Raw genomic sequence first — 57,671 nt, 5'->3', positions numbered from 1 at the left:
TGGCGTAGCAAAGATGGCTGTATTCTTGCTCACTCCCGCAATCGCTCTTGATAATATAGCCGAAGACCCAATATCTTCCTGGAAACTTAACATTCGAAAAAGTTCCCCAAAGCCTGTTATTTCCTTTTCAAACATAGGCTGAATGGTTTCAATTGTCACATCACGATAAGCAATACCAGTCCCACCATTCATTAATATAATATCGACATTAGGATTTTCAAGGCCGGAACTAGTAATTTCTTTAATAGCTGTACTTTCATCTTGAATAATTTCTTTTATTTCGATATGGTGTCCGGCCTCTTCCAACAGAGTGACCATCAGTTTACCACTTTTGTCGGTCCTCTCTGTTCTTGTATCACTTATCGTTAATACCATACATTTAACAAATAGTTTATTTTGTTTGTGTTCATGAACAGACACTCAAATTCCCTCCTATTGAGAAAGACGAACAGTATCTCGGGCTATCATAACTTCCTCGTTAGTAGGAATTACGATAACTTTCACCGGAGAATGAGGATAGTTTATAAATGCTTCCTTACCACGAATCTTATTTAAGGCAGGATCCCAATATACACCCATAAACTCTAATCCTGTTAAAACCTTTTCACGAATAGTGTCACTATTTTCTCCCACCCCAGCCGTGAATATAATAGCGTCTACCCCTGACATTCTAGCCGCATACGAGCCCAAATACTTATGTATACGAGCCGCAAATACTTCCAAAGCAAGTTCTGCACGATCATTTTCGTTTGCCTGTAGTTCAATATCTCGTAAATCGCTGGAAAACCCTGATAACGCCAACATTCCACTCTTATTATTTAGAATATTAATCACATCAAATGCAGATTTCCCTGTTTTTTCCATAATATATGGGATTAGAGCAGGATCAATATTACCGGACCTCGTACCCATTGTTACGCCAGCTAATGGTGTGAAGCCCATTGATGTATCAATTGACCTGCCTTTATCAATAGCAGCAATACTTGCACCATTACCTAAATGGCATGATATCAATCGTAATTGTTCAACTGGCATACCTAACATTTCAGCAGCTCGCTGTGAGACATATTTATGGGAAGTTCCATGAAAACCATATTTTCGAATCCCGTATTTTTCATAATACTCATACGGTAAGCTATATAAATAAGATTTTTCAGGCATTGATTGGTGAAATGCTGTATCAAATACTGCGACCATTGGAACATCAGGCAGTATTTTCTGAAATGCACGAATTCCAGTTAAATTTGCCGGGTTATGCAACGGCGCTAATTCAGATACCTCATCAATAATACGTGTTACTTCTTCAGTAATAAGTACCGAATCACTAAACTTCTCCCCACCATGCACTACACGATGACCAACCGCATTTATTTCCTGAAGTGATTTGATAACACCCGAACTTTTTAATTCTTCCATTAAGTGTTTGACGGCAACTTGATGATTTGGAATATCTGCTGGCATTTTATCTTTACTGCCGTCTATTTCCATTGTAAATACAGAGTCAGCCAAGCCAATCCGTTCAACCAGACCTTTTGCTAATACCTTTTCTTCTGGCATCCGTATTAACTGGAACTTCAAAGATGAACTGCCAGCATTTATAGCTAAAATGTTCTGCATTGTGTATTCAACTCCCTATTATAGCTAATTTTTTATATTTGCCGAAAACCATGTATTCATTTGCCCTAATATATCATTCATCGCTGTTGTATCTTTAAATGAAGGAAGCTTAACTAACAATGGCTGTTTTGGAGCTGTGGTACCTTTACCTTTCTTCTGTAGAATAAGTATACTCTTTATATTCTTCTCTGACTTAAACATACTTTCCGGAAGCCTCAAAACCCCTATAATATGCGCGTATTCCTGAATATAGGCATGCAGTTTATCCGATTGATCGCTGTCAAATAGGAAGTCGGGGATTACAAAAATGGAATAACCGCCCTCTTTCGTATAATTCATGCTTTGTTCAATAAATAAATGATGGGAATATGAATGACCTTCATCCGCTTTTAGCTCAAAGTCATTGGCACGTACATCATCTGGATAATAGCCGACAGGTAAATCAGCCACAATTAAGTCAACTGGGTCCATCAGGAATGGTGTTAAACTATCCTGATGAAAAAACTCAACTTCTTTCTTTTGTAAATTTGCATTCAATACTGCAAGTTTAATTAACGTAGGATCAACTTCACTAGCAAAAGTTTCTTCCGTGTTTTCTAAATGCCCTAATACAGTTGTTAAAAGATTACCTGTTCCGCTAGCAGGATCAAATACACGTAACTTTTCTTTTCCGTTTGTTACCTTTTCTGCTAAATAACCTACAAATAGCGCTACTGTTTCTGGTGTCATTAAATGCTGCTGCTGAGTTGTCCCCTTCATGCCTTTTAAAATTGCCAATTGTACAGCTTTACGTACTTCTTCTGTTTGATATTCAGGTATATCAATATCCTTTATTATCGTTTGCAGCTTATGTTTTAAAACATCATCTGTTTCCTCGGAAACATACTCGTGGAAAAACACTTCCAATGTCATGGCTAGGCTATCCAAATATGTTTCGTTTACATGCTGTTGTACCGTTTCAGTAGCATTATCTATCTTTTCAAATAAAACTTCGACATTCATTTTTTCCATATTCAATAAGTCCTCCGTTCGATCCATCTATCTAAAGCATTTCTAGTGTAACAAATGATCTATGTATATGTACAAAAATCTCCCCTGTTATCGAGTAACAGGAGAGTGTAAATTCAATATTATTTTGCTTTTTTAGCTTCTTCCAACGCTTTATCATAATCGGGATGATTCGTTACCTCGCTTACATATTCTGCATATGTAACTGTGTTAGTTGAATCAACCACGAAAATCGATCTTGATAATAACCGTAATTCCTTGATTAATACACCATAATTTTCACCAAAGTTTGCGTCGCGATGGTCGGATAACATTTCAAGTTCATTAACTTTATTCACTTCACGCCAGCGAGCCTGAGCAAACGGCAGGTCCATACTAATTGTTAATACTTGCACGTTACCTATATCTTCTGCTTCCTTATTAAACCTCTGTGTCTGTTCAGAACATACTCCAGTATCAATAGAAGGTACGACACTAATTAATTTCACTTTATCTTTATAATCATCCAACTTAACTTCTTTAAGATCATTGGACAACACAGTAAAATTTGGTGCTTGATCACCTACTAAAATTTCATTGCCTAAAAGTGTGACAGGATCCTGATTAAATGTAACGTTAGCCATATGAATCATTCCTCCTAAGAATTTTATCCTTACACACTCCATTATGAATTTTTTGCCATTTAATGTCCACTATTTTAATCGAGCAGAACCTTTATATATCATATCTTGTTTGATCTTCTGATTGCTGCTGATCCTGTTGCCGCTGACCATCTTGCTGATTTGAATTCTGCTTGTCTGACTGTTGCTGATCTCGTCCAGATTTTTGTTTATTTTTAGGGGACTGAGCTGACTCTTTTAAAATTTGCTGGATTTTCTCAACTGCCTTTGGAGCAAAATCAAGCATCTTCTCATAAATATGCGTGTTCTCATCCAAGTGAACCATCTTAATCCCTTTTGGACTAACAATTAAAAATGCAACTGGTGTAATGGATACACCTCCGCCACTACCTCCTCCAAATGGTAATGAGCCTCCACTACTTGAATCACTTTTACTTTGTCCTGATCCACCTGTACTGAATTCACTTCCACCTGCAGCAAAACCAAATCCTACTTTTGAGACCGGTATAATTACACTGCCGTCAGGGGATTCAACGGGGTCTCCTATAATCGTATTTACCTCTATCATATCTTTTAAATTTTCCATAGCCGTTGTCATTAAACCTTGAATGGGATGTTCCTCCATGATAATTCCTCCTTTAGTCAGCTTAAATAATCGCTTCTTTTTTTGCTGGATATTTACGTATCACTTTAAGAATTCCGTATATAGCTTGCCCTATCCTTATTGATACAATGCAATCGAATTTTGATTCTATATATTTTTGATTAAATAGCGGAACAACAGTAATAACTGGATCACATTTTAGATTACTCTTTGCATAGATCAACCCTAATATTAATCCTTTGGTCCCCCAAATTCCCCCAGACACCATACCGGCCGCACTTGCTTCTCCTGTTCCAAAATGAGTATTCCAAGATAGCTTGTGAAAATTAATTCGGTTAAGTAAGACAGTAACCACATCATTTAAATCCTTCATCTTTTGAAGCAAATTATTACTATAACTATGTAATAATTTTAGTATTTCTCGTATTGATTTTTCCTCATAGGATTCCTCAGAAGATAGGTCGATTAATTTATTCATTAATCTTATTCGATAAAAATAAACAGCTATTAAAGCAGTTTGTTTTTCCTGATTTAGTATCACCGTACTAATAACCTTTATTTTTGAGAATAAAGTTAAAATAATGACTAACATAAAAGCAATCAACAGCATCATCATAAATACCTCACCCCATATCATTTATTTTGCTACAAATTCACTGTTTTACTCATACACTTTCAATGTGTTAGGAAAATTGAAATATAAATGATATTCTTGAACAAGAAATAAGTTCAAACTGGAGGTAATGATAACAATGCCAAATCGAAAAAATATTTATTTCTTTCATCAAAAAAATAATCTTGAAAATAAATTGCAGCCACTGATTGAGCTAGCACAAAAAAACAATTTCACCATTGTAGATGATCATAAACAAGCTAACGTAATTATAAGTATTGGCGGTGATGGTGCATTTTTGCAAGCTGTTCGAAAGACGGGATTCAGACAGGATTGCCTGTATACAGGAATAACACAATCTAATGAGTCTGGATTATATTGTGATTTTAATATGGATAACTTTGACGAAATGTTGCATTCAATGGTTAATGAGGAGATGGAGGTTCGACGTTTTCCAGTCATAAACATACAGGTTAATGGAGAAACTTCATTTAATTGTTTAAATGAGGTTAGTATTCGCTCTACCATCATCAAAACAATTGTGGTTGATGTTCATATTGATGACATGCACTTTGAAACATTTAGAGGTGATGGATTAATTGTCGCTACACCTACAGGCAGTACTGGCTACAATAAATCAACACAGGGAGCCGTAATTGATCCAAAAATTCCATGTTTTCAAGTATCAGAACTCGCTTCCCTTAATAACAATCGCTATCGTACACTAGGATCCTCCTTTGTATTAAGTAAGGACCGAAAGCTTACATTAGACATCATACAAGATGGAAACGATTATCCTGTTATCGGATTCGATAATGAGGCCTACTCCATTCGAAACATAAAGGATTTAACGGTGACCTTAAGTGATAAAGTAATTAAAACGGTAAAACTAAAGAACAACTCATACTGGGATAGAGTCAAACGTACATTTTTATAGAGACAAAGATTAAGCGCTGTTCATCGCCGAATGGAGTGTGCGATAAAGGAAACAAGAAGAGCCCAAGTGGTTTTAAGAATGTGGCATGGTTAGGGAATCCATTAAACGCCAGGGCTTAAGCTAAACATGACTGACATTCTTGACTGCTAAAAAAATCCTTACCGCCTATTAAGACGGTAAGGATTAGTGAGTCAAATGTTGGCACTCTTTATAAAATAATTTCCCTAACAAGTATAACTTTATCTGTAAAAAGGTCGAACTATCAGCATTATACTGTGGCATCATAAACTATATCACCATCAACGACTGTCATTGCCACCTCTATTTCATTAATATTTTCTGAATCAACTTGAAAGATATCTTCTTCCAAAATGGTAAAATCCGCAGTATATCCAACAAGAATCAATCCACGTTTATCTTCCTGTGTAATCGCGCTTGCACTTCCTACTGTATACAACCGAACGGATTCAAATAAAGACAACTGTTCTTCCGGCTGGTACACTTCACCATCATAATAAGATTTTCGTAACACTGCAGCTTGAATACCTTGTAATGGATTTGCATCTTCGATTGGAGCATCTGAACTTCCGGCACAAAGTACACCACTTTCCAGCATTGTTTTCCAGGCATATGCTAACTTAATTCTATCCTTGCCTAATCTATCAACGGCCCAGGGAAAATCAGATGAAACAAATGTTGGTTGAATATCAACAGCCACTGGTAAGTCCTGAAGCATTTTCAAGGAAAATTCATTTAAAATTTGACCGTGAATTATCCGATCGCGTGCTCCATTTTGAAGTGGATATTTTTTTATTAATTTTGTTATTTCATCCACGGCTTGATCTCCAATTGCATGAACAGCTATCGGAAGACCATGCTCTCTTGCGGATTGAATAATTTTTTCTAAGTATTCAGAGTTATGAATTGCCACACCATAATTACCTGGGTCATCCTTATATTCTTGGGTCAACCACGCTGTTCGTCCTCCGAGAGCTCCATCTGCAAAAATCTTCACAGCACCAAGTTCAATGTATTCTGCTCCGTCCAAGTATCCTAAATTCTCTTTTATCATATCTTCCATAACTTCATGGTGAACAAGTAGATGTGCCTTGAATTTTATATTGGTTCCGTTAATTGCATTTAAAAAGGCTTTATATGTTTTTAAAAAACCACCATAATAGTAAAGATCTTCACTGTGACCTCCTACTAAACCTTTTGAAAGCAAATCATCCACAGCTATTTTTATAATTTGCTGCAAATATTTCTGTGATACATCGGGCATTGCCTGTTTAATCAATTCTTGTGCAGTATCCAGAAACAAGCCAGTAGTATCACCATTTTCATCTCTAACGATGATTCCCCCTTGAGGATCTGGTGTTTGATCATTTATGTAAGACATGTCCATGGCTTTTGAATTAGCTAAAAGCGCATGTCTGCATACACGTGTCAACATCATTGGATTATTTGGACAAACTTCGTCCAGCTCTCTTTTAGAAATCATTTCTGGGTTATCCCATTGATTTTCATTCCAGCCTTCTCCAACTAGCCATTCCCCTTCTGATAAATTAGCAGTACGGTTAAGAAGTGCTTCTTTTACTTCTTCTGGAGACTTCATTTGTGACAAGTCTAAATGCAGTAACTTTTCACCATGTCCTATTATATGCATATGACTGTCTACAAAACCTGGCAACATCGTTTTCCCTTTCAGATTAACTTCGTTGTCAATTTTGTCATAGAAATCATGATATAATCTCTCATAAGTACCAACAGCTTTTATAATTCCATCCTCTGTATAGACCGCTTCAACAGCATCGCCTTCGTTTTCCATAGTATAAACTGAACCACCAAACCAAAGTCTTCCCATATAAAATACTCCCATCAACAAAATTTCTACTCTTCTATGAGCACTTTACCTACTTAAAGCAGAAAAATCAAGAAAGAAAAATGAGGAAAATTAGTCAAGCTTAATGGTAAAGCATTAATACTACTTAAAAGGGCTACCCTAAAAGGATAGCCCTAGCCATTATTATTATATTGTTGTTATTGTGACATTCCGCCAAATTGTTGTTCAGCAGACTGAACAAGACGTTTTGTGATTTCTCCACCAACAGACCCGTTGGAGCGAGAAGTTGAATCAGGACCTAGTTGAACACCAAATTCCTGAGCGATCTCAGTCTTCATTTGGTCTAATGCTTGTTGTGCACCAGGTATTACTAATTGGTTTGAACTATTGTTGCTAGCCATGTTCATCACCTCCTTGATACTTCTATATTGTGTAGCAAGAAGGATTTTTAAACTGGTAGTTGTTGTTAGTTAAGAGAAATTTTATAAAGTCTCTTTTCGTAAGTTTTGTTGTTTTTAATTCTCGCAGTTAATATAAACTGTGACATAGATTCGATTAATATCATTTACTGAGGCTCTCTAACCACGCAGTTGGAATATACTCGCCTTCACCACTCCGGGTACAAAGGCGACAACTGCTCAAGCTGAAGATCCCGCAGGAAGCGATTTTTGCTTCCGAGGAAGCTGAAGCGTTGCCCGCGGAAAGCGAAGTGTATTTCCGCAGCGGCGTCATAGAAAATCAGATAATTTTTCCACATTACGTTATAGTTTATAGAAACTACGCATGGTTTCATAATATAGCAACTATCTTTAGAAAACAGCCTTTATAAAAGGTCTTCAAATTCCTTTTTCGTATCTGATTGATTAGTTAATTTAACAACTTCGATGCCACTTATTGTCTCTTCAATTAATGCAGAAAAGTCTTCCTGTGACTCAAACATATTCACTTTCTCTCTAGCAGGTTTCGTCTTTGGTGACTTTGGAACAAAAATAGTACAGCAATCCTCATAAGGACGTATTGAAATATCATACGTATTAATTTTTCTGGAAATATTAATAATATCATTCTTATCCATTGCAACTAATGGTCTAATAACTGGATAGTTGGTTACTTCATTAATTGCATTCATACTTTCCATTGTTTGACTTGCTACCTGACCAAGACTTTCGCCAGTTGTCATCGATAATATAGACTCATTCCTGCACACCTGTTCACTGATACGTAACATCATTCGACGCATAATTGTCATTGCATAGCCGTCAGGCATTTCCCGAAAAATGTGCTGCTGTAATTTAGTAAATGGAACAACGTGCACTTTGATTGAATGTCCATATTCCGTCAGTTTCTCTGCTAAGTCCATCACTTTCTGTTTCGAACGTTCACTCGTGAATGGTGGTGAATGAAAATGAATAGCCTCTAGTTGAACACCACGTTTCATAGCAAGGTATCCCGAAACAGGGCTGTCGATTCCACCTGACAAAAGCAACAAGGACTTACCTGATGTGCCCACCGGTAATCCGCCGAGCCCTGGAATTATACTGGATGTTATATAGGTTGCTTCTGTCCTGATTTCAACTTTGATTTCCAAATCTGGCTTGTGAACATCAACCGTATAGCCCGTTGTATTGGATAAAAGATGCCCACCCAACACCTGGTTCATATCCTGTGAACGAACAGGAAAGTTCTTATCAATCCGCTTTACGGAAACTTTAAACGAATTGACATTTTCACTATTATTTAGTGCCCACAATGCTGCTTGTTTAATTTCCTCTTCATCGTTATGAACCTTAACTGCTAGACTAAGGCTTTGAATTCCAAAAACTTCACTACACCTTTGCATAACAGGGTCAGGTTCATGCCCATTTAATAAGACAAACATTCTGCCTTGTGTACGTTTTACTTTTACCTCGGGAAAGGCCTTTAACTTTCTGCGAATATTGCTTTGCAGTTGAACGATAAACTTCTTTCTATTTTTACCCTTAAGAGCCATTTCTCCGTATCGTATTAAAATATGATCATATTGCATAGTTATCTACTCCATTACTGCTTTTAGTTGATTTACTGCTTCCTCTAACGCTTTTAAAAACGTATTTATTTCGCTTTCCGTTGTATCATAGGACATGCTGATACGAAGTGCAGATGTGGAACGATCCGCGCCATACCCGCAAGCTGCTAAGATTTTACTTTCATCTGCCTGTTTGGAAGAACAAGCCGATTTGGTTGAAATATATATTTGTTTCTCACCGAGCATATGAATAATCACTTCAGGCTTTAATCCTGGTACAGAAATGTTCATAATGTGTGGTGCTGCCTCTTCTGGCGTATTGATTACCACACCTTCCATTTTAGCAAGGTGGTTCCGGAGAAACTCCTGAAGCTGATACATGTCCTTAACTCCTGTCTTTTCCCGTTCTTTTATTAACCTTAATGCTTTTACAATTGATACAACGCCAGCAAGGTTTTCGGTCCCAGAGCGAAGAGAACGTTCCTGATTGCCACCATGTAGCAACGGATACATCGTTGTCTTTTTATTCACGTATAAAATACCAGTTCCTTTTAACCCATGGAGTTTATGCCCTGAAATGGCACATAAATCAATTCCACTGTTTGTGAGTTCTAAAGGTATTTTTCCCATTCCCTGAACATTATCTACATGAAAAAATATCTTTGGGTACTGCTTGAGAATTTCTCCAATTTTCTTAATTGGCTGAATCGATCCCAGCTCATTATTAACATGCATCATGCTAACTAGAATCGTATCATTCCTAATCGAATTCGTTAAATCCTCTATAGAGATTACACCATTTTTATCTACTGGTAAATAAGTTATTGTAAATCCTAAATCCTCCAGACTGTTGCATGCCTCATAAACAGATGGATGCTCAATTTCAGTCGTAATAATGTGCTTACCACGGCCCTGGTGTTTTAATGCAATACCCTTTATCGCAAGGTTGTTCCCCTCCGTTCCTCCAGAAGTAAAAATAACTTCATCTTGGTGAACGTTTAGCAACTGTGATGCCTGCTCCTTCGATTTTTTTAATAATTTTTCAGCTTCACCGCCAAGCTGATGAATGCTCGATGGATTGGCAAAAAATCGCTCAGTTGCTTGATAAAAACTATTAAGAACAGACGAGGCGGGTTTCGTCGTTGCGCTGTTATCTAGATAAATCATGCTTAATTCTCCTTAGATTTAATAAGTGAAAGCAAGCTTTAGAAAACTTGGCAATCGTTAAAGAGTACCCCTTATATTTTGGAGTGTTAGCCTTAATGGCGAGTTACTTAACTGCACTTATGCATTAAAAAAAGTGTTTATATATTCTTATCTGCCATTAGAAAAACTTGGCTTTCACCAAGTTTTAAAAGTGAAAACCAAAGTTTCACTTATACCCCTAATATTTCTTCTGTTGAAAGTGTTAAAGTTATCTTTCCCATAAATAGCCCTTACAATTATTTTATATCCAACATCTCTAATAAAAGATTAATTGATACTTTATTACTGTCATTGGAAAGCTTAACACTTCCAAGTTTCGGTGATGGATACTCCTTTTGGTTTTTCATTGCATACACTTTTTCAGTATTGTCTTTCATTTTAGTAAACGATGCTATTTGACTTTTCTTGACTATAACATTGCTCGACGTTACATGCTCTTTTACAGTAATCTGGCTATCCTGTGTCGTGAAAAACATAAATATAACAAAACACCAAACACATATTGTACTAGTACCCAGGAGCAGTAAAATCCCTTTATAGCCTTTATGCATATTAATTAGCTGCCTTTTGGTACTCTTCTATACGTTTTAATGCACCAGGCTCGATCTCTTCTACAGCTTTAGCTGCCTGTTCGATGGCGAGGTCATATTCATAGGAACGAAATAGGCGCTCAGATTCAGACAGCTTAGCAGCAAGAATTGGATATTGACTTCGGTATCTATTCGCGTATTGGATAACTTGTTCTGTCAAAAAAGCCTGGTCCAACATCATTTCTGTTTGTTCTGTTACATGATCAACCGCAGTTTTTGCATCTGATAATGCATGTTGAACTTCTGTGATATCCAATGGCTGCTTATCTAATAAATTAAGTACTCGTGCACTCTTTTCAGATGCTTCCTCCATTATATTCCAAATAAATCCTGGAACTCCTGGAATATTACTTTTATTCAACCTGCGATTAATACGGTATAATTCGTTTTTCATATCAGTTAATTTCTCTTTTGCTTCCAATTCGTCTTTCCTTAAATTTTGTATATGCTTCTTAAATTCATCATGTTTCTGCTGTAAATCATCAATTTGCTGAAATCCATTCTCCAACTTAACACGCAACTCAGAATGTGTACTGTTTTCACTTTCAATGTCATTTGAAAGCTCTTCAAGCTGATTTTTTAATTTTAAAATAGACTTTTCCAATGACAAATACTTTTCCATATCACTGTCTTCAAAGTAATAGGTTTTCTTTAACGTTTCCACTTCTTCTTTTGTTGTAAGAAAATTCTCCTCTAAACTATCCAATGCTTCCTGATAACTTGGCACCTTAGTCTCAACATAATTCTTAGCGATGGCTTCCTTTTCAAGTAATTGGTACATTTCCGCTATTCTTTCTTCTACTTCTTCTATTACGACGCTAGCCTCGTAAGTATCTCCTTTTTCAAGGGTGTTTACACAATCCAGCAAACGGCGTTGATAGTTATGTACTTCTTTCTCAAACCCAAGATGTTCAATACGGTAACCGTCTTCCTTCATATCTCTTAATCCTTTAAATAATTCGTCCAATTGGGCTGGTAAGTCATGTTTGCAGGTTTTATATATTGTTGGAAATGCATCAATTTGTGTTTGAAGTACCTCCAACTTTTGCTTGAGATCTTCAACAAGCTGATGTGCTTCAGAATAATCACCTGATCCAACTAGGTCGTTATATTGATTAAGTTGTTCGTCAAGTTCATCAATCTCCACATCAAAACGGACTTCTGCTTTACCATATTGGTAACGATTTTGTGAAAGCTTTTTACGCAAGGATTTAATATCAGGCTGTATTTGTTCGATTTCTTTTCGGCTTGATTCTTCAGACTCCATCAGTTCATTCAGTTCCTCAAGCATTTTTTTGATATCTTCTTCAATTGATTGTAATGTCTGCTCTACTTTTCGCAGTGTTTTTTTAGCGGTGGAAAACCGGTATCGATCTGCTGCTTCTTCGGCATCAAATAAATATTCTTCAATATCTGGCAGTTCTTTAGTTACGATATACTCCCACCGTTCTTTCCACGATTCAAATTTCTCCTGAGTTTCGCCAGACAAATTTAAACTTTTAATACGCCCAAGCTGTGATGCGATATTCCGATTCATAATATCCATTTTCCATGCTTCCAATCGGTCAACAACATCATATACCCGTTTTCGTAAAATAAGTCCCACAATTATTAGTGCAATAATTACTAGAATAGTTCCTATGATATAAGCCATAAATTGCCTCCTAACTGCATTCCTGAATAAGAGGATAGTCTTTCGTTGAATTCTCTTGAAGAACAGGTATTAATAATTTCATTTTTGAAAAATTGGCTTATCGTTAAAGGGATTCTTAAAAAGCGCTAAGTGTTTTCTTAGAGCCCCTTATGCAGTTAAATATACTTCATAACTGCCAAAAAGTGTATAATTATCTCATTATTATACTTATGATACCATGTAATTAACATTTTTGGCTAAAAAATTACAAATAAATTAAGGATTTGACAAATTTTATTAACAAAAATAAAAAATGGCGCTAAATAAATGCCATTTATGCATATTTTTAAGATTACTATTAGTTATTTTGCGTGACAACGTAATCTAACCAATTCTCAATTGTTCGAATATAATTTTTAGCAAATTGGTTGTGAGAATCTGTCCCAACCACCTGGTTTTTCCATTCATTCTGCAATATGTAAGGGGTAATTAACATACCTTTCAGTTGCATTAATAAAAATTGACTATCCAAATTATTCTTTTTCTGTTTTGGAAAAATAGCATAAAACGAGTTACTTATAAAATAATTTTCTTTTGCAAGATATGTAACAGTCATTTCACGAACAAATACAGAATCCAGTGATAACTCACGATGAATAAAACATGAGAATTGATGGTTACTCTGTTTGTAATGTATAATGGCTTCAATCATTTTTTTCAAGCGTTCCAATTGGGAAATGGATTCATTATTCAACATAGCAGTCTCAATCGCTTTTAAATAGGCTTCATAATATTGTGTAACAGCGTGCTCTAGAAGACCCTGTTTACTCTTAAAATAGTAGCTGATCAATGAAACATTGACAGTTGCTTTATCTGCAATGTCTCTTACAGACGTTCCATGAAAGCCATTTTGAAAAAATAATATAGAAGCTGCATCAACAACTTTTTGTTTAGTTGGATTTTTTTTCATCAGTTTTCAACTCCTTACATCTCTTTTACGACAAAGTGAGGATTTATCCTGCAATTTTTTCTCGACAAAAACTTATGTGATTTGTCGAAATATACAAAGTCGAAAGGAAAATAAATATGTTTCAAGCAACTTCTTATTCTGGAAATAAAGCTAAAGATTACGAATTATTACTAAAACAACTAACCGCTTTGTCTGAGGGTGAACAAGATGATATTGCTATCTTATCGAATGCATCATCATTATTAAACCAATTTCTTGTTGAAGTAAACTGGGTCGGATTTTATTTATGGAAAGAAGATGAATTAGTACTTGGACCATTTCAAGGATTACCCGCTTGTATTCGAATTGCTTTCGGTAAGGGTGTTTGTGGCACCGCAATAAAAGAACGAAAAACCCAAAGAGTAGCAGATGTTATGACTTTCCCAGGTCATATTGCCTGTGACAGTGCTAGCAAATCTGAAATAGTCGTACCATTAATTGTAAATAATGAAGTTTATGGTGTTCTCGATATTGATAGTCCGATTAAGAACCGATTTGATGAAACAGATCAAATCTACATCGAAAAGTTTGCGGAAATACTAGAAGATATTATCAGGTGAAAATTAAAGTGGCTGAACCATTCTGTCAGTCACTTTAGTTTTATAAATTGGAATGCTTTTTTAATTCCTTTTCCTTTACAACGCAGTTTTTCCCAATCTCTTTCGCTTCATATAATGCTTTATCTGCACGAATGAACACATCACTTACAGAGTCCAACTCCTTATCAATCCATGATGATACCCCACAGGATAGCGTGATTTTAGGTTCGGTGAAGCTTTCAACTTGCGTCCGAATTTGGCCAGCCAGTGCCACACCATCATCAATACTGGCGTTAGGCAAATAAATAGCTAATTCCTCTCCGCCCCATCGTGCTGGGATGTCCTCTTGCCCCAGTTGTGTTCTGATAATTTTTGCAACTTGAACTATTACCTCATCACCAATGTAGTGCCCATAAGTATCATTTATTTTTTTGAAATCATCAATATCAAATAAAATCAACGTTCCTTTTTCATCTAATTGCATATGTGCTTTTAAAGTTTCGTCAAGATGATTCCGTGAATATAACTTTGTAAGATAATCAGTAATAACTGATTCTTCCAATTTATCCTTTAAAACAGAATTCGTCAGTGCTAGGGTAGAATGCTGAACAAGGGATTGCATTAACTTGTAGCTTTCAAAGGAAAAAAAGTACTTTTCCTCATGCATAATTAAAACCGCTCCATGAACATTACCGGAATGTATCATAGGGATTGCCATAATAGAACAGTATGGAAGGTTCTTTTTGGAATTACCACTAAACATTGGATCAGTATTCACCTGCATCTGACTTAGTATGTCTTCAGCAAATATTTGACCCTGTTTTGTTGCAAAATAACTCGTGCTGCCTGACAAAATATCAAATCCATTATCAGACTTATCATTAATATAAATAAAGCCCACCTGCGTGGCACGACACGCTTCTATTATTTGCATTCTTACAATTGAAATGATTTCGGTAAGCTTTAAATTAGAATTAAGTTTATGAGTAGCTTCGTTTATTAATTTCAAATCGGATACGAGATGTTTAGAATGCTGGTAAAGTGTTACATTCTCGATTGCCGCACCTGCTGTATTTGCAAATTGGGTTATGAAATCAATTTCATCCTCTGTGAAATCAACAGCATGAGGTGTAATAATTTGCAATACACCATAAACTCCTTGCTTTCCTCTTAAAGGAGCGTAAATACTCGTATTTTTATCCTTTACACGGTCTTCCAGTTGTACTTCCCCGGTAAGAAATGCCTGCGTGCTTACCCGCTTCGTGGCAGCATCACTATACTCAATTGTTTTAATTGGCAGAGAGCTTTCCGCTTCATAATCCTGGGATAATAATAAATAATACGTAAACGTTGGATAGAGTTTATACAAACATTGAACAATGTCTTTCAAGATATCTCCTTTAATATTCATGGAATATAAACGTGTAGACATATCAAATAAAAATTTACTTTTACTTACACTTTTCTCACTTAATTTATAATAATTCACTAGCTTTAATAATTGTTCTGTTTCCCGTTTAACTAACTCAACACTATTATTAGATAGATGTTCTACATCTTTCTGGTAGGAAAGAAATAAAAAACCAGACGAACCAAATTTCGGAAATAGTGGTATAATTACAGAATTAAAATTAAGTAATTCACTTTTCTCCCTAAGAATTGATTTTCCATCTGAAATATCAGATTCCAAAAGTTGTTGATTAATATCACTAAAGTCTACTAGACTCTTCGTGAACACACCTGTCTCTTTAGAACCTGTTTTAATTTCATACTTTTTATTCCATTTATTGTATATATATATTACTGAATGAGTCGTGTTCAAAATAGCTGTTAAGTGGTTCGTGACTACTGATAAAAGTTCGTCATATGAAAAATGTGCAATATCAGAGATCAATTCAAAGTATGTACTTCTAATTCTCTCTTTTAAATTATGTTGAGTTATCATCTATATTATCACCCATCTTATCGATCTTAAGATTTAACTATTCCTTTATTATATCGAAACAATTATCAATTTCCTATACAGTTTTAAGAAAAAAGCTGTTTTCTAAAAGATTGTTGCCTTTCCTTAACAACTAGTTGGTATAAACTGCGCCACTGGAGCAATGTTTTTTTCCAGTGTGGTTGTCATGGAACTTATATTTTTCAACATTGGTTAAAGTTAAAGTCTATATTAATAGCAATAAACTTTTAGAAATTAGCCAAGAATCAAGATCCTATTAGTGAATTAATCATGTTTTTATTGACTTTCACTCTTATAGCTTATATACTATTCTTTGTGTAAAATAAAAGGTAGCTTACGTGAACCTACGTTTATGTCATTTTGTTCCTCAAAAAAGAGGTGTATCGTGTAACTCTCTGCTGCTGGAGCGATGGTACATGAAAATAAAATGTATAACGGATTTGGAACACACTGTTTATTTTATGCTAATAAACTAATAAAGGAGGAAATGTCTAATGGCACGTTTTACTGGATCAATATGGAAGAAATCACGTCGTCTCGGCATTTCATTAACTGGAACTGGTAAGGAATTAGATAAACGCCCTTACGCTCCAGGTCAACATGGACCAAATTCACGCAGAAAAATTTCCGAATATGGTTTACAGCAACAAGAAAAGCAAAAACTTCGCTTCATGTACGGATTAAATGAACGTCAATTCCGTAATTTGTTTACAGAAGCAGGTAACATGAAAGGTATTCATGGTGAAAACTTCATGATTTTACTTGAATCTCGCCTGGATAACCTTGTTTACCGCCTTGGACTAGCTCGCACACGCAGACAATCTCGTCAGCTAGTAAACCACGGTCATGTAACTGTTGACGGCAAGCGCGTTGATATTCCATCTTATCGCCTAAAGCCAGGTCAGGTAATTGGACTACGCGAAAAGTCACAGAATCTGGATATTATTAAAGAAGCAATCGAAGTAAACAACTTCGTTCCAGAATACCTTACTTTTGACGCAGATAAAATGGAAGGAAGCTACACTCGATACCCAGAGCGTTCTGAACTTCCAGCTGAAATCAATGAACCACTTATCGTTGAATTCTACTCTCGTTAAAAAACGAAACTCCAAAACCCCTTGATATAATAAGGGATTTGGAGTTTTTCTTTTTGTATACAATTTATTCTCTTCACCTTCCCCCTCAACTATCTATGATAGTGGCCTCCTTATGCAGGGGAACCTGTAAACTAACTTCTTCCCTTCTGTTTTTATGGTTAAAGCGGATTAACCGCATTGCATTTAAGATTACAAGTAATACACTTGCTTCATGAATAAACATACCGGATGCGAGATGTACGGGTCCTGCGAGTACACCAGCTAAGAGAACAAATACAATTCCAACTGAAAAGAATGTATTTTGCTTCATGTTGCTAATGGTTGCTTTAGATAGTGAATAGGCATGTGTGAATTGCATAAGTCTATCTGCCATTAAGACAACATCGGCTGTTTCCATGGATACATCTGTACCACCTTCACCCATTGCCAATCCGATATCAGCCGTAGCAATTGCTGGTGCATCATTGATACCGTCCCCCGCCATTGCGACGACATGCCCTTCATTCCTCAATTTCTTCACGAATTCAACTTTGTCTTCCGGTAATAATTCCGCATGGTACTCATCTAACCCTAATTTACTGGCAACTAATTCAGCAGTGTGTCTGTTATCACCTGTAAGCATAACGATTTTCTTGATACCGTTTTTCCTCATTTCTGCTAAAGCTTTTGGAGCATCTTCCCGAATTTGATCAGCTATAGAGAAAACACCTGCTACTTTACCATCAACTGCAGCATATATAGCGGTATTCCCTGCCATTTCACGGTTCATGGCATACGCTGCAACCTCTGCAGACACCTCGATATTTTCGGAATTCATTAAGTTAAGATTTCCCACAGTAAGCGATTGGTCGTTAATTTTTGCAGAAATTCCATTTCCTTTTATGACTTTTCCATCTTTAGGTTCTCCTCTTAAATCTATCTTTCTATTACTTGCTTCTTTTACAATAGTTTGACCTAAATGATGTTCCGAAATTGTTTCCGCCTGTGCAACAAGACGCAATAATTCATCAGAATCCTGATAATTAAATAATTTAATATCGGTAACTTCAGGCTTTCCTTTTGTTAGTGTGCCTGTTTTGTCAAATACTAGTGTGTCCACCTTGGAGAAGTTATCCATTACTTCGCCACCTTTAACCAGGACACCATTTTTGGCACCATTTCCAATACCAGCGACGTTTGAAACAGGAGCTCCGATCACCAAAGCACCAGGACAAGCAACAACTAAGAATGTAATAGCTAAATGAAGATCTCTTGTCAATATATAGACCGCAATCGATAGTATAACAACTGCTGGTGTATAAACATTAGCAAACTTGTTAAGAAACTTTTCTGTTTTTGATTTTGATTCCTGGGCTTCCTCCACCAGTTCGATAATCTTCGAAAATGTGGTATCATCACCAACTTTTTCAGCAACAATTTCAATATAGCCATTATCCACGATAGTCCCACTAAAAACCTTGTCATCTACCTTCTTGGATGAGGGTACCGATTCACCTGTAACGGCTGATTCATTTAACGATGCCTGACCGGACATAATACTTCCATCAACAGGAACACTTCCACCAGAGCGAATAATAACATGGTCTCCTTCTGCTACTTCTTCAACCGGGACTGTGACATGATTCGCATTACGGACTACAACAGCTTCCTGTGGAGCCATATCGACTAGTCTTTTTAAAGATGAACGTGTTTTCTCTAATGTACGTGCTTCTAAATATGCCCCAAATAAAAATAGAAAAGTAACTACAGCTGATTCAACGTATTCACCGATAATTAAAGCACCAATGACGGCGATAGTAACCAGCAATTCAATACTGAAAGCCTTCATTCGAAGTGCCTGGAAGGCTTTCATAAATATAGGAACACCAGCAATAACGGTCGCAATAATCAAAGTTATATCCTTGGCGCCTCCTTTTTCCATAAACCCAGCTATAAAACCAAATACAATGAGAATTGCTGTAATTGCGGTAATATGATTTTTATGTTGATTTATTGCCTTAATCATTTTTATTCTCCCCTTTAATTTTCATCTTCTAGATACCTTTATTATAGGATCCTTTCTGTCTAAAGAAATTGACCGCCATCAATATTAGGAGATATTCTTTATATAAATTACTAACTGAGTAAATTTCATAAATACTTATATTCATCATTTATCCGAACAATTTTACGAACTAATGTTTACCCTTCGTTAATTCAAAGTACTACTATCGTTGATTGGAACGGAAGGCGGCGACTCCTGCGGGAATAGCATGAGCCTTAAGACCCCACAGTGCGATAGCACGAGGAGACTCGAGCCATGCCCGGCGGCATAGAAGACACTGTGAAAGCTTGAGCTTGAACAGATATCGCACTTGTACCCGGAGGGTGAAAGCGTCCGCCTGCAGTGGAAATCAACAGGTCTAGCACATTTACAAACAGTATGGATTTACTGCTTTATTTTTAAATTATGAAATTGATCCAATTACCTTTAGAAACTTGCTATGAATGAAACTAAAAACGAAACTAGCGGACAAAAAAGCACACGCCATTTTCAAATGTGAAATAGCGTGTGCTTTGGGTATTATTTGGGTATTTGCCCTCTTGATATATACTCATTTTAAATTGTGAACAGTATTTTAATGATCTACTTATAGCTTATAAGGAAATACTTTTTCTTTCCGCGTCTTATTATGGTAAACATATCATCAATACGATCTTCTTCACTGACAACGTATTGCAACTCCTGCTGACGCTCACCATTTATATAAATTGCCCCATTTTTAATATCTTCTCTTGCTTGTCGCTTTGAAGATGAAATAGAGGCGTTAACTAATAGATCGATTAAGCCTATATCTTCTTTAGGAGCCTCGTTAGCAGGAACACCTTTAAAACCCTGCTTAATATCACCTGCAGATAGTTCTTTTAAATTTCCGCTGAAGAGTGATGCTGATATCTTCTGTGCTTGTTCCAAAGCTTCCTGACTATGCACTTCGCGAGTCATCTCTTCTGCTAAACGTTTTTGTGCCAGACGGTTCTCAGGGGTGTTATCTACTTCTTTTTGTAACTGATCCAATTCCTCCTGATCGAGAAATGTGAAGTAATATAAGAATTTCATTACATCACGATCATCAGCATTAAACCAAAATTGATAAAATTCATATGGTGTTGTTTTTTCTGGATCTAACCAGATAGAGCCACCTGCTGTTTTACCAAACTTGGAACCATCAGCTTTTGTAATCAGTGGTACAGTTAAGCCAAACACTTTCGTTTCTTCGTCCATTTCTTCTCTGGAACGACGAATCAGTTCCATACCAGCAGTTATATTACCCCATTGATCGCTGCCGCCAATTTGCATGGTGCAATTTTCCTGTTCGTATAATTTTAAATAGTCTAAGGATTGAAGGATCATGTAACTGAACTCTGTATAAGATATTCCCTGTTCAATCCGAGCTGACACAGATTCCTTGCCAAGCATGTAGTTGATTCCAAAATGCTTTCCCGCATCCCGCAAAAAGTCAATAACAGTCATGCTTGCAAGCCAGTCATGGTTATTACGGGCAACCGCAGCATTGGACCCACTATCGAAATCAAGCAGTTTTGCTAATTGCTGTTTAATCTTTTCACTGTAACCTTTTACAACTGTCGCTTCGTTGAGTGAGCGTTCAGTGGAACGACCGCTTGGATCACCAATCATTCCTGTTCCGCCACCTATCAATGCTATTGGTCGATGGCCGGCCATCTGAAACCTTTTTAACATAGTGATAGGCAGCAAATGTCCTATATGTAAACTATCAGCAGTCGGATCAAACCCACAATATAATGTTACCTGATTCTCTGCCAAATGCTTGGTTAACCCCTCCGTATCAGTAGTTTGATGAATCAAATTGCGTTTTTCCAAATCCTTTAAAATATCCATTCTCTTCACTCTCCATCTTTTACTATTAGTACTTTCTAAATTGCAAATAAAAAAACCCATCCCTAATATAAATAAGGGACGAGTTTACGCTCGCGGTACCACCCTTGTTGCACATGCCACCTTGGGATTGTTAACGATGATATCACCGTCTTCTTTTAAAATTGGAAGAAACTCCAGATTGTAATTCGCCTGCAAATATATGCTAACTCTCAGCAACCGTTAGCTCTCTTAAAAATGGATTTGCAAAACTACTGCGATCTTTCAACGTATTTTTTTATATTATTATTTATTCATATCATATTCTCATTGTAAACGCAATATATTTACATATTTCCTTCTATACCTAGTACATCAATTATGCTATAATTAATGTTGGAATTTAGGAGGTCTTAATATGGATTATAAACAATTATTTCAAAAATATAAAGAAAAAACAAAGTCAATTTGGGCAACTGGAAAAGTTCAAAAATCATCACGTATTACCTATGATGTATTCTGGAATGTAGTCTTGTTTTTCGTTATTATAGGTGCTGTTGGTCTGATTTTTGCAGGTGGTGTAGGTGCAGGTTACTTTGCTTCACTTGTTAAAGATGAACCTGTACGAAGCTATGCAAGCATGGAAAAAGATATATATAATTATGAGGAAACATCAAAGTTATACTTTTCCGGAAATAAATACATCGGTGATATCCGTTCTGATATACATAGAGAAGAAGTTAAATTAAAAAATGTCTCAGGTATCCTGAAGGATGCTGTAATTGCGACCGAAGATGAATATTTTAATGATCATAAGGGGATTGTTCCAAAAGCAATAGTCCGTGCACTAGTACAGGAAGCAACAAATGCTGCAGTAAAAACGGGAGGAAGTACGCTAACCCAACAACTTATCAAAAACCAAATACTGACAAATGAAGTATCATTTGAACGTAAGGCAAAAGAAATTTTATTAGCACTGCGTTTGGAGCGTTTCTTTGATAAAGACCAAATTCTTGAGGCATATTTAAATATTGTCCCATATGGACGAGATGCTTCAGGTGGAAATATTGCCGGGATTCAGACTGCTGCTCAAGGGATATTTGGTATTAATGCTTCTGAAGTTAATTTACCCCAGGCAGCATACCTTGCAGGACTTCCACAAAGTCCGTCAAGGTATACCCCTTTCAAGAACAGTGGGGGATTAAAAAGTGAAGAAGGCATACAGGCTGGACTAAATCGGATGAAATCGGTTCTAAGCAGAATGTATGAGTCAGATAGTATTTCAAAAAAACAATATGAAAAGGCTATAAACTACGATATTGTAGCTGATTTCTCTGAAGACTCACAATCACCCATTGAAAAATATCCATACTTGACATTCGATGCTGAAAAACGGGCAAAGGAAAAAATTCTAAAATACATTGCCAAAGAAGATGGATATTCAATGGAAGACCTGAACAATGATGAAAAGTTAATGGAAGAATATAAAATATTAGCTGATCGTGCATTGCGTAAAAATGGTTATAAAATCCACACAACAATCGATAAAAAAACACATGACATATTTAAAAAAGTAATTAAGAAGTATGAAACTTACGGTCCTGATTGGAAAGGTAATATTGTTATAAATGAAGAGACTGGTGAAACTGAAACAATAACTCAGCCTATTGAGACTGGCGGGATTTTAATTGAAAACAGCACGGGTAGAATTATTAGCTTTGTTGGTGGTCGCGAGTATACTCAAAAAGACCAATTAAATTATGCAACAGATGTAATTCGTTCAAATGGTAGTACCATGAAGCCAATACTCACTTATGCTCCAGCAATTGAAAAAGGGGTTATACAACCCGGAACACCCGTAGCTGATGTCAAAACAACTTATTCCACACCTGTTGGCCCCTATACACCTGGAAACTATGCAGGAGGGTATCATGGTTTAGTATCTGCGCGTACAGCACTAGAAAATTCATATAATATACCTGCAATTGGAATTTATGACCAAATCAGATCCCAGGATCCAGTTAGTGAATTTTTGAAACCTATGGGAATTACAACTTTGGGAGAAAATGAATATTCTAACCTCTCTCTGGGAATTGGTGGTACCACCAATGGAGTCTCGATTGAGGAAAATACGAATGCCTACAGTACATTCGGCAACAACGGTAAATTTGCTGATTCTTACATGATAGAAAAAATTACTACAGCAGATGGTGAAGTAATATATGAACATAAAAGTGAATCAGTAGATATATACTCACCACAAACTAACTATCTAACTCTCGATATGATGCGTGATGTTATCAGCAGTGGAACTGCAGCATATTTAAACTCACAATTGAAGTATAATGGAGTTGACTGGGCTGGGAAAACTGGTACATCACAAGATAAAAAGGACACATGGTTTGTTGCAACCAATCCAAATGTCACATTTGGAACATGGATGGGATATGAAATTGGAAAATCACTTGAATGCCCAAGCTGCTCATTAGGATACAGTAGCAGAAACGTAAAACTCTGGGCAAAATTGATTAACGCAGCTTCTGATGTTAATCCAGAATTAGTTGCACCTAAAAAGAATTTCGAACGTCCCGGTGGAATTGTGTCACGAAGCTATTGTGCAATATCCGGTATGCTCCCATCAGATTTATGTGAAAAAGCTGGTTTAGTAAAAAGCGACTTATTTAACGCTAAATATGTACCAACCAAAGAAGATGACAGTCTTGTCAAAGGAACATATGTCATGGTTGATGGTAAAGCAGTGATAGCTGGTAAAAATACACCTAAGGAATTTACTGAGGGAGACGGAATAACATTCAACCCGGAATTTCTTAAAAGAAAGGGCTATGACAAACTTGATGATATAACACAACTTTATCCAAGAACCAATCGTGAAAAGTGGGAGAAAATTAGTTTACCAGAGTCTGAAGTTGATGATGGTACAATAGAAGACGACGGAAAGAAACCTTCTGCTCCTACTTCAGTTGCAGGATCCGGAAACAAGCTAAATTGGAAAAAATCCAGCAGCAAGGATGTTGTAGGCTACCGCATCTATCGTGCGAAGAGTCCGGAAGACAGCTTTAGCCTCGTTGGTAACACAACTGAGACCAGCTTCGGTATTTCCAATGGCAAAGCTGTTTACCATGTAAAAGCTGTTGATTACTTTGGATTAGAATCATCTGCATCAAAAGAAATTGTTGTTGGTGACTTTTCAGAACCTGAAGAACCTGAAGAGCCTGAAGATGATAAACCTGATGACAAAAAGATAGAAAAGGTTAAGAATACTAATACTAAATATAACAAAGAAAACAAATCGGTGACAGTTACTTGGGATTATGATGGTGCCAACACTACATTTGTAGTCAAATTAGATGGCAAGAGTCATTCAACTAATCAAAATAAAAATAGTGTAACATTCGAGAATATTACTCCGAAAACGAAAAAATATGAGGGAACGATTACTCCAAAAGGACATAACGATAAAACCGTTAAGTTCGCTTTCGACGCTAAACCAAATAATACGGAAGAATAAACATAAAACAGGCAGCGCTATAAAAATGCGCTGTCTGTTTTATTCTCACTAATAGGAAAATAATATACACTTTCACAACAACCTCTATAACAATTAACCAAGGTTTCTGAGTTTTTACTAAAAATGCCAGCAGTAATACTGTATAATAGAATTATATAAGGGATACTTCTTAAATAAGGCGGTGAAAAAATGAATCATGTTAAAACGTATCATTCAGTCACGCGCGACACTCCAAATGGCCCAATCATCATCGAAGGACCGCTATCATCCACAGAATTAAAGAAATATAATTTTCATGAACAATTAACTGCATTCCGACCTGCTCCCAAACAATTTGAAGCTATTTCAAGTATTGCGGACTTTCCAGAGGGACGAATCATAGTTGCTAGAACTAATGACACTATTGTTGGCTATGTAACTTATTTACATCCTGATCCACTCGAACGGTGGTCTGAATTTAATATGGAAGACCTTATTGAACTTGGTGCAATTGAAATCATTCCCAAGTATCGTGGATCAGGAATTGCCTCAAGCATATTAAAATTATCCATTATGGATGATTTTATGGAAAATTATATACTAATATCAACCGAATATTATTGGCATTGGGATCTTGAAGGCACCAGATTGAGTATATGGGATTATCGCAAGGTAATGGAAAAGATGATGGCTGCAGGCGGACTCCTTCCTGCTCCGACGGATGACCCGGAAATTATATCTCATCCAGCTAATTGTTTAATGGTGCGAATCGGAAAGAATGTACCAGAAGAATCAATTAAACAGTTTGATAAACTCCGGTTTTTACAACGACAACAATACCGTGATATGAGGGAGGGTTTATAAATGCTCGTAGAAGAAATTATGAAAAAGGAAATAGTTACACTACCAAAAAGCGCTTCAATTGCTGAAGCATTACAGTTACTTCATGAGAATCGAATTAGACACATTCCGATCATTGACGATAAACGTTCTGTGATAGGAATTGTATCTGACCGAGATGTACGTGATGCATCACCATCCATTTTAAAAAAGGATGCAGACCAGAGTGCACTTGAAAACGAAATTCAATCGATAATGACACATGATGTCATCACAGTTCATCCCCTTGACTTTGTGGAGGAAATTGCTCGAGTTTTTTACGATGAAGCATTCGCATGCTTGCCGGTAGTTAGAGACAATAAAATAGTAGGAATTATTACTGAAAAAGATATGCTTCATACATTTATTCAACTTACCGGTACAAATGTTCAAAGCTCACAAATTGAAATTAAAGTCCCACATAAACCAGGGATTTTACCTGAGGTAGCTGCAATTTTTGGAGCCCGCAAAACAAATATTACATCCGTTTTAATATATCCTTATAATAATGATCCGAACTTTAAAATTCTCGTTTTCCGCATACAGACTATGAATCCTATGCCAGTTGTGCAGGACCTACGAGACGCTGGCTATGATCTAATGTGGCCAAATAATATTGCGGAGCCAAAAGTATGACTTGTAAAGCGTCATTTGTTTACTCTAATAAATTCTTAGACTACCAATTTCATTCGGATCATCCATTTAATCAAAAAAGAGTATTATTAGCGAAGGAATTATTAGAAGATATAAATCTTTTAACTAATACGGATATTATCAAACCTCGTACGGCTACTGAAGAGGAACTTGCACTTTTTCATGACTTGTCTTATATTCAAGCTGTTCAAAAAGCAAGCAATGGCAAAATGCAAGCTGATGAAGGATTAGAATATGGGATTGGAACAGAAGATACACCAATCTTTGATGGAATGCATGAAGCATCAAGCTACTTGGTAGGCGGTACCCTGACTGCAATAGATTCGGTATTACAGGGTAAGTCAGATCATGCTTTAAACCTAGGTGGTGGTCTCCATCATGGATTCCAAAGAAAAGCAAGTGGTTTTTGTATTTATAATGATGGCGCTGTAGCTATAAAATACATTCGTGAAAAATACGATTTGAAAGTTTTATACGTAGATACTGATGCACACCACGGAGATGGTGTCCAATGGGCATTTTATGATGACCCAAATGTGTGCACTTTTTCTATTCATGAAACTGGAAGATACCTTTTTCCTGGTACAGGTAACGTTAACGAACGTGGAATAAAAGAAGGACATGGGTATTCTTTTAACATCCCGATCGATGCGTTTACAGAAGATGAATCATTTATAAATATATATGAATCCGCTTTCAGGGAGATTGTTGAATATTTCAAGCCTGATGTCATCTTGACACAGAATGGTGCAGATGCACACATGTATGATCCACTAACACATCTATGTGCTACGATGGACATTTTTGAGAGAATTCCTCTATTAGCACATGAATTAGCACATCAATACTGTAATGGGCGCTGGATTGCACTAGGAGGCGGCGGATATGATATGTGGAGAGTCATACCTAGAGCGTGGGCTCAAATATGGAGCGTAATGAAAACAGATAATGTTCAAAAAGGAGATTTACCTTCAGTATGGCAATCCAAATGGCAAAAGGAATCACCTGTAACATTACCTGCTCACTGGCATGATAACAAAAGTATTGTACCAACAATACCAAGAAAGGCAGATATTACCGAAAAGAATGAAAAGGCACTTCAAAGTGCTTTAAAATACGCAAAGAATATACAAAAAAACATTTAATAAAGGGAGATGATTTATTAGAATCATCTCCCTTTTATTCTTTATTTTGATTATTACTTTCCAAAATAACCATCTCTACACGTCTGTTCTTACTCCAATTTATTGCTGATGTGTTTGGCACTATTGGTCTTGTAGCTCCATAACCCACTGCAGTAAAACGCGAATCATCGAAATTATTTTCATTAATTAAGTAGCGAATAACACTACTTGCACGCGCACCAGATAATTCCCAGTTTGACGGATATCGAAAATTAGAGATGGGCCGGTTATCGGTATGACCTTCCACCTTTACATGGTTAGGTATATTAGAAAGGAGCTTCGCAATTTTATCTAAAAAAGGCTTACCAGAATCAACAATTATTGCCTCACCAGAATCAAATAATACACTTTCCTGCAAAACAAGTACAACTCCTCGTTCAGTTCTACTTGCTGAAATAACATTATTTAAGCTATTGTTATCCAAGTATTGCCCAACATCCCCCATCAATTTGTCTAAAGAATCATCAGTTTCTTCTGCTGTTGTATCGTCTCGGTCATTGATATTCTCTAATTGTGTAGGATTTTCAAACTCATTCGAATTCTTACCACTTTCTTGATTACTTGTATTCTCTGTCGGGTTTTCCATCGGTACTGGTGATGGGTAGAAATCAAATATCATACGATTCTTAAATGATTCAGAAATAGCTTCGAATTTTACCAGATCTATTTGTGACATGGAAAATAACAATATGAAAAATACTAAAATCAGCGTTACCATATCAGAATATGTAACCATCCATTTAGGTGCTCCGGACTTGCTGTTTCTTTTCGCACTTCTACGCTTCATTTACGCTCTCTCCTGCGTAAGCTGTTTCTTCATCAATTTCATCTTTTTTCTTCGACTCATTTGAAAGGAAAGCACCAAGTTTTTCTTCTAAAATACGTGGGTTTTGTCCTGACTGAACGCCGATAACACCTTCGATAATTACCTGTTTTATAAAGATTTCTTCTTCCGTTTTTGTTTCTAATTTATTAGCCATTGGAATAAAAACAAGATTAGCAAGAACAGTACCATAAAGTGTTGTCAAAAGTGCTACCGCCATATTTGGTCCTAACGTTGCAGGATCTGTTAAACTATTAAGCATTAGAACAAGCCCTACTAATGTTCCAATCATCCCCCATGCCGGTGCATATTCTCCAGCCTTTTCGATAATTGCACGGCCTTTATAATGCCGATCTTCCATTGCAGTTAGTTCTGCATTCATAATGTCATTTATAACATCAGGCTCAATCCCATCAACTGCAAGCAAAATACCTTTTTTAATAAATTCGTCATCAACTTCATCAAGCTCATTTTCAAGAGCTAAAATCCCTTCTCTACGTGCACGCTCAGATAAACGTATAAATAATCCAATTAATTCTGGAAGTCGTTGGTCACTTTGGTGAAATACTTCCTTCATAACTTTGGATGTAAGCTTAATTTGATCCAATTTAAAATTAATGAATAACGACGCGGATAAACCACCTATAACAATAAATATAGAAGCAACATCAAGGAAAGACCCCATTCCTTGTGTGCCACCCTTTGCAAGAATTGCCAGCATAATCATAATAAATCCCAATGTAATACCGATTGGAGTTAGTATATCTCTTTTCCTCATAATCTCGCTCCCTAAAAGCTTGTTCCCAAGACAATCTTAAACCTATTGTTTATATCGGCATTATTTTTATTTTGTTGAAGTTCTTTCCACAATTCGGTGTGGTAAAACTACTTTCTTCTCCTCAACTTCTTCCTTATTCATATACTTTGTCAATAGTCGCATTGCAACAGCACCGATGTCATACATAGGCTGAACAATTGTTGAAAGTGTTGGACGTACCATTGTTGCCAATCTGGTATTATCAAAACCAAATACTTCCAGATCTTCCGGTACTTTATACCCTCTGTCTTGTGCTCCATGAATAACTCCTAATGCCATCTCATCGGAAGCAACAAATACAGCAGTCGGTTTTTTATTTAACGAAAGCAATTGATCAACGGCTTCCAGACCGGAATCATAAGAATAATCTCCTCTTAAGATATATTCATCATCGACGGTCTTTGATTTTTCCTTAAACGCACGTAGATAGCCATTGTATTTTTGCTGATTTATAAGCGTGTCATCTTGCCCTGAAATAAATGCAATTTTTTCATTCCCTTTACCAAGCAAAAAGGACGTTGCTTCAAATGCTGCCGCTTCATAGTCAATATTTACTGATGGAATTCTGTTTGATTCATCATAAGTTGCTGCTAATACTACTGGGATTGAAGAGCTTTCAAACTGCTTTACGTGCTCATCTGTTATATTCCCGCCCATAAATAAAATACCATCTACTTGTTTCTCAAGCATCGTATTAATTAACTGAAGTTCTTTGTCCTTATTTTGATCAGAATTACTTAAAATCATATTATACTTGTACATCGTAGCGATATCCTCTATTCCTCTCGCCAACTCAGCAAAAAAGATACTTGAAATATCTGGGATAATCGCACCTACTGTTGTTGTTTTTTTACTTGCCAGTCCACGCGCTACAGCATTTGGACGATAACCCAACTGTTCAATGGTTGCCAAAACCTTTTTACGTGTTACAGGCTTAACATTTGGGTTTCCATTTACAACACGTGAAACAGTTGCCATTGATACATTTGCTTCTCTAGCTACATCATATATTGTTATATTCATACTCTAATGCCTCCTAATATAAATCCCATTACGATCTCTTTTCCATATATGATACCCCACCATGAAAAAAATTACAAAAAAAACAATAGAAAAACTTAAGGCTGATCTTCATAAGACCAGCCTTAAATGGAACTATTTACATGTTGAAAATGCTTCCAGTTCTTTCATAAAAGTATCGAACATTGGGATATCCATTTGTTGCGCTGCATCCGACAGTGCTACTGCTGGATCTGGATGCACCTCAGCCATAACCCCATCTGCACCTATTGCTAAAGCAGCTTTTGCCGCCGGGAGTAATAAATCCCTGCGACCTGTTGAATGCGTTACATCAACCATTACCGGTAAATGTGTTTCTTGTTTTAGAATCGGAACTGCTGAAATATCTAACGTATTTCTGGTTGCTTTTTCATATGTCCGAATACCACGTTCACATAAAATAATATTTCCATTCCCTCTTGAAATAATATATTCAGCCGCATTAATAAATTCGGAAATAGTTGCTGACAGACCACGTTTTAGTAGGACAGGTTTTTTGACATCCCCTGCAGCTTTTAATAATTCAAAATTTTGCATGTTACGTGCACCAATTTGGATGACATCAATATAATCCATTGCTTCTTCCATATGCGCTGGATTTACAATCTCACTGACGACTGCCAAATCATACTCATCCGCTACTTTTTTTAAAATTTGAAGGCCTTCCAATCCAAGGCCCTGGAAATCATACGGTGATGTTCTAGGCTTAAATGCTCCACCTCGAAGAAGTTTGATACCCTTGCTTTTTACCGATTTCGCTACTTCTGCTACTTGTTCGTAACTTTCAACAGAGCAGGGACCTACCACATAATGTGTATTCCCATCGCCAACTTTTTCGCCTTTAATATCAATGATGGTATCTTCAGGTTTCTTTTTTCTGGACACAAGTAATGCTTTTCTGTGGTCATCTTCTTGTAACTCAAGACTTGCTTTAAATATTTCTTTAAAAATGTGTTCAATTGTAGAATTTTCAAATGGGCCATTATTTTTCCCTGTTAGCTCATCTAGCATCTTTCGTTCTCTTACCGGATCAAATCGTTTAATACTTTGTTTATGCTTAATTTTACCTATCTGTTGTACTATTTTTGCACGGCTTGTGATTAAATCCAGTAATTCCGTGTTTACACTGTCTAATTGACGGCGTAATTCATCCATCTCATTATGGCTCATTTATAAACCCCTCCTGAACACAGTTTATTATACCTTGAAAGTATGGTACATTTTAATAATTAGAGACAATTATAACGAAAAGTTTGTTCTTTGTCATCAATAATCTCTAATTTCAAACTATACATATCCAGTATTATAATATGAAAGGAATAATTAATATGGGTGGACGGATTTTTGCACTTGATATTGGTACACGATCGGTGACTGGTATTTTAATAGAAAAACAGGATAATAACTTTGCAGTAATTGATTACTATATGAAAGAACATGAAGAAAGGTCTATGCGTGATGGACAAATACATAATGTGATTGCCGTATCTGAAGTTATTCGGGATGTTAAGGAAAAGCTGGAAGCAGAACATGGGCAATTACATCAAGTGTCTGTCGCGGCTGCAGGACGCGCCCTTAAAACATGTCAGGCAGAAGCAACGTTAAAATTGGACCAGCACCCTATCACAGATAGTGGTACGATTAAACACCTGGAACTAAGTGCTGTTCAAGCTGCACAATTGAAGCTTGCAGCAATGGATAATAACAATGAATATACGAACTATTATTGTGTGGGTTACTCTGTATTGGAATACAAGCTTGATGACGCACAGATTGGTTCACTTATTGACCAAAGCGGAGACCAAGCAACTGCTGAAATAATTGCTACATTTTTGCCAAAAGTAGTGGTTGAATCGCTATTGGCAGCCCTAGGACGAGCTGATTTGGAAATGGAAGCATTAACCTTAGAACCGATTGCAGCCATTCATGTGTTAATACCTGAATCAATGCGCAGACTTAATGTTGCTTTAGTTGATATTGGTGCCGGAACAAGTGATATCGCCATTACGGACAAGGGAACAGTTGTGGCATATGGAATGGTACCTGTGGCTGGAGACGAAATTACTGAAGAAATCAGTGATCAATATTTATTGGATTTTCCGATGGCCGAACAAATAAAAAAGAGTATTATAAGAAGTGGACAAGATACTGTTCAGGATATATTGGGTTTTGAAACTACCATCACATACGAAACACTAGTTGAAGACATAAAAAAAAGTGTTGAAAAAGTTGCCGATTCCATATCAACAGAAATTCTTAAATTAAATTCAAAATCACCTAAGGCTGTTATGCTTGTTGGAGGCGGAAGTCTAACACCTAACATAACTACTGCTCTAGCAAATAGGCTGCAACTCCCTGAAAACCGAGTAGCGAAAAGAGGGATCGATGCAATACAAAATCTTGTGAAAACAGAAAAGTTACCACCAGGTCCAGACTTTGTAACACCGGTTGGAATTGCCATCGCTGCTAAACAAAACCCAGTCCATTATATATCTGTGGCAGTAAACGAACAAACAATTAGAATGTTTGAGATGAAGCAATTAACCATTGGGGACTGCCTCGTACAAGCGGGGTTGGACATAAAAAAGCTATTTGGAAAACCCGGCATAGCTTCAATTGTTACTGTTGACGGAAAGGAAATAACCTTACCCGGTGGTTATGGACAGCCTCCTGTTATCATTCTAAACGATTTTGAAGCAACAGTTGATGATGTTATTCAAAATGGTGATAAAATTATAATTTCAAAAGGAAATGATGGAAAAGAACCGCATATTACGATTGAGGAGCTTATGGGTGAAGGTACATCTTTATTTATTAATTTTAATAATAGAAGCCATAAACTGGAAACTACTTTTTCTGTAAATGGTCAGCTAAAACCAAAAAGCTATCTTATACAAGATAATGATGAAATTATTATACGGCAGCTGCACACGATAGAAGATTTTTTAGTATCCGAAAGCACCGAAAAGCTTCAGTATACACAGCCATTTTCAATTTTTGTAAACAATAGAAAAGTAACGATTGACAAAGGTGAATCACATATTTACTTAAATAACAAAAAAGTAAATCGTACGCATCCATTAAAACAGAATGACCACCTAACCATTATAACAGCTCAACATCCTATGGTTCAGGATGTATTACCTCAACTGGACAAGGAATTTTGGAATACAATTAATGTTACATTTAACGGAAAGTCTGTTTTAATTAAACAACAACAAGTTAGTGTATTACGTAATCAACTTGAACTAGGTCCAGATACAGAATTATACTTTAATGATGAACTGCAAATTAAGGATCGTAAACAGGAAACGTTTATATTCCAAGACGTGTTCAGATACATCGATGTAGATATGACTAACGCTTCTGGTCATTTCCAGCTGTATAATAATAATCAGCCAACAACATTCTATGAATCTATTCAACACGGTGATAAGTTACAAATAGTCTGGGGAAAGAAAAAAAGCTAGTGGGCTACACTAGCTTTTTCTGTGTTTTTTATTTTTTCTCAGCTTCTTCAGTCGCTTCCTCTATCGCTTCAGCAACTTCCTCTGCCGCTTCTTCAGCTTCCGCTTCCTCTTCACTACTTGTTTTTTCTTTCCATTTATCTTGAACATTCTTTGTTAATTCCTGTGTTTTCTGTGATAGTTTTGATTTAGAATCAGCTGCTTTTGTTCTCAAGTCAGAACTTTTTTCAGACGCCTTATCTTTCCATTCTGAACCTTTTTCATAAGCTACATCTTTCCAGTCATATGCACGGCCTTTTAGTTCAGTTGCACCTTCATTAATATTTCCTCTTAATTCTTTACCGGATTTTGGTGCAAAAAGTAAAGCTGCTGAAGCCCCTACTATTCCTCCAATAAGTGTTCCGATAATAAAGTCTTTACTGTTGATGTTGTTGTTATTGTTGTTATCTCCCATGTTATTCCTCCTAATTAATAATTAATCTTTATTTATTTCTTTTCTTTTTCCAAAAATCAATTACAGTGTTTCCCCATTTCATTACTTCTGAAGCCTTCTCCTGATTCTGTGAAGCTGTATCCGATATACTATTGGATAATTTGCGCAACGATCCATTGAAATCCTTAACTGTCTCACCAACACCTCTAACGCTATCAAATAATCCATTTAGCTTTGATGACTTCTGATTTACGTCTTCAGCAAGCTTATTCGTTTTGTTTAACAGTTCGGTTGTTTCTGTTGTGATTCCCTGCATTTGTTCTTCCAGGCTTCCTAATGTATCTGTTACATTATTTAACGTTCGCTGTGTTGCCTTCAAGGTCATTGCTAGATAGATTACAAGCACTACAAAGGCAACTGCAAAAATGATTGCAGCAATGTACAATAAGTTCTCCATATGGTTGGTCAACTCCTTCAATTATATAGACTTCAATGATAGCGACACGGAGAGTTAAGTATAAGTTTAAAAGTAGCACAACATAAAGAAGTGTCTTCTTAAAATAATACCCTAAATAATTTCAGTTAAACATCCGACTAACTTAGCGTATTCAATGACTCAACACGATATCACCTTACTATACACTATAACGGTTTCTAGTTATTATTTCGACAAATATGTCATAATATCCTTTATTTTTATAGAAAAACTTAGATTTATCACCGATAGTGGTAAAAACCTTTGTTTTGTTTAACTACCACTCCAATGCTACATAAAGCATAAACAAGTCTCTTTTCGTAAGGCTTGTTACTTAATTTTCGCAGTGGATATAAACTGCGAACTAACTTTATGTAAATTCCTTCTATTCTTTATAAGATGAGTGCTAATCCAACGCTGCGGAAAAATACTCGCTTTCCATGGGGAACGCTTCAGCCTCCTCACGAGCAAAAAGCGCTCAGTACGCGGGATCTTCAGACTGTTCCTTTTCCCATAGGAGTCTCGCATAGAAGCGTTCTTGGCGTCACGAGGAGGCTAAGGTCCTGCCCATGGCTAATAAGACACTGCAAAAGCGCTAGCTTGAGCAGATGTCGCATTGGTACCCGGAGAGGTGAAAGCGAAGTATTCTGCCGGAACGAATCGAAGCAATCAAACATCATTAGAACAAAAGAAAACCTCTACTAATTTGCAGTTTATACCAACTGCGTTATGATTTCATTACTGTGATAAAATACATTCGTTTAGATAACAGCAAAAAAAAAGAGCCTAAAAATTTATGGCTCAGAATCATCTACGCTTTTTTTAATTTAACATTATTTCTATTTGCCAATTGTTCTTCATAGGATTCCTGGAATTTCTGAATATCTCCAGCACCCATGAAAATCAGTACACTGTCAGCATCTTTCTCTAAAACATCCGTATGTGATATATCTAAAACAGAACTATCATCCACCAATTCTTGCAGATCGTGTATAGTCAACTTCCCACTATCTTCTCTAGCTGATCCAAAAATATCACATAAATAAACGTTATCAGCTAAGCTTAAACTATCAGCAAATTCTTGTAAGAATGTTTTAGTTCGAGTAAATGTATGCGGTTGGAATACTGCTACAATAGATTTATCAGGGTATTTTTTACGAGCTGAATCAATTGTTGCTGTAATTTCTTTCGGATGATGTGCATAATCGTCAATCAGAATCTGATTGCCAACTTTTTTCTCAGTAAACCTACGTTTAACACCCTGAAAAGTGCCAATAGATTTAATATCTTTTGCTTTCATATCTTCATAATGACAAATAGCAATTACAGATAAAGCATTCAATATATTATGATCACCGAACATTGGAATCTCAAATGTTTCATAATACGTATTACGCACAAAAACATCAAATTCAGTACCGTTCTCTGTCTTCCTTACATTCTGTGCCTGAAAATCGTTCGTACTGGAAAAGCCATAATACATGACGGGAACTTTTGCTTGGATTTGCTGTAGTTGTTCATCGTCACCGCAGGCAATAATCCCTTTTTTCACTTGATCAGCCATCGATTGAAATGCATTAAAAACATCGTCAACACTCGTGAAATAATCTGGATGATCAAAGTCAATATTCGTCATAATTGCATAATCAGGTTCGTAACGTAAAAAATGACGGCGATATTCACACGCTTCAAAAACAAAATATTCACTGTCTACATGACCTTTTCCTGTCCCATCACCTATTAGATATGAAATGGGATACGTCTCATCAAGTACATGAGCTAACAGACCAGTAGTAGACGTTTTTCCGTGAGCACCAGTTACAGCGATACTTGTATATTGTTTCAGCCATTCTCCAAGAAATTCATGGTATCTATAAAAAGTGAGTCCTAATCTTTTTGCTTCTTTGATCTCTACATGATCATCCGAAAAAGCATTGCCCGCTATTATGGTGTTACCTTCTTTGATGTTACTTTCTGAAAAAGGGAAGATTGGAATGTTTTTATTCTCTAATGCTTCTTGCGTAAAAAAGCGCTTTTCTACATCAGATCCTTGCACTTTTTCCCCAGAATCATGAAGGATATGTGCAAGTGCACTCATTCCGGTCCCCTTTATACCAATAAAATGGTAAGTTGTCATAAAAAAGAACCTCCAGATATATGTGTACAAACAGCTATCTAAAATTTATATTTCACAGGAATCTTAACAGCTATTTAATCATTATAGCAAATGTTTACGAAGAGTGAAATAAATTATTTCTTATTCTTTATTTTGCATATGATATTCCACTGATTCAAGTCGGGGATTCGGTCGATAACGTCTCCCCTCTTTTGCTTCCTGAGTACCGTTTAACAACACATTATCACCAGTAAAACCAATATTAATTTTTAATAGGCTCCCACCTACACCATACATATCTACAGGAACGCCTAGAGTCTCGAAATGACTAATTCTTTTCTCAGTAAAGCCACCGCTGGCCATAATGTTCACATGTGAAAATCCTTCTTCATTAAGTGCTTTTCGAAGCGCAAAAATTAATTCAGGATTCACACCTCTTGGATCAAAAGTGCCCATTAAATGATGATTCCTTAAAAAATATTTATCTACAAGTGTTCTGGACGTATCAAGACGAACTCCTTTTAAATTATTACCAAAAGCTTTAGCAACTTTCAGGGAATCGGTAATCACATCATTATTATAATCAACTAGAGCAACAAGATCGTCTTCCGGAAACATTTCAATATATGCACGTGATGCTGCAACAACATCACCACGAAACATTTGAATCATAGCATGCGGCATTGTTCCCATACCTTCTTTTCCCCACCATTCATTCATCGCATGCGTTGCTTGTGCTGTTGAACCACCTATGAATGCAGCATAGCCATCGCCAGCCTGTTGGGTGAAGTGGTCGTCACGATCTCCCATAAAGATAATGGGCTTTTGATTTCCAGAAGTTCTACCTGCTTTTACGACATTATATACATTTGTAGCTACCGATGTTCTTCTAGCCAAAATACCATCAATAATACCCTCAAGAAAACCAAATTGCTGATATGCCCCTGTTATGGTCAGAACAGTTTCGTAGGGGCTGATTTTGTCACCATCTTTTAACGAATGAATTTCCAGGTTTTCTGGATCATCTGCAAATGTGTGAATCAAAGCAATTGCTTCATCTGTTCCACATAAAACTGCATTACTGCTTTTTTGAAAAAACTGCATTGTGACACGATTATGCGGAAGTTTTTTCTCTGCCATCTCTTTTGTTTTTAAAAAGTATACCGCTGAAAACCAACCCTCTTTAATCCGTTCATCAAACTTAAATGTTTTGTTAGTTAATCGTTTAATATCCCCATTTAGTTTCTGTGATATTTCCTTCATAACGGCTTCCCCTCGTATTCATAATAATGTGTTTGGTGACTGCATACTCTCCTATCATATAAAAACAACTGCAACTAAACAAGTGCTTTAATTTTCCGCTTGTACGCCAGATGCTAATATCTCACGTGGCTTGCTTCCATTTTGACCACCGATTATTCCGCTTCTTTCCATGGAGTCCATTAGCCGTGCTGCCCGATTATACCCAATTTTAAAATGACGCTGTAATAACGATGTACTCGCACTATTCTGCTTCACAACAAACTCAACTGCTTCATGAAGCAGTTCGTCTTCGTGATCACCCGTTACAAGCTGCTCCAACAACTGTTCCTGCTCAAATTCATACTTAGGTGTAGCTATCTGACGTACATGATCTGTAACACGCTCAATTTCTTCATCTGATACAAAGGCACCTTGCAAACGAATACTTTCACCGGCACCATTTTCAATAAACAGCATATCACCTTTTCCTAAAAGTTTCTCCGCTCCGCTTGTATCCATAATCGTTCTGGAATCTACTTGAGAGGATACACTGAATGCTATTCTTGTCGGTATATTTGCCTTTATTAACCCAGTGATAACATCAACTGAAGGTCTTTGTGTTGCAAGAAGCAAGTGGATTCCACATGCACGTGCCTTTTGGGCAATACGACAGATTGCATCCTCAACATCCTGCGGTGATACCATCATTAAATCAGCCAATTCGTCAATTACAATAACAATAAATGGCATTTTTTCTTCCACACGATTCTGTTTAATCATCTTTTGATTAAAACGCTGTACATCTCGAACTCCTTCTTGAACAAACCTATCATATCGTTCCTCCATCTCCTTCACAGCCCATTTGAGAGCAACTGTTGCAGCTTTTACATCCGTGATAACTGGTGAAATGAGATGTGGTATACCGTTATACGGTGCCAACTCAACCATTTTAGGATCTATCAACAGGAACTTTACATCTTGATGATTAGCTTTATAAAGGAGACTGATTAGAATCGTATTAATACAAACACTCTTTCCTGACCCTGTTGCCCCGGCTATTAATCCATGCGGCATTTTTTGTATATTTGTGATCAGGGGACTTCCTTCAATACTTAATCCCAATCCTATTGTTAATGGTGATTCTCCTTTTTGAAAGCTTTCTGCCTCAAAGATTTCCTGCAAACCGACAATTTGAGGTTTTGGATTAGGAATTTCAATTCCAATTGTGTTCTTGCCTGGTATAGGCGCTTCTATTCGGATATCTCTTGCAGCCATATTTAATTTTATGTCATCACTCAAATTTTTAACTTTGCTAACTTTAACACCCAGCTCCGGCTGCACTTCAAACCTTGTTACAGATGGTCCTTGAGTTGCTTTAACAACTTTCGCCTGAACATTAAAATGTTTCAGTGTTTTTTCCAATAGTTCTTGTTGACTATTCATCCAATGCTGATTCTGATCACTATTACGAGCAGGATCATTTAATAAATGGTATGGCACTGTACTGTTATGTACAGCTGTATTATCGCTGACAGACTCTTTTTTGATATTGCGCTTATCCATTTGCCTCCGTTTATCATTTGCTGACATCATAACATTAAAAGGAGGTGGGCTCGGTTTATTTTGTTTCTCTGCTTTATGCTTGGAGTGTCTTCGTTTGGTTTGTTTAACAGAATGCTGTTGTTGCTGTTGTTGAACTTTATCCTCTTTTGGCTCACTCGATTCCTTAGGTTCAGGCTCGGAAACTTTTGTTGGCTCCTCACTAATCGAGCTTTCCAATGGATGTGTATCTTTTGTGTATGTATCGTTTATCAATGTTTCGTCTTGCTGCATAGTTTGCTCCGGCACGTCAGATTGCTGTCGTTTGTACGCAGGGATGTCCTCTATCTCCTTTTCCTTTTTTCGATGCTGGAAACCATATATTGGTGAAGGAACTTCACTTAGTTCAAACGGTGTTCCTGATTTAGGCTTGTTTACCTTTCTTTCCTGTTCTTGCATCGAATTTGACTGTTTGGGTTTAATTGTAGTTTCATTTCTAGTTCGGTTTCTTTTTCGTTCAAATGCAGGTGTCTCTGCTTCTTGTTTTTGTTTTGGTTTATCAGGGATTACAGGAAACCGAAATGAATTGTTATCAGGATATTGATACATCATTTTTGTTTGAACATCCTGTTTACGGTAATTTCGTTTTTTTGGTGACTGATTGTCTTCTTCCTCTGTTTCCACAAAGAGAAAATTGGTTATTTTCTTTTTCCAACGATCCCACATATGATTTCACTCATTTCTATAAAAGTTAACACTATAATTTATTCTATCAGTTTTTATGTGAAAGTGTAGCATTAAAAATATTTGGCTTATCGCCGGTCGTAAAAGGCAAAAGCCTTAGTTGCCTTATCCAGGTAGAATAGTATATACATTCCTATCTGCGAAAAAAACAACCCTTGTCAATTGACTCAGGTTGCTCTCTTTTTAGAATATAAACGGTTCGCCTACTTCATAAGTATCATCGAGAACATAAATCCCTTTCTCTTTGGGTGCATCTGGCAAGCCTAATTCTTTCTGTGAGCATATCATACCTTTCGAAGAGACCCCTCGTAATTCTGTCGGTTTTATTTTTAACCCATTCGGCATGGTTGCTCCGACTTTTGCTACGACAACTTTTTGATCTTCATTAATATTTGGTGCACCACATACAATTTGCAGCGTTTCGTCCCCAGCATCTACTTGACAAACACTCAACTTATCAGCATTCTCATGAGGGGATTTATTCTTTACATAACCAACAACAAATTTAGGACTCAAATCAAACTCCAGAGAATCAGCAACATTATTCTTATTAAACAATTCTTTTAGCTGACCTAAAAGTTCATCGGTCATTGTAATTTTTCCGGTATCTGCTAACTTTAAATGCTCAGACGCTTGAAAAATATTATAACCAATAACTTTTCCATTTTCACCGGTAATTCGTGTGATGTCACCGATATTCTCATGCATAACTTCATAACGGTTCCCATCTTCTATTGGAACAATTAAAACGTCGCCAACACCCTTTGGATTATAAAATATATCCATATGACTCATTCCTTTCTACTTCTTCTGTTCTGGTCGATTTTTTGCCATGATAAACACTGGTTCCAATGTTTTATCTTCATATATAAATGGCAATGATGTGATTGGAATACTTCCTTCTGCAAAGAATTTCATTGTCATTTGTGCTAATATATCATACCCTGTTTTATTTTGAATGTCAGCAAAAATCAGTACGTCCTGGTGTGGTACAGCTACAGCCAGCTGCCCTTTACTATTTGCGAGCATTTCTTCCAGAAAAGCTTCATTCAGGATTCTGCTTGCATCATAACCATCCTGTTTTGCAACGAAATAAAAATCATTATCAGCTACCGTATCTTTCTTAAAGTCATTGGATAGTGATCTAATGTTAAATGTTGCAATTTCATCAATTCTATCGTAAGTCCACTCCTCTTTTTCGAGCATTGGTTCATCAATTAACCGGTAGGATTTACCTAAATCCAGTGCATAATAAACACGAGTCTCTGCAGTATGATCTTTAGATACCAGTGTTGTTCCCGCATTTGTTTCTGTTGCGAATGATGTTGCACGAATGACAGGATAAATATTTTTCTCCATCCCACTCAAAGTGTGTTCTTCATTCATAATGCGTAACGCTTCTAGTACATGTTTCTCAAGTTCGTCTATAGCTGTTTCGCCCCGTTTATTATATTTCGATACAACATTTGGCAGTGTAATTGTCATTCCTTGCTTGGATTCCTTCCACTCAATACGATAGGAATCTTCGTTCCTCTTATAAGATGTATAAAATTCAGGATTGGAAAACCTTTCATCAAGTATTTTTTTCATTTTCAGACTAGTCATTTTCATTGTAGTGCAACTCTCCTTCTTAACCTTGTACTCCTTCGATAAACTCGATTATTTCGTCCTTTGTTTTACGGTCTTTGCTAACAAATCTGCCAGCTTCTTTGCCATCTTTAAACGCAATAAAGCTCGGAATTCCAAACACATCATATTGCTGGCAAATCTCAATAAACTGATCTCGATCTATAAGAATAAAAGTATATTCCGGAAAAACTTGTTCAATTTCCGGTAGAACTGGTTCAATTACTCGGCAGTCCGGGCACCAGTCAGCAGAAAATAGTGCAATAATATTATCTTTATTTATTAAATCATTGAATTCATTAACTGTTTCTAACGTTTTCATAGTTATCAACCTCCATTGCTATCATATCTTTGTTTTAACTATGATTCAATTAACTTGACTGAATCTAAGTATGGTGAAAGACATAAATTTTTCTTTTTAAAAAAAGCCAGTCAATGAACTAATTCATTTGGCTGACTTTTTATTATTATTAGATATTTATTTTTGGACAGTGCTTGTTTGCTGCAAGGCTATAGATTGTGCAATCTTCATAAGTTCTTCTGAATCATTATCCAAATCTTCTCTTGAAGTATAAGTCGTGATTTTGACGCCACCTACACCTATCTGTAATTCATAATCTTCTTCCTGATCGTGAGGGATTATACGCATATACCCAAACTTATTCTGATCTTCAAATGTCTCTAACAGCAAAGCCTCATCACTTTTTGCTGCTGCAGAATTATAACTAAGCTTACTTAGTGGATCTTCAAGATTATTATAAAAAACAATAAATGTTTGGTCTCCATCTTTTAGAATAACGTTATTCGCATCTTTTTCTTCTACTTCCAAGCTATTTGGTAAATACATTGAAAATGAATTCAACTTATGATTCGTTTCAACTTTTTCATCTGAATCGAATATTTTTTTAGCAGATTCCTTGGCATCTTTGATTGCCTCTTCTTCAGTCTGCAAACTGCACCCAGTAAGTGCGACAACAAAGAGTAAAGAAAGTATTGTAATCTTTCGTATAGATTTCCGCAATGTTCTTCCCCCTGGATATAGTACTTTTTACCTCTTTTTATAATACTATGAATTTGATATATTTCAAGGTAATTATTTTCCAGTAACCTTTTTTATTTACGTTATTTAAAAAAACAGATAATATTGAATTAAGGCAATAAATAGATTTGGAGGGTTGATCATGGATTTAACTGTATACTTAGCGGGTCAAATTCACGATGATTGGCGGGAAACGGTAAAAACAAAAGCTAGGGAAAAAAACCTTGCACTTACAATTGTTGGACCACAAACAAATCATGAACGTTCAGACAATGTTGGGGAAGACATAATTGGTAAACAACCAGCTAGTGTTCATAAAGATGATGCAGCCTCAAGTATTAATAATTTTCGAACGCATGTTTTATTACAAAAATCCGATATAGTTATTGCATTGTTTGGTGAAAAATATAAACAATGGAATACAGCGATGGATGCAAGTACCGCAATTACAATGAATAAACCAACAATAATCATCAGGCCAGAATCACTAGTACATCCATTGAAAGAACTTTCCAACAAAGCCGACGTTACTGTCGAGACAGTCGACCAAGCATTAGAGGTACTGCAATACATTTATGAATAATAATAGCAGCGGCTAACTTCCGCTGCTATTTTTCATTGCGTATTCCCATTGACCATGTAATAGTTTAACAACATGAACGAACATTTCTTTTCTTGAGATATGGTCATTAGTAAATATACCGATGGCTCCTTCATTTTTTCGTACATCTTTTCGCTTGGCATATGTGTCCATTATATCTCCTAGCTCAGCACCACCCTGAAGCTGATCATTAAATTCATCAGGCAATAAAATCCGGGCACCACTAGCTGTGAAAACCTCCTTCTCTCTTGTAACTAATGCCCCCCAATTACATAAATAAAGTTGATCATCTACTTGCATAACACCACCTTCTAATCCGATTCCAATTTTACCCGCGGTAGTTTCTATGCATTGCATTGCACGGTTCATAGCACCCTCTCTTGTTTCAGAATCCGAGAGCGGCTGCGCACTCACTTTTGAAGGTACATCATAACCAGTAACGATATCCGTTAAAAAGACTTCCTCAACTGCCTTTCTCTTTGTAGGGTTTTTTGATCCAATAATCACTTCCATTGAAAACACCTCTCGATCTTTCAAAATTGAAGCTGCTATCAACGCTGATAGCAGCTCTCTAGTTTAAAAATTAATTAGCTTTTTGAATTGTTTCTACTGTGTTTTTATCAGTAGCTTTCACAAGTTTGACGATCAATTCTTTTGCAGCTTGATAATCATCCACATGAATCATGGATGCGGATGTATGAATATAGCGTGAGCAAATTCCAACAACCGCAGATGGTACTCCATCATTTGATAAATGGACACGACCTGCATCTGTACCACCTTGTGAAACAAAATACTGGTAAGGAATATTATTAGATTCTGCTGTATCCAAAATAAATTCCCGCATACCACGGTGTGTTATCATTGTACGATCAAAAATACGAAGCAATGCTCCCTTGCCTAGTTGGCCAAATTCCTTATCATCACCTGACATATCATTTGCCGGTGACGCGTCAAGCGCATAAAAGACATCAGGCTTAATCATATTAGCTGCTACCTGTGCACCGCGCAATCCTACTTCTTCTTGAACTGTCGCACCTGAGAACAATTGATTTGGGAGCTTTTCACCTTTTAATTCTTTTAGCAATTCAACAGAAAGACCACAACCATAACGATTATCCCATGCCTTAGCAAGAATCTTTTTATCATTAGCCATTGGTGTAAATGGACAAATTGGAACAATAGGCTGTCCAGGTTTAATACCGATTCTTTCCGCATCCTCTTGATCATCAGCACCAATATCAATAAGCATGTTACTGATTTCCATTGGTTTTTTCCGTTGTTCCGGCGTTAAATTGTGTGGAGGAGTTGATCCAATCACGCCAGTCACAGGACCATTTTCAGTCATAACCTGTACACGTTGAGCTAGTAGCACCTGGCTCCACCAGCCACCTAATGTTTGAAAGCGGATCATACCATTCTTTGTAATTTGTGTGACCATAAAACCAACCTCGTCCATGTGGCCTGCCACCATAACGCGAGGACCTTCACCATTTTTTACACCAAAAACTCCACCGAGATTATCCTGAATCACCTCGTCAGCGTACTTTCCGAGTTCTTCTTTCATAAACTTACGAACAAGGTGCTCATTTCCTGGCGCCCCTTGCATTTCTGTCAGTGTTCTGAATAAGTCTGTTGTTTCCTGATTCATTTGTATTCCTCCATCTATACTATATTTATTTTTATGTAGTATAATAAGTATAACGGAAAATGACTTCTTCTTTCCACCAATCAACTAAATTTGTGTTTTAGTTTCTATTTTAATTTGTTTCAGTTATACTAATTATTAAATTAGACTTTAGAAACTAGAATAAGAAATTTATTTCAAGAGGTGAATATAAAATGAATGTAAAACGAGCAGCTCTTGCAGCAGGATTGGGTGTAGCAGTAGGATATCTTGCAAAGCAACAAATCGACCAATACCAGAAGATAACCCCGGAGAAAGCTTTAAAACAAGCAAAGGAAACATTTAAAAAACAAGGTCCTATAAGTGGCTCATGGATTTATATGAAACCAGAAGAAGTCGAGAAAAACGGACTCTTGTATAATGCCTATCGTGGCGGGGTCACCCGAAACATCGATGGCGAAAATAAACAATATGAGTTTTATGTAGATGTAGAAACAGGCGCTGTTATTGGTGCCGTGCAAACAGCATAATGAGGACAAATGCGCTGGAGCTAGACGTAGCAGATTCTGTAATCCAGGTATCCACAGCACTCAAATTTTATAGTTTCTTAAGCAAGTAAAAAGTCATCTGTCAGAAGATGGCTTTTTTATAATTATTTATGGTTTTTTCGTATATATTGTTACTCTTTATCCATCGTAGTTGATATAAGCTGTGACACAGATTCGCTTAATATCATTTAGTGAAGCTCTCTGACCACGCATCTGGAATATACTCGCTTTCACCGCTCAGGGTACAAAGGCGACATCTGTTCAAGCTGAAGCTTTCACAGTGTCTTCTTAGCCGTGTGCTCACCACGAGCCTCCACAGGAGTCACGCAAATTCCAACAGCTGATTTAAGTGATTTCAAAATCTTGCTTTTATGCGTCACAATATATTTTGATTGATCAAGATATATTGAGCACAACCCAGCGCAGGAAATACACGTAGACTCCTGTGGGAGCTGAGGCCTAGATGAGACTACGCAGCGACGTAGGTGCGCGAAGTGTATTTCCGAAACGGCATAATAGCACTAAAACTTTTTAAAAAGTACTTCGCAGTTTATATCTTTTGTATCAAAAACAACAGATTCTAGAAATAGCCTTATTTATAGTCGTATCGTGTCCGTTCAATTTCATCAATTCGCTTTCCTGATTCATCAAATTTAATTGCACGTAAATAAGCATCATGGTAAAACGTATACCACGCTTTTTTCTGATAACCAAAATCCATACATTTTTCTTTCTGATGTACAGAAGTTACCGGGTAATCATCATATGCAAGTGCCCATAATTTATTCTGATGAGCATGGGTTGGCATTATATCAGCCATATGGATAAATACCTCATCTCCATCTTCAAAAACTAAAATACAATGCCCATCACTATGTCCACCTGTATGAATCATTTTAAGCCCATCAACGATCGAAATTTCATTTTCAAATGGCTGCACTTGATCTTGAACTGGTTTCCAGTTTTCTTCCCAATATGTATTTATGGAGCGAATATTCGGATTTTGCATTTCATTCCATTCTACTGCCGATACATGAATAGTAGCATTTTCAAATACAGGTACATATTCATCATTCATTTTTTTGGTCAATCCACAAGCATGATCAAAATGCAAGTGCGTCATTAACATTGCATCGATATCTTTAACTGTTAATCCCAATTCAGCAAGTGATTTATCAATAGATGATTGCTCCAAAACACCAAAATTACGTAATTGCTTATCGGTTAATTTTCCGTTGCCCATGCCAGAATCTATCAAGAAATTTTTACCATCAACTTGCAATAATAACGGATCAGTTCTTAGTTCAATTTGATTCTTTTCATTAGGTGGATACTTCTTACTCCACAATGCCTTTGGAACAACACCAAACATGGCACCTCCGTCAAGGAAGTTCACCCCACCATTTAACCATGTCAATTTTGCTCGTCCAACTTGAAGTTCTTCCATTCTTACACCATCCTTTCACTATATTAATAGTGTAGCTAAAGAATATATTTCGTGCAAATACTTAGAAGAAAAAAAGGAAAAGCATGTTCAGAAGACGAAAAAATATACGAAGAGTGTGGCAATTCGATGTTGACTTAAATTAGACACGGGGAAAAAAGTTCACTAGGATCTAAGCGTTGGCTGGCAAGAACGCCAAGTCTTGTGACGTCACCAACAGTAATGCGCCGGAGCAGATCCTGGATATTTTAGAGATTCAATTAACCACAGTAATAGTTTCACTATATACAAAAAAGAACCCAGATGAATTGGGTTCTAAGAAAATTGGGCACGGCATCGATAGATTACTTGTCCGTTTGCCGAAAATTTAGCTTCGTATTCTGTCATGACGTTTTCAGGGTCCTCTGCTTTATGAAGGTCCAAATTAACTTCTTTAAGGTCCATGCCAAACTCAGAGAAACTAACAAGTGAGTATTCAAATAACCCACGATTATCGGTTTTCAATATGAGCTCACCATTAGGCTGTAGGACTTCCTTGTATTGATCTAAAAACGTACGAAATGTTAAACGTCTCTTCTCGTGTCGATTCTTTGGCCAAGGATCAGAAAAGTTTAGATATATGGTAGAAATTTCATTTTCTGCAAAAATTTCTCTTAATTTTTCTGCATTTTCATTAATCAGTAGAATATTATCCTGGTCTGTTTCCATTAATTTTTGAGCTGCAGTTACAACAATACTCTTTGCAACCTCAATTCCTATAAAATTGATCTCTGGAAATTGCTTAGCCATTCCTGCTAGAAATTGGCCTTTACCAGTACCTATCTCCAGATGAATTGGATTGTTATTTCCAAATACTTCATGCCATATATCCTTTTTTTCAGATGGATCAGGAATTACAAAATGACTGTTTTCTTTTAGGAAGTCATCTGCCCATGGTTTATTACGTTGACGCACCATTAGCACCACACTTTCTTGATGATTAGTATAGAAAAAAAATAATTGGTTAATACTATAAGTTGAGGTGATTTCGATTGACATTAACCGTTCATAATCAATTAAGGTTACTGCATGATATTTTAAGTGAACAAACAGAGGATTGCTGTGGTGAAATTTCAGAATATCAGCAAATAAAAAGATTAGTGCAAGCCATGATGGCAAACAACAGCATCTCTGATGAACAGCTACTTCAATTATTGCCAGAAATATATAATTATGGCCGCCAAGGTGAGATAGCGCAAAATGATGAAGAGCACATCACTACAAATCAAGAGAACATTAAAACATGGGTAAGTGCTATTCAGCAAACTAATTTAGAATAACGGATTCTACATGAAAATTTAAATTACTTAAATCCTTTAATCTACTATTAGCCTTATTCATTTCATCTCGTTCATTATGCCAGCATAAATACGAAAGTGCATCTATTATCAAGTACCAATATATGCGTTCAATTAACTGGTCATTTTTTGTTTCACCGTAATGTTGAAGCCATTGATTCCAGTCTTCCTGCGGTATATACCACTTTAAGACAAATCCAAAATCCATTGCAGGGTCAGCAATCATTGCATTATCCCAATCAACCAAATACAGCTGACCTTTGTTCGTTAGCAAAATATTATTATGATTCAAATCACAATGACACACCACCTGTTGTTGTCCACGTGTTACAGGAAGTAATCGGTGTAGATAATGAATGGCGTTACGAACTTCTTTATGTTGTTCTATCAAACCATTCGTTTTTACTTGTTCAGCTATTTCAGAAAATCGATCGTCTGGTGTGACGGCTTTTTTACCCATACGCATGAGCATATGCAACAATTCAGACGAGTTGTGTATTTTACGGATTAAAGAAGCTACCTGGTGATGTTGCATTTCCAATGGGTTAAGTTCTCTTCCATCAAGCCACTCCTGAGCAGTAACGACATCACCATTTTTCATCCGTTTTGTCCAAACAAGCTTAGGGACAATTCCCTCTGCAGATAACACTGCCAGGAATGGGGAGGAGTTTCGTTTTAGAAACAGCCGTCGATTGTTATTTTCTGCTATAAAGGCATCACCAGTCAACCCACCGGCCGAGGTAACATTCCATTCTTTTCCTAGTGCTTGTTCAAGCCAATTCACCGTACATACCTCAAATCATCATCTATATTTTTGCATCTTATTATAATTTTATTTTAAAAAAGAGACATGAGAATAGATTATAGGAATTCTACATTAATTTCAAGCAAAACTTACGCGCCAACAACCTCAATAGCGTCTTGTTGCTTCGTAATAACACAAGAGAAGCAAACATCCGTCTGCCCATCTACTTGATAAGGAATCTTCTTCTTAGAAGAAATTTCGAGACGATTTGCTTCCATAAGCTCTACCTCTTTAAAGTTAACATGCTTCCCGCTAAATACTGTCATAAAAACGCCTAATACCTTCCATTTTGATATTGAATGGATGAAAAGTACAGGAAAAATACCGGCTTGTATCGTTGCATTAGGTATAATTTTCATACCTCCACCATAAAAGGGATGTTGTGCAATTGTTACCATCCAGCAATTGGAAAGCTTATATTTTTTACCATCTACTATTATTTCTAGATTCATTGGTCTAAAGCTGAATAATACTTTTATAAGTCCTATCACATAACTAATTTTACCTAAGTGGAGATTACTTAACAGTTTTTTATACTTTGAATTATTTACAGCTTTTGCAATTTCCGCATCAAAGCCAAAGCCGATACTATTAACTATATTACGTGGACTTTTTCCTATTTCCTGATAACATCCTAACCAATAAGATTTGCTGTTTTGACGTACAATTCGTTGAAAGATTTCAACTGGTTTTCCTTTTATATCACAACCCCTTGCAAAATCATTTCCAGACCCTGCAGGAATAAATGAAACAGGTACTACTGGTTTACAAAGGCCATTTATTACCTCATGTAACGTTCCATCACCACCGATAACAACTACACAGGTAACGATTCCTGGAAAATCAATAGGCAGGTGTTTGGCAATTCGTTCCGCATGTCCGAAATATTCCGTGAAAAAACACTTACTATCTATTTGTTTAAAGGCTTCTGTTTTTGAAATCTTTGAATATGCCTTCTTAGCGCCCCCATTTCCTGCAATCGGGTTTACAATAAATATATACATTTACTCATCCTCTGTACCAACTGAAAATGTATTATTATCTTCTTCCCACTCCGGTCGCTTAACGGATGTTGATTGGCAATTTTTTAATAATAAATCTGCAATTTTTAGCTGACTGCTTTTCAGGGGCGATACAAGGCTTCGTTTCTCTTTAAACCATTTCTTATAATTATATTTCCCAATTATTTTTGTATTAAATGGTTCTGAAATAAATTCAATATTATTTACTCGTGATAATACAACTTTATTAATAGGAAATTCAATATCTTCTTTACTCAATATACTTTTAACAAGTTGTTCAGTACGTTTTAAAGCAATCATAGGACTTAGTATTTTGGACTGTTCCTCTCTTTCTTCTACTATCCATGTGCGCTCATCATCCGCTACTATTTTTGCGTTATGATTTTTTTCAATTAAATATATGATTTCTATACCAATAGGGCTAAGCAGGATAATTTCTCCATCAATTGGAGCTTTTTTTATATTAAAAATTGGATAATACATTAATAAATAAGTATCAGGAAACCTTTGCAGAAAATACCTTAGCGTATCATCCTGATAATAACTCTTATCCATAAATGATACATCAGTGACAGTTGATGTAGCCCACTTTAATTGCAGTGGGAATAATTTATTTAGAAAATACTGCTTTAAGTCATTTTCTGTCTTGGGTAGAACATTATCCTCATCTGCTGCATCTTCCCCTTCAGTTTGCCAGTTTCCTGTTTTTATGAATGATTTCCATTTCGAAAAAGTTGAGCTCTGTTCCTCATGTTCCTCTTCTCCAGCCTTTACAGTACCTTCTTTCATCGACATATATTGAAGTTTTTTCCAATTATCTTGTTTCAGACGCATATATTGACTAGGATAACGGTATGCGTTCCACTCATACCGGGATATATAATCCTGCAGCTTAATTAATTGAGCCACTTAATCAACCTCCCCTTTTAGTTCATATGCAGCTACAACTTCATATTTTGGTGTCCTAGCAGGAAAAATCCGGTATACAATAACTTGATTTACAATCAAGTCCAATCTTTCATCATTATCATATTGTTCCTTTAACCCGGACATGCTCACTTCTTCACCATTCCATTTTTTTGCAAGCGTTATGTGTGGAGAAAAAGGTCGTCTATCTTTCTCGAAACCAGCACTCACCGAAACGTCTTCCACATCATGGTGTAATGCTGCCAAAGCACTTGTTTTGTCAACACCCACCCATAATACACGTGGTTTTTTTGGATTACCAAAGAACCCTAATGATCCTGTAGCTATTTTAAATTCATTTGTTTTTTCTAAAACATTCAAGTAATTCAAAAGTTGATTAAGTTTATTAGATTCCACAGACCCCAAAAATTTTAACGTGATATGTAAATCTTCTTTATTCGCCCACTGTTTATAGGGCAACTCTTCTTTTAAATCAAATTGCCATTTAGAATAGTATTCTTTATGCCTTTCTTTCAGTGGGATAGCAATAAAATAGTGTGGCTCATTTGTCATAACCATTCCTCATTTTCGTTTTTAACACTTTTTAGAAATCGGCAGTTTTTTGGCGAAAGCATCTTTTACAGTTAGAAAGTATTTTTACTTTCTTAACTTATAAACAAAGTATTTAAAATATTTACATTTTTAGTGTAAAATAAGAATAACAATACAGATTCACTTGCACCACAAGAGAATGATTTTTTTTAAGGAGTGGTTCTTTGAATCAACCAACATCCAGAATGCTAACTAGAGTCAAAGCTGTCTATCTTTATATTAGAGAGAATGGGACAGTTTCGACTACGGAATTAGCTGAAGAATTCGGAACTACTGACCGCACTGTTCAGCGTGATTTGAACGTTTTGGAACATAACGGTTTGGTAAGTAGTCCTAATCGCGGCAGATGGAAAACGACAAGTAAACCTGTAAAAATATCTTAAGAATATGGAGATATCCGCTGACAGATGCCTTTGTCAGCTCTTTTTTTGGGAAAGACAATACTTCATTTCATCCTTAGTCAATTCTCGAATATCACCTGTTGAAAGATTACAATCAAGCTCTAACTCACCCATTCTAATCCGCTTTAAATATACAACTTTCTTATTCACCGCATCAAACATACGTTTCACTTGATGAAATTTACCTTCTGTAACAGTTACCTCAATTTCGGATTGAATGTCAGTATGCAAAATTTGTAATCTGGCTGGCTTCGCCTGATATCCATCGTCAAGAGTGATCCCATTTTTAAATTTTATAATATCGTCTTCTGTAACATGTCCTTTTATTTTAGCATAATATGTCTTTTCTACATCTTTTTTGGGAGAAATAAGCTGATGCGCTAACTCCCCATCATTCGTTATTAGCAGTAACCCTTCTGTATCCTTATCAAGCCTGCCTACAGGGAATGGATTAAAAAGCTGGTAGGATGACGGCAACATATCAATCACTGTTTTATTCCGATTATCCACTGTTGCCGATACATAGCCAGGAGGTTTGTTCATCATCAAATAAATGTATTTTTGATACTTAACTATTTCTCCTTGTACTTTTATTATGTCCATTTCTGTATCTACATGCATGCTTCCATCTTTCACTGTTTTCCCATTGACACTAATATGCTTCTTTTTCAGTATTGCCTTTATATCTTTCCTACTGCCAAAGCCCATATTAGATAATAATTTATCAAGCCGCACGATATAAAACTCCTTACCTGTGAAAAAATTTGTCTAAAACCCGTACACGATTGCCTAATAAACGTTCAAGAAGTGTTGATTCATAGGCAAACCATAGATAGACTCCTCCACCAGCAAGTACTCCAGTCATTAACATAATAGTAGCTGACAAACGTGAATCTTCATATGCTAAAAATGTTCCAAATACTACTTTCACAATCCATATAGCAATACACATAATTATGGTAAATATACAAATTAATAAGAAGCGTTTAAAAGTTTGTTTGAATGAAAACCGAGTTGACGATTTTATACGCCAAATATTTAGAATTACTGCAGTTCCCGCAGCAAGAGCTGTCCCAAAAATAGCTCCTTTTGCCCCAAAGACATGAATTAGCTGGATATTAAGCAGTACCTTTACTAACAAGCCACCGGATAAACTGATTACCGCAAAACGCTGCTGATTAACTCCCTGTAGTATAGCTGACGTTACCGTAAATAAAGCAAATAATAATGCAACTGGTGCATACCAGCCTAGTAATGTGCCTGTGATATTGATATTCCCCATACCATAAAGAGAACCATATGCTACATCTGACAGCATTGACAGGCCAACAACTGCGGGAACAACAAGAATTAGTACTATTTGTAATGATTGATTAATTTGTTGATTCAACAGCTGTTTATTATCTTTCGTAAATGATTTTGTAAGAGCTGGTATAATAGCTAATGATAGTCCAGTTGCAATCGTTACAGGGATAATTACAAGCTTATGACCATACAAATTAATAGCCGAATAAGATGTTTCAGATACCTCTCCATTTCCAACAGCAATCATTGCCCGTTCAAACGTAAACAGATCAACTGACTGATATAATGGAATTGCAATCCCTACTAATATAAAAGGTCCTGCATAACTGAATAGTTCCTTAATAAGATCTTTTTTAGGAATATCATGTTTGACACGTTGTTGCTGTACCTGCTTTTGTATAGCAGGTTTCCTTTTACGCCAATATACGAATAAGACGACACATGATGCTAATGCTCCTATAACAGCTGCAAATGTCGCAAAACCAACTGCAGTAGCTATTGACCCATTAAATAAAGTAATAACGATAAACGTTGCACTTAATAAAAAAACAATCCGCGCAATTTGTTCTATCACTTGTGAAACTGCGGTTGGCGCCATTGATTCATATCCCTGAAAGAACCCTCGAACAATACTCATTGCTGGTATAATCAATAAGGCAAAACTAACCGCTCTAATGACCATTGAGACATCTGCAATTTTAATTTCACCAATATCTTCATTTGATATGATTAAACTAGCCATTAGTTCAGCGCCGAAGAACAAAACAAGGAAGCCAAGAAAACCCGTAGCCGCCATTAATGATATTCCTGCCTTAAACATGCGCATTCCCGTTTCATAATCACCCAATGAATTATACTTAGAGACAAACTTCGAAACGGCTAATGGTACACCAATTGTGGATATACTAATTAAAATACTATATGGAGTATAGGCATAAGAGTAGAGCGTTCCGCCTGTTTCACCAACAAGCCAATGAAAAGGAATAACATAAATCATCCCTAGAAACTTAGATAAAAATGACGCACCTGTAAGTAACATAGTGCCTCTAACAATATTCGACATTATTTCACCTGCATCTATTTAAAAATTACGTTTAAAGTTATTTTATCACAGATAATTAATATGTACGTTATGATTTGTCAAAGGCATTCGAAAAATAATATTATTTTTGCACTTTTTATTAATACAAATTAATATTGATTTAAAATAAATGAGTGCTTGTTACCATATGAAAGTTTTTGTTTTTTCTAAATGCAACCGGAAAAGTGGTATGCTAGTAACGAAAGGAATGAAGAATCTTGTCATACGATGTAATAATAATTGGAGGCGGTCCATCAGGACTAATGGCTTCAATTGCTGCAGCTGAAAGTGGAGCTAAAACAATGTTGATTGAGAAAGGTAAGAAGCTAGGTACGAAACTTGCTATTTCTGGTGGAGGTCGTTGCAATGTAACTAACCGGCTGCCAGAAGATGAAGTTATTAAACACATTCCAGGAAATGGCAAGTTTCTATATAGCCCATTTTCCGTATTTAACAATTACGATATTATCGACTTTTTTGAAGGGATGGGTGTTGGTCTTAAAGAAGAAGACCATGGTCGTATGTTCCCTGCATCAAATTCTGCAAAAACCGTGGTGAATGCATTAATCAATAAGTTGGATGAACTGCATGTTGAAGTAAGGATGAGCACTACCGTTAGAGCTGTTCATTATGATGAAAATGAACATATTATTATTTTGAATGATGACTCGAAAATACATACTAAATCACTTGTCATAGCGGTTGGAGGAAAGGCTGTTCCGCATACAGGGTCTACTGGTGACGGCTACGAATGGGCAAAAAAAGCCGGGCATACTGTTACCGAATTGTATCCAACTGAAGTTGCACTTACCTCCAATGAACCATTTATTAAAAATAAAAGCCTGCAAGGTTTATCCTTACGTGATGTAGCTTTAACTGTATTAAATAAAAAGAGCAAGCCCATCATCACACACCAAATGGACATGATATTTACCCACTTTGGCATATCAGGTCCTGCGGTGTTACGATGTTCCCAATTTGTTGTTAAAGAACTTATGAAGGGGCAAAATGAGGTTCAAATGATTCTTGATGTGCTACCTGATGAACAGGAGGAGAAATTGATACAATCCATTTTGAGTTCCATGGAAGAGAATCCCAAAAAATCCATAAAAAATATTTTGAAAGGATTAATCCCGGAGCGACTCCTTACTTATATTCTGAATAAGCATCAAGTTAGCGAAGAGCAAAAAGCAGCAACCGTTTCTAAAGAAATCATTCGGACAATCGTTCATGATATTAAGCATTTCTCTTTTAATGTCAATGGATCATTATCACTTGATAAAGCATTTGTAACTGGGGGTGGAGTTTCCATTAAGGAAGTTGTTCCTAACACAATGCAATCTAAAATAATGCATGGACTTTATTTTTGCGGTGAGATACTGGATATACATGGCTACACTGGAGGCTATAATATCACATCTGCATTAGTTACAGGCAGATTGGCTGGTATCAATGCTGCACTAGAAACTGGTAATTATACTGGTATTTGATACCTAACATGTTTTAAAACTTTTGTGCCATCCTACTAATGTATGGGGATAATCTAAGGAAGGGTTGGATTGCAATGCAAAGGAATGACATGTGGATACCTTTACTCGCTTCAGTAGGTGTTGGTGCAGCAACTTACTATACAATGACCAAAAACAATCAAAACTTTGGTCAAACAATGCAAAAAATGATGCCTTTCGTTTCACAAATGAACAGTGGTGGAAATCAGCAACAGTTTAGTCAGAATGGAATGGGTTAAACGCACCAGAAGCGCTCCAGATGGGGCGCTTTTAATTTACTAAAATCACAATATCTTCGCAATTACTGATGTAAGCGTGATATTAATCACAATAAAATAGCTTATGCAGGTGTACCATTCATACTACAAACAGCTAACTTAGGAGTGATTAAAATGGTCGAATCTGTAACGACATTTGATGGATGGTATACACTACATGATTTTAGAACAATTAATTGGGAAAAATGGCAGCGAGCCACAGAAGATGAAAGAAATGAGGCTCTAATCGAGTTTCATAATTTGTTAAGCGAGTGGCAAATTGTAGAAGGTAACCAGGAAGGCAGACATGCTTTATACTCAATTATTGGACAAAAGGCTGATCTAATGATTATGGTTCTCCGTCCAACCATGAAGGACTTAAACAAACTTGAGAGCCAATTTAATAAGTCAGCACTTGCTCACTATACACAACCTGTAAATTCATATGTGTCAATTATTGAGAAGAGCTCTTATACAAAACGTGAGACAGATCCATATAAGGATCCAGCAATGCTGGCAAAACTTTATCCAACCATTCCCAAAACACAATATATTTGCTTTTACCCAATGAGTAAGCTTCGAGGAGAAATAAACAATTGGTTTACGTTGCCAAAAGAAGAACGTGGTCGTATGATGTTTGAACACATAGCAACTAGTAAGCCATATACAGAAGATATTAAACGTATTATAACAGGTTCAATTGGCTTTGATGACTACGAATGGGGAGTCTCCCTATTTTGTGATGACCCACTGAAGTTCAAGAAGCTTATATATGATACACGATTTGATGAGGTCAGTGCCAAGTATGCTATTTTCGGGACATTTTATATTGGGAACTATTTACTTAAAGAAGAAATTAATACTTATTTTGAAATCTAATCATTTAATATGAATATCAGGTGTGATACTCCCACAGCTACATTAAAATTAAGGCAAGAAAGATTGACGCTATTATGATGAAGTATTATAGACGTAGTAGCAGAAATAAGAGGAAAAGGGGATCGGAATGTGAATCTCAAAGTAATGAAGTGGATCGTGGTTCCGCTGAATAAAAAAAGCCGTTCTGAAGAGTTGAATCGGTTCCTGGATCCGTTATTTACCCAATAAAAATGAAAAATATGGTTGAATAGGGTAAATAGAGGAATAAGGATTACATAACACGATTAAAAAAGGCGTTTCTCAGGAAATAACGGAATGAGGATCCGGCAATTCAGTGGGCACAATCCTGTTTATTGAATTAATACATTTAAACGATTGGATGGCGTTAGTTGAAGAAGCATTTGAAAATAAAAATAGCAGGAGGCTGGGATAAAAAGTGTTTTAGTCAAAGTGAAATACGAACTATGATTTGTAATTCTTGAAATAGAATTCGAATTAGTTCGGATTTATTTTGTTGCTGATTAGATATAAACTGCGAAGTAACATGGAAAAATACTCAACCGGGGCTCATAACT

At 36.4% G+C, this 57,671-nt stretch carries 54 protein-coding genes and 1 other annotated feature (1 of these 55 running past the window's edge); of the genes, 15 read left to right on the top strand and 39 right to left on the bottom strand.

Annotated elements, in window-relative coordinates:
• The 6 genes from BMY13_RS06700 to BMY13_RS06675 form a co-directional block, all read right to left on the bottom strand.
• A protein-coding gene (locus tag BMY13_RS06700) for a MogA/MoaB family molybdenum cofactor biosynthesis protein (RefSeq protein WP_092503524.1) crosses the window boundary here: on the bottom strand, positions 1-420 show its 5' portion. The gene continues 117 nt to the left of window position 1, outside the view; only the first 420 of its 537 coding nucleotides appear in the window; its start codon is at positions 418-420; its stop codon lies beyond the left edge, outside the window.
• Between the two features lie 12 nt (positions 421-432).
• A complete protein-coding gene (locus BMY13_RS06695; RefSeq protein WP_092492307.1) occupies positions 433-1,617 on the bottom strand; it encodes an acetate kinase in 1,185 nt (394 codons plus the stop codon).
• Positions 1,618-1,641: 24 nt separating this feature from the next.
• Complete coding sequence (locus BMY13_RS06690; RefSeq protein WP_092503522.1) at positions 1,642-2,628, bottom strand: class I SAM-dependent methyltransferase; 987 nt, start codon at positions 2,626-2,628, stop codon at positions 1,642-1,644.
• Between the two features lie 119 nt (positions 2,629-2,747).
• Positions 2,748-3,248 carry a thiol peroxidase gene (gene tpx, locus BMY13_RS06685; RefSeq protein WP_092503520.1) on the bottom strand — a complete coding sequence of 167 codons (501 nt, stop codon included), beginning with the start codon at positions 3,246-3,248 and terminating at the stop codon, positions 2,748-2,750.
• A 91-nt stretch (positions 3,249-3,339) separates the two neighbouring features.
• Complete coding sequence (gene ytfJ, locus BMY13_RS06680; RefSeq protein WP_092492304.1) at positions 3,340-3,870, bottom strand: GerW family sporulation protein; 531 nt, start codon at positions 3,868-3,870, stop codon at positions 3,340-3,342.
• Positions 3,871-3,892: 22 nt separating this feature from the next.
• On the bottom strand, positions 3,893-4,465 hold the full coding sequence (locus tag BMY13_RS06675) for a DUF2953 domain-containing protein (RefSeq protein WP_175476736.1): 573 nt from the start codon (positions 4,463-4,465) through the stop codon (positions 3,893-3,895).
• A gap of 136 nt (positions 4,466-4,601) precedes the next feature.
• Between BMY13_RS06675 and BMY13_RS06670 the strand changes: the two genes are divergently transcribed.
• Positions 4,602-5,399 (top strand): NAD kinase, encoded by a 798-nt coding sequence (locus tag BMY13_RS06670; protein ID WP_092503515.1) that lies wholly within the window; start codon positions 4,602-4,604, stop codon positions 5,397-5,399.
• A gap of 268 nt (positions 5,400-5,667) precedes the next feature.
• On the opposite strand, the gene BMY13_RS06665 is transcribed toward BMY13_RS06670, so the two are convergent.
• The 7 genes from BMY13_RS06665 to refZ all read right to left on the bottom strand — a co-directional run bounded on the left by BMY13_RS06665 (position 5,668) and on the right by refZ (position 13,646).
• Entirely contained in the window at positions 5,668-7,263 is a 1,596-nt protein-coding gene (locus BMY13_RS06665) for an amidohydrolase (protein WP_092503513.1), read from the bottom strand.
• A gap of 176 nt (positions 7,264-7,439) precedes the next feature.
• Positions 7,440-7,643, bottom strand: a complete 204-nt coding sequence (locus BMY13_RS06660; protein ID WP_092492300.1) for an alpha/beta-type small acid-soluble spore protein — start codon at positions 7,641-7,643, stop codon at positions 7,440-7,442.
• Between the two features lie 422 nt (positions 7,644-8,065).
• Positions 8,066-9,268, bottom strand: a complete 1,203-nt coding sequence (gene thiI / locus BMY13_RS06655; protein WP_092492299.1) for a tRNA uracil 4-sulfurtransferase ThiI — start codon at positions 9,266-9,268, stop codon at positions 8,066-8,068.
• A gap of 6 nt (positions 9,269-9,274) precedes the next feature.
• Complete coding sequence (locus tag BMY13_RS06650; RefSeq protein WP_092503512.1) at positions 9,275-10,414, bottom strand: cysteine desulfurase family protein; 1,140 nt, start codon at positions 10,412-10,414, stop codon at positions 9,275-9,277.
• A 275-nt stretch (positions 10,415-10,689) separates the two neighbouring features.
• Positions 10,690-10,929 (bottom strand): hypothetical protein, encoded by a 240-nt coding sequence (locus BMY13_RS06645; RefSeq protein ID WP_139180778.1) that lies wholly within the window; start codon positions 10,927-10,929, stop codon positions 10,690-10,692.
• Positions 10,930-11,005: 76 nt separating this feature from the next.
• Positions 11,006-12,697 carry a septation ring formation regulator EzrA gene (gene ezrA / locus BMY13_RS06640; RefSeq protein WP_092503510.1) on the bottom strand — a complete coding sequence of 564 codons (1,692 nt, stop codon included), beginning with the start codon at positions 12,695-12,697 and terminating at the stop codon, positions 11,006-11,008.
• Positions 12,698-13,034: 337 nt separating this feature from the next.
• On the bottom strand, positions 13,035-13,646 hold the full coding sequence (gene refZ, locus BMY13_RS06635; RefSeq protein ID WP_092503508.1) for a forespore capture DNA-binding protein RefZ: 612 nt from the start codon (positions 13,644-13,646) through the stop codon (positions 13,035-13,037).
• 116 nt (positions 13,647-13,762) lie between these two features.
• Here refZ and BMY13_RS06630 point away from each other — a divergent pair, with 116 nt between their 5' ends.
• Positions 13,763-14,245, top strand: a complete 483-nt coding sequence (locus BMY13_RS06630; protein ID WP_092492294.1) for a GAF domain-containing protein — start codon at positions 13,763-13,765, stop codon at positions 14,243-14,245.
• Positions 14,246-14,285: 40 nt separating this feature from the next.
• Here the strand turns inward: BMY13_RS06630 and BMY13_RS06625 are convergent, their stop codons facing one another.
• Positions 14,286-16,169, bottom strand: coding sequence for a sensor domain-containing diguanylate cyclase (locus BMY13_RS06625; protein ID WP_092503507.1), 1,884 nt, complete (start codon positions 16,167-16,169; stop codon positions 14,286-14,288).
• A 512-nt stretch (positions 16,170-16,681) separates the two neighbouring features.
• Here BMY13_RS06625 and rpsD point away from each other — a divergent pair.
• On the top strand, positions 16,682-17,284 hold the full coding sequence (rpsD, locus tag BMY13_RS06620; protein WP_092492292.1) for a 30S ribosomal protein S4: 603 nt from the start codon (positions 16,682-16,684) through the stop codon (positions 17,282-17,284).
• Between the two features lie 85 nt (positions 17,285-17,369).
• On the opposite strand, the gene BMY13_RS06615 is transcribed toward rpsD, so the two are convergent.
• Positions 17,370-19,289, bottom strand: a complete 1,920-nt coding sequence (locus BMY13_RS06615) for a heavy metal translocating P-type ATPase (RefSeq protein WP_092503505.1) — start codon at positions 19,287-19,289, stop codon at positions 17,370-17,372.
• Between the two features lie 621 nt (positions 19,290-19,910).
• Complete coding sequence (gene tyrS, locus BMY13_RS06610; protein WP_092492290.1) at positions 19,911-21,182, bottom strand: tyrosine--tRNA ligase; 1,272 nt, start codon at positions 21,180-21,182, stop codon at positions 19,911-19,913.
• Between the two features lie 71 nt (positions 21,183-21,253).
• Positions 21,254-21,456, bottom strand: a binding site (T-box leader).
• Positions 21,457-21,576: 120 nt separating this feature from the next.
• Between tyrS and BMY13_RS06605 the strand changes: the two genes are divergently transcribed.
• The 4 genes from BMY13_RS06605 (at position 21,577) to BMY13_RS06590 (ending at position 27,344) form a co-directional block, all read left to right on the top strand.
• Positions 21,577-24,687, top strand: coding sequence for a transglycosylase domain-containing protein (locus BMY13_RS06605; RefSeq protein ID WP_092503503.1), 3,111 nt, complete (start codon positions 21,577-21,579; stop codon positions 24,685-24,687).
• Between the two features lie 189 nt (positions 24,688-24,876).
• A complete protein-coding gene (locus BMY13_RS06600) occupies positions 24,877-25,530 on the top strand; it encodes a GNAT family N-acetyltransferase (RefSeq protein ID WP_092492288.1) in 654 nt (217 codons plus the stop codon).
• Positions 25,531-26,181 carry an acetoin utilization AcuB family protein gene (locus BMY13_RS06595; protein ID WP_092503501.1) on the top strand — a complete coding sequence of 217 codons (651 nt, stop codon included), beginning with the start codon at positions 25,531-25,533 and terminating at the stop codon, positions 26,179-26,181.
• Positions 26,178-27,344, top strand: a complete 1,167-nt coding sequence (locus BMY13_RS06590; protein ID WP_092492286.1) for an acetoin utilization protein AcuC — start codon at positions 26,178-26,180, stop codon at positions 27,342-27,344. Before BMY13_RS06595 ends, BMY13_RS06590 begins: the two co-directional genes overlap by 4 nt.
• A 34-nt stretch (positions 27,345-27,378) precedes the next feature.
• Here the strand turns inward: BMY13_RS06590 and motS are convergent, their stop codons facing one another.
• From motS to BMY13_RS06570, 4 genes are all read right to left on the bottom strand, one after another.
• The gene (motS, locus tag BMY13_RS06585; protein ID WP_092503499.1) at positions 27,379-28,170 is read right to left on the bottom strand and encodes a flagellar motor protein MotS; all 792 of its coding nucleotides are present in this window, start codon (positions 28,168-28,170) and stop codon (positions 27,379-27,381) included.
• Positions 28,160-28,984: a flagellar motor protein MotP gene (gene motP / locus BMY13_RS06580; protein WP_092492284.1), complete on the bottom strand. Its 825-nt coding sequence runs from the start codon at positions 28,982-28,984 to the stop codon at positions 28,160-28,162. The genes motS and motP overlap by 11 nt, the downstream gene beginning before the upstream one ends.
• 66 nt (positions 28,985-29,050) lie before the next feature.
• The gene (ccpA, locus tag BMY13_RS06575) at positions 29,051-30,046 is read right to left on the bottom strand and encodes a catabolite control protein A (RefSeq protein WP_092503497.1); all 996 of its coding nucleotides are present in this window, start codon (positions 30,044-30,046) and stop codon (positions 29,051-29,053) included.
• 132 nt (positions 30,047-30,178) lie between these two features.
• Positions 30,179-31,252 carry a bifunctional 3-deoxy-7-phosphoheptulonate synthase/chorismate mutase gene (locus tag BMY13_RS06570; protein WP_092503495.1) on the bottom strand — a complete coding sequence of 358 codons (1,074 nt, stop codon included), beginning with the start codon at positions 31,250-31,252 and terminating at the stop codon, positions 30,179-30,181.
• Between the two features lie 158 nt (positions 31,253-31,410).
• Between BMY13_RS06570 and BMY13_RS06565 the strand changes: the two genes are divergently transcribed.
• Positions 31,411-33,552, top strand: coding sequence for a cell division protein FtsA (locus tag BMY13_RS06565; RefSeq protein WP_092503493.1), 2,142 nt, complete (start codon positions 31,411-31,413; stop codon positions 33,550-33,552).
• A gap of 28 nt (positions 33,553-33,580) precedes the next feature.
• On the opposite strand, the gene BMY13_RS06560 is transcribed toward BMY13_RS06565, so the two are convergent.
• The 9 genes from BMY13_RS06560 to BMY13_RS06520 form a co-directional block, all read right to left on the bottom strand.
• The gene (locus BMY13_RS06560; protein WP_092492280.1) at positions 33,581-34,003 is read right to left on the bottom strand and encodes a YtxH domain-containing protein; all 423 of its coding nucleotides are present in this window, start codon (positions 34,001-34,003) and stop codon (positions 33,581-33,583) included.
• Positions 34,004-34,031: 28 nt separating this feature from the next.
• On the bottom strand, positions 34,032-34,439 hold the full coding sequence (locus tag BMY13_RS06555) for a DUF948 domain-containing protein (protein WP_092492279.1): 408 nt from the start codon (positions 34,437-34,439) through the stop codon (positions 34,032-34,034).
• 829 nt (positions 34,440-35,268) lie between these two features.
• The gene (gene murC, locus BMY13_RS06550) at positions 35,269-36,594 is read right to left on the bottom strand and encodes a UDP-N-acetylmuramate--L-alanine ligase (protein WP_092503491.1); all 1,326 of its coding nucleotides are present in this window, start codon (positions 36,592-36,594) and stop codon (positions 35,269-35,271) included.
• A gap of 120 nt (positions 36,595-36,714) precedes the next feature.
• Positions 36,715-37,836 (bottom strand): nicotinate phosphoribosyltransferase, encoded by a 1,122-nt coding sequence (locus BMY13_RS06545; protein WP_092492277.1) that lies wholly within the window; start codon positions 37,834-37,836, stop codon positions 36,715-36,717.
• Between the two features lie 87 nt (positions 37,837-37,923).
• Positions 37,924-40,080: a DNA translocase FtsK gene (locus BMY13_RS06540; protein ID WP_092503489.1), complete on the bottom strand. Its 2,157-nt coding sequence runs from the start codon at positions 40,078-40,080 to the stop codon at positions 37,924-37,926.
• 201 nt (positions 40,081-40,281) lie between these two features.
• On the bottom strand, positions 40,282-40,884 hold the full coding sequence (ytpR, locus tag BMY13_RS06535) for a YtpR family tRNA-binding protein (protein WP_092492275.1): 603 nt from the start codon (positions 40,882-40,884) through the stop codon (positions 40,282-40,284).
• Positions 40,885-40,899: 15 nt separating this feature from the next.
• The gene (locus BMY13_RS06530) at positions 40,900-41,709 is read right to left on the bottom strand and encodes a DUF1444 domain-containing protein (RefSeq protein ID WP_092492274.1); all 810 of its coding nucleotides are present in this window, start codon (positions 41,707-41,709) and stop codon (positions 40,900-40,902) included.
• Between the two features lie 19 nt (positions 41,710-41,728).
• The gene (locus tag BMY13_RS06525; protein WP_092492273.1) at positions 41,729-42,046 is read right to left on the bottom strand and encodes a thioredoxin family protein; all 318 of its coding nucleotides are present in this window, start codon (positions 42,044-42,046) and stop codon (positions 41,729-41,731) included.
• Between the two features lie 156 nt (positions 42,047-42,202).
• Positions 42,203-42,745: a hypothetical protein gene (locus tag BMY13_RS06520; protein WP_092492272.1), complete on the bottom strand. Its 543-nt coding sequence runs from the start codon at positions 42,743-42,745 to the stop codon at positions 42,203-42,205.
• A 160-nt stretch (positions 42,746-42,905) separates the two neighbouring features.
• Between BMY13_RS06520 and BMY13_RS06515 the strand changes: the two genes are divergently transcribed.
• Complete coding sequence (locus BMY13_RS06515) at positions 42,906-43,346, top strand: YtoQ family protein (protein ID WP_092503487.1); 441 nt, start codon at positions 42,906-42,908, stop codon at positions 43,344-43,346.
• 12 nt (positions 43,347-43,358) lie between these two features.
• Here BMY13_RS06515 and BMY13_RS06510 read toward each other — a convergent pair whose 3' ends face one another.
• Positions 43,359-43,877 carry a DUF84 family protein gene (locus BMY13_RS06510; RefSeq protein ID WP_092503485.1) on the bottom strand — a complete coding sequence of 173 codons (519 nt, stop codon included), beginning with the start codon at positions 43,875-43,877 and terminating at the stop codon, positions 43,359-43,361.
• Positions 43,878-43,947: 70 nt separating this feature from the next.
• Positions 43,948-45,015 carry a M42 family metallopeptidase gene (locus BMY13_RS06505; protein ID WP_092492269.1) on the bottom strand — a complete coding sequence of 356 codons (1,068 nt, stop codon included), beginning with the start codon at positions 45,013-45,015 and terminating at the stop codon, positions 43,948-43,950.
• A gap of 191 nt (positions 45,016-45,206) precedes the next feature.
• Here BMY13_RS06505 and BMY13_RS06500 point away from each other — a divergent pair, with 191 nt between their 5' ends.
• Positions 45,207-45,521: a PepSY domain-containing protein gene (locus BMY13_RS06500; RefSeq protein WP_092492268.1), complete on the top strand. Its 315-nt coding sequence runs from the start codon at positions 45,207-45,209 to the stop codon at positions 45,519-45,521.
• A gap of 610 nt (positions 45,522-46,131) precedes the next feature.
• Here BMY13_RS06500 and BMY13_RS06495 read toward each other — a convergent pair.
• Both BMY13_RS06495 and trmB read right to left on the bottom strand, forming a co-directional pair.
• Positions 46,132-46,986 carry a YtnP family quorum-quenching lactonase gene (locus BMY13_RS06495; RefSeq protein WP_092503483.1) on the bottom strand — a complete coding sequence of 285 codons (855 nt, stop codon included), beginning with the start codon at positions 46,984-46,986 and terminating at the stop codon, positions 46,132-46,134.
• A 312-nt stretch (positions 46,987-47,298) separates the two neighbouring features.
• The gene (gene trmB, locus BMY13_RS06490; protein WP_092493219.1) at positions 47,299-47,937 is read right to left on the bottom strand and encodes a tRNA (guanosine(46)-N7)-methyltransferase TrmB; all 639 of its coding nucleotides are present in this window, start codon (positions 47,935-47,937) and stop codon (positions 47,299-47,301) included.
• A 77-nt stretch (positions 47,938-48,014) separates the two neighbouring features.
• On the opposite strand from trmB, the gene BMY13_RS06485 reads away from it, so the two are divergent.
• Positions 48,015-48,302, top strand: coding sequence for a YtzH-like family protein (locus BMY13_RS06485; protein WP_092492266.1), 288 nt, complete (start codon positions 48,015-48,017; stop codon positions 48,300-48,302).
• Here the strand turns inward: BMY13_RS06485 and BMY13_RS06480 are convergent.
• The 4 genes from BMY13_RS06480 to thpR all read right to left on the bottom strand — a co-directional run bounded on the left by BMY13_RS06480 (position 48,289) and on the right by thpR (position 51,626).
• Positions 48,289-49,104, bottom strand: a complete 816-nt coding sequence (locus tag BMY13_RS06480; RefSeq protein ID WP_092503481.1) for a phosphotransferase family protein — start codon at positions 49,102-49,104, stop codon at positions 48,289-48,291. The genes BMY13_RS06485 and BMY13_RS06480 overlap by 14 nt on opposite strands.
• A gap of 110 nt (positions 49,105-49,214) precedes the next feature.
• On the bottom strand, positions 49,215-50,129 hold the full coding sequence (locus tag BMY13_RS06475) for a diacylglycerol/lipid kinase family protein (RefSeq protein ID WP_092492264.1): 915 nt from the start codon (positions 50,127-50,129) through the stop codon (positions 49,215-49,217).
• Entirely contained in the window at positions 50,130-51,056 is a 927-nt protein-coding gene (locus tag BMY13_RS06470) for a nuclease-related domain-containing protein (RefSeq protein WP_092503479.1), read from the bottom strand.
• Entirely contained in the window at positions 51,057-51,626 is a 570-nt protein-coding gene (gene thpR, locus BMY13_RS06465; protein WP_092503477.1) for an RNA 2',3'-cyclic phosphodiesterase, read from the bottom strand. It abuts the gene before it with no gap.
• Positions 51,627-51,829: 203 nt separating this feature from the next.
• Here thpR and BMY13_RS06460 point away from each other — a divergent pair, with 203 nt between their 5' ends.
• Positions 51,830-52,048, top strand: coding sequence for a DeoR family transcriptional regulator (locus tag BMY13_RS06460; RefSeq protein WP_092492261.1), 219 nt, complete (start codon positions 51,830-51,832; stop codon positions 52,046-52,048).
• A gap of 33 nt (positions 52,049-52,081) precedes the next feature.
• On the opposite strand, the gene BMY13_RS06455 is transcribed toward BMY13_RS06460, so the two are convergent.
• Positions 52,082-52,801, bottom strand: coding sequence for a pseudouridine synthase (locus tag BMY13_RS06455; RefSeq protein ID WP_092492260.1), 720 nt, complete (start codon positions 52,799-52,801; stop codon positions 52,082-52,084).
• A 13-nt stretch (positions 52,802-52,814) separates the two neighbouring features.
• Entirely contained in the window at positions 52,815-54,434 is a 1,620-nt protein-coding gene (locus BMY13_RS06450; protein WP_092503475.1) for a putative polysaccharide biosynthesis protein, read from the bottom strand.
• Between the two features lie 236 nt (positions 54,435-54,670).
• On the opposite strand from BMY13_RS06450, the gene BMY13_RS06445 reads away from it, so the two are divergent.
• From BMY13_RS06445 to hemQ, 3 genes are all read left to right on the top strand, one after another.
• Positions 54,671-55,942, top strand: coding sequence for a BaiN/RdsA family NAD(P)/FAD-dependent oxidoreductase (locus BMY13_RS06445; protein WP_092503473.1), 1,272 nt, complete (start codon positions 54,671-54,673; stop codon positions 55,940-55,942).
• A 74-nt stretch (positions 55,943-56,016) separates the two neighbouring features.
• Positions 56,017-56,199 (top strand): hypothetical protein, encoded by a 183-nt coding sequence (locus tag BMY13_RS06440; RefSeq protein ID WP_092492257.1) that lies wholly within the window; start codon positions 56,017-56,019, stop codon positions 56,197-56,199.
• 153 nt (positions 56,200-56,352) lie between these two features.
• On the top strand, positions 56,353-57,096 hold the full coding sequence (hemQ, locus tag BMY13_RS06435; protein WP_092492256.1) for a hydrogen peroxide-dependent heme synthase: 744 nt from the start codon (positions 56,353-56,355) through the stop codon (positions 57,094-57,096).
• Positions 57,097-57,671: the final 575 nt, after the last annotated feature.

It is taken from the genome of Virgibacillus subterraneus (assembly GCF_900110695.1).
In the GTDB taxonomy this organism is placed as follows: Bacteria; Bacillota; Bacilli; order Bacillales; family Amphibacillaceae; genus Lentibacillus; species Lentibacillus subterraneus.
Note: the sequence above shows the minus strand (reverse complement) of the source record. Positions and strands in the feature narration are given on the sequence as shown.

Bases quoted from the DNA above. Each gene is read 5' to 3' on its own strand.
- BMY13_RS06695 (WP_092492307.1), bottom strand. From the start codon at position 1,617: ATGCAGAACATTTTAGCTATAAATGCTGGCAGTTCATCTTTGAAGTTC.
- BMY13_RS06690 (WP_092503522.1), bottom strand. From the start codon at position 2,628: ATGGAAAAAATGAATGTCGAAGTTTTATTTGAAAAGATAGATAATGCT.
- tpx (WP_092503520.1), bottom strand. From the start codon at position 3,248: ATGGCTAACGTTACATTTAATCAGGATCCTGTCACACTTTTAGGCAAT.
- ytfJ (WP_092492304.1), bottom strand. From the start codon at position 3,870: ATGGAGGAACATCCCATTCAAGGTTTAATGACAACGGCTATGGAAAAT.
- BMY13_RS06675 (WP_175476736.1), bottom strand. From the start codon at position 4,465: ATGATGATGCTGTTGATTGCTTTTATGTTAGTCATTATTTTAACTTTA.
- BMY13_RS06670 (WP_092503515.1), top strand. From the start codon at position 4,602: ATGCCAAATCGAAAAAATATTTATTTCTTTCATCAAAAAAATAATCTT.
- BMY13_RS06665 (WP_092503513.1), bottom strand. From the start codon at position 7,263: ATGGGAAGACTTTGGTTTGGTGGTTCAGTTTATACTATGGAAAACGAA.
- BMY13_RS06660 (WP_092492300.1), bottom strand. From the start codon at position 7,643: ATGGCTAGCAACAATAGTTCAAACCAATTAGTAATACCTGGTGCACAA.
- thiI (WP_092492299.1), bottom strand. From the start codon at position 9,268: ATGCAATATGATCATATTTTAATACGATACGGAGAAATGGCTCTTAAG.
- BMY13_RS06650 (WP_092503512.1), bottom strand. From the start codon at position 10,414: ATGATTTATCTAGATAACAGCGCAACGACGAAACCCGCCTCGTCTGTT.
- BMY13_RS06645 (WP_139180778.1), bottom strand. From the start codon at position 10,929: ATGTTTTTCACGACACAGGATAGCCAGATTACTGTAAAAGAGCATGTA.
- ezrA (WP_092503510.1), bottom strand. From the start codon at position 12,697: ATGGCTTATATCATAGGAACTATTCTAGTAATTATTGCACTAATAATT.
- refZ (WP_092503508.1), bottom strand. From the start codon at position 13,646: ATGAAAAAAAATCCAACTAAACAAAAAGTTGTTGATGCAGCTTCTATA.
- BMY13_RS06630 (WP_092492294.1), top strand. From the start codon at position 13,763: ATGTTTCAAGCAACTTCTTATTCTGGAAATAAAGCTAAAGATTACGAA.
- BMY13_RS06625 (WP_092503507.1), bottom strand. From the start codon at position 16,169: ATGATAACTCAACATAATTTAAAAGAGAGAATTAGAAGTACATACTTT.
- rpsD (WP_092492292.1), top strand. From the start codon at position 16,682: ATGGCACGTTTTACTGGATCAATATGGAAGAAATCACGTCGTCTCGGC.
- BMY13_RS06615 (WP_092503505.1), bottom strand. From the start codon at position 19,289: ATGATTAAGGCAATAAATCAACATAAAAATCATATTACCGCAATTACA.
- tyrS (WP_092492290.1), bottom strand. From the start codon at position 21,182: ATGGATATTTTAAAGGATTTGGAAAAACGCAATTTGATTCATCAAACT.
- BMY13_RS06605 (WP_092503503.1), top strand. From the start codon at position 21,577: ATGGATTATAAACAATTATTTCAAAAATATAAAGAAAAAACAAAGTCA.
- BMY13_RS06600 (WP_092492288.1), top strand. From the start codon at position 24,877: ATGAATCATGTTAAAACGTATCATTCAGTCACGCGCGACACTCCAAAT.
- BMY13_RS06595 (WP_092503501.1), top strand. From the start codon at position 25,531: ATGCTCGTAGAAGAAATTATGAAAAAGGAAATAGTTACACTACCAAAA.
- BMY13_RS06590 (WP_092492286.1), top strand. From the start codon at position 26,178: ATGACTTGTAAAGCGTCATTTGTTTACTCTAATAAATTCTTAGACTAC.
- motS (WP_092503499.1), bottom strand. From the start codon at position 28,170: ATGAAGCGTAGAAGTGCGAAAAGAAACAGCAAGTCCGGAGCACCTAAA.
- motP (WP_092492284.1), bottom strand. From the start codon at position 28,984: ATGAGGAAAAGAGATATACTAACTCCAATCGGTATTACATTGGGATTT.
- ccpA (WP_092503497.1), bottom strand. From the start codon at position 30,046: ATGAATATAACAATATATGATGTAGCTAGAGAAGCAAATGTATCAATG.
- BMY13_RS06570 (WP_092503495.1), bottom strand. From the start codon at position 31,252: ATGAGCCATAATGAGATGGATGAATTACGCCGTCAATTAGACAGTGTA.
- BMY13_RS06565 (WP_092503493.1), top strand. From the start codon at position 31,411: ATGGGTGGACGGATTTTTGCACTTGATATTGGTACACGATCGGTGACT.
- BMY13_RS06560 (WP_092492280.1), bottom strand. From the start codon at position 34,003: ATGGGAGATAACAACAATAACAACAACATCAACAGTAAAGACTTTATT.
- BMY13_RS06555 (WP_092492279.1), bottom strand. From the start codon at position 34,439: ATGGAGAACTTATTGTACATTGCTGCAATCATTTTTGCAGTTGCCTTT.
- murC (WP_092503491.1), bottom strand. From the start codon at position 36,594: ATGACAACTTACCATTTTATTGGTATAAAGGGGACCGGAATGAGTGCA.
- BMY13_RS06545 (WP_092492277.1), bottom strand. From the start codon at position 37,836: ATGAAGGAAATATCACAGAAACTAAATGGGGATATTAAACGATTAACT.
- BMY13_RS06540 (WP_092503489.1), bottom strand. From the start codon at position 40,080: ATGTGGGATCGTTGGAAAAAGAAAATAACCAATTTTCTCTTTGTGGAA.
- ytpR (WP_092492275.1), bottom strand. From the start codon at position 40,884: ATGGATATATTTTATAATCCAAAGGGTGTTGGCGACGTTTTAATTGTT.
- BMY13_RS06530 (WP_092492274.1), bottom strand. From the start codon at position 41,709: ATGAAAATGACTAGTCTGAAAATGAAAAAAATACTTGATGAAAGGTTT.
- BMY13_RS06525 (WP_092492273.1), bottom strand. From the start codon at position 42,046: ATGAAAACGTTAGAAACAGTTAATGAATTCAATGATTTAATAAATAAA.
- BMY13_RS06515 (WP_092503487.1), top strand. From the start codon at position 42,906: ATGGATTTAACTGTATACTTAGCGGGTCAAATTCACGATGATTGGCGG.
- BMY13_RS06510 (WP_092503485.1), bottom strand. From the start codon at position 43,877: ATGGAAGTGATTATTGGATCAAAAAACCCTACAAAGAGAAAGGCAGTT.
- BMY13_RS06505 (WP_092492269.1), bottom strand. From the start codon at position 45,015: ATGAATCAGGAAACAACAGACTTATTCAGAACACTGACAGAAATGCAA.
- BMY13_RS06500 (WP_092492268.1), top strand. From the start codon at position 45,207: ATGAATGTAAAACGAGCAGCTCTTGCAGCAGGATTGGGTGTAGCAGTA.
- BMY13_RS06495 (WP_092503483.1), bottom strand. From the start codon at position 46,986: ATGGAAGAACTTCAAGTTGGACGAGCAAAATTGACATGGTTAAATGGT.
- BMY13_RS06475 (WP_092492264.1), bottom strand. From the start codon at position 50,129: ATGTATATATTTATTGTAAACCCGATTGCAGGAAATGGGGGCGCTAAG.
- thpR (WP_092503477.1), bottom strand. From the start codon at position 51,626: ATGACAAATGAGCCACACTATTTTATTGCTATCCCACTGAAAGAAAGG.
- BMY13_RS06450 (WP_092503475.1), bottom strand. From the start codon at position 54,434: ATGTCGAATATTGTTAGAGGCACTATGTTACTTACAGGTGCGTCATTT.
- BMY13_RS06440 (WP_092492257.1), top strand. From the start codon at position 56,017: ATGCAAAGGAATGACATGTGGATACCTTTACTCGCTTCAGTAGGTGTT.
- hemQ (WP_092492256.1), top strand. From the start codon at position 56,353: ATGGTCGAATCTGTAACGACATTTGATGGATGGTATACACTACATGAT.